Annotated in this window: 45 protein-coding genes; 18 read left to right on the forward strand and 27 right to left on the reverse strand. The window is 67.1% G+C overall.

The genetic code is table 11. From position 1 onward, the window contains the following. Nucleotides 1–1086: 1086 nt before the first annotated feature. Nucleotides 1087–1545: a MarR family winged helix-turn-helix transcriptional regulator gene (locus QH196_RS30395; protein WP_280419290.1), complete on the reverse strand. Its 459-nt coding sequence runs from the start codon at nt 1543–1545 to the stop codon at nt 1087–1089. Between the two features lie 129 nt (nt 1546–1674). Here QH196_RS30395 and QH196_RS30400 point away from each other — a divergent pair, with 129 nt between their 5' ends. Beyond that, complete coding sequence (locus QH196_RS30400) at nt 1675–2280, forward strand: TIGR03086 family metal-binding protein (protein WP_280419291.1); 606 nt, start codon at nt 1675–1677, stop codon at nt 2278–2280. A gap of 364 nt (nt 2281–2644) precedes the next feature. On the opposite strand, the gene QH196_RS30405 is transcribed toward QH196_RS30400, so the two are convergent. Beyond that, nucleotides 2645–3490, reverse strand: coding sequence for a helix-turn-helix transcriptional regulator (locus tag QH196_RS30405; RefSeq protein WP_280419292.1), 846 nt, complete (start codon nt 3488–3490; stop codon nt 2645–2647). A 138-nt stretch (nt 3491–3628) separates the two neighbouring features. On the opposite strand from QH196_RS30405, the gene QH196_RS30410 reads away from it, so the two are divergent. After that, nucleotides 3629–4408, forward strand: a complete 780-nt coding sequence (locus QH196_RS30410) for an NAD(P)H-dependent oxidoreductase (RefSeq protein WP_280419293.1) — start codon at nt 3629–3631, stop codon at nt 4406–4408. Between the two features lie 78 nt (nt 4409–4486). On the opposite strand, the gene QH196_RS30415 is transcribed toward QH196_RS30410, so the two are convergent. The 8 genes from QH196_RS30415 to QH196_RS30450 form a co-directional block, all read right to left on the reverse strand. Continuing rightward, entirely contained in the window at nt 4487–5275 is a 789-nt protein-coding gene (locus QH196_RS30415) for an NAD(P)-dependent oxidoreductase (protein WP_280419294.1), read from the reverse strand. 101 nt (nt 5276–5376) lie between these two features. Beyond that, nucleotides 5377–6216 (reverse strand): NAD(P)-dependent oxidoreductase, encoded by an 840-nt coding sequence (locus QH196_RS30420; RefSeq protein ID WP_280419295.1) that lies wholly within the window; start codon nt 6214–6216, stop codon nt 5377–5379. Nucleotides 6217–6236: 20 nt separating this feature from the next. Further along, the gene (locus tag QH196_RS30425) at nt 6237–6758 is read right to left on the reverse strand and encodes a DoxX family protein (protein ID WP_280419296.1); all 522 of its coding nucleotides are present in this window, start codon (nt 6756–6758) and stop codon (nt 6237–6239) included. 3 nt (nt 6759–6761) lie between these two features. Then, nucleotides 6762–7730: an alpha/beta hydrolase gene (locus QH196_RS30430; RefSeq protein ID WP_280419297.1), complete on the reverse strand. Its 969-nt coding sequence runs from the start codon at nt 7728–7730 to the stop codon at nt 6762–6764. Between the two features lie 349 nt (nt 7731–8079). Then, the gene (locus QH196_RS30435) at nt 8080–9765 is read right to left on the reverse strand and encodes a thiolase C-terminal domain-containing protein (RefSeq protein ID WP_280419298.1); all 1686 of its coding nucleotides are present in this window, start codon (nt 9763–9765) and stop codon (nt 8080–8082) included. A 127-nt stretch (nt 9766–9892) separates the two neighbouring features. Next, nucleotides 9893–11245, reverse strand: coding sequence for a cytochrome P450 (locus tag QH196_RS30440; RefSeq protein WP_280419299.1), 1353 nt, complete (start codon nt 11243–11245; stop codon nt 9893–9895). Nucleotides 11246–11270: 25 nt separating this feature from the next. Continuing rightward, nucleotides 11271–11465 (reverse strand): ferredoxin, encoded by a 195-nt coding sequence (locus QH196_RS30445; protein ID WP_033245846.1) that lies wholly within the window; start codon nt 11463–11465, stop codon nt 11271–11273. Between the two features lie 48 nt (nt 11466–11513). After that, on the reverse strand, nt 11514–12221 hold the full coding sequence (locus QH196_RS30450) for an SDR family NAD(P)-dependent oxidoreductase (protein ID WP_280419300.1): 708 nt from the start codon (nt 12219–12221) through the stop codon (nt 11514–11516). A gap of 231 nt (nt 12222–12452) precedes the next feature. On the opposite strand from QH196_RS30450, the gene QH196_RS30455 reads away from it, so the two are divergent. Further along, nucleotides 12453–13922 carry an aldehyde dehydrogenase family protein gene (locus QH196_RS30455; protein WP_280419301.1) on the forward strand — a complete coding sequence of 490 codons (1470 nt, stop codon included), beginning with the start codon at nt 12453–12455 and terminating at the stop codon, nt 13920–13922. Next, complete coding sequence (locus QH196_RS30460) at nt 13919–15127, forward strand: CaiB/BaiF CoA transferase family protein (RefSeq protein WP_280419302.1); 1209 nt, start codon at nt 13919–13921, stop codon at nt 15125–15127. Before QH196_RS30455 ends, QH196_RS30460 begins: the two co-directional genes overlap by 4 nt. 64 nt (nt 15128–15191) lie before the next feature. On the opposite strand, the gene QH196_RS30465 is transcribed toward QH196_RS30460, so the two are convergent. Then, nucleotides 15192–16643, reverse strand: coding sequence for an MFS transporter (locus QH196_RS30465; RefSeq protein WP_280419303.1), 1452 nt, complete (start codon nt 16641–16643; stop codon nt 15192–15194). 196 nt (nt 16644–16839) lie between these two features. Continuing rightward, the gene (locus QH196_RS30470; RefSeq protein WP_348538122.1) at nt 16840–17940 is read right to left on the reverse strand and encodes an acyltransferase; all 1101 of its coding nucleotides are present in this window, start codon (nt 17938–17940) and stop codon (nt 16840–16842) included. A 579-nt stretch (nt 17941–18519) separates the two neighbouring features. On the opposite strand from QH196_RS30470, the gene QH196_RS30475 reads away from it, so the two are divergent. Then, a complete protein-coding gene (locus QH196_RS30475) occupies nt 18520–20622 on the forward strand; it encodes an acyltransferase family protein (protein WP_280419305.1) in 2103 nt (700 codons plus the stop codon). A gap of 24 nt (nt 20623–20646) precedes the next feature. Here the strand turns inward: QH196_RS30475 and QH196_RS30480 are convergent, their stop codons facing one another. Then, nucleotides 20647–20904: a hypothetical protein gene (locus QH196_RS30480; RefSeq protein ID WP_280419306.1), complete on the reverse strand. Its 258-nt coding sequence runs from the start codon at nt 20902–20904 to the stop codon at nt 20647–20649. 205 nt (nt 20905–21109) lie between these two features. Between QH196_RS30480 and QH196_RS30485 the strand changes: the two genes are divergently transcribed. The 4 genes from QH196_RS30485 (at nt 21110) to QH196_RS30500 (ending at nt 25725) form a co-directional block, all read left to right on the forward strand. Continuing rightward, nucleotides 21110–21547: a TIGR03667 family PPOX class F420-dependent oxidoreductase gene (locus tag QH196_RS30485; protein WP_280419307.1), complete on the forward strand. Its 438-nt coding sequence runs from the start codon at nt 21110–21112 to the stop codon at nt 21545–21547. Nucleotides 21548–21697: 150 nt separating this feature from the next. Then, nucleotides 21698–22960 (forward strand): cytochrome P450, encoded by a 1263-nt coding sequence (locus QH196_RS30490; RefSeq protein WP_280419308.1) that lies wholly within the window; start codon nt 21698–21700, stop codon nt 22958–22960. A 391-nt stretch (nt 22961–23351) separates the two neighbouring features. After that, the gene (locus tag QH196_RS30495) at nt 23352–24479 is read left to right on the forward strand and encodes a radical SAM protein (RefSeq protein ID WP_280419309.1); all 1128 of its coding nucleotides are present in this window, start codon (nt 23352–23354) and stop codon (nt 24477–24479) included. A gap of 19 nt (nt 24480–24498) precedes the next feature. Continuing rightward, entirely contained in the window at nt 24499–25725 is a 1227-nt protein-coding gene (locus QH196_RS30500) for a cytochrome P450 (protein WP_280419310.1), read from the forward strand. Here the strand turns inward: QH196_RS30500 and QH196_RS30505 are convergent, their stop codons facing one another. Further along, nucleotides 25726–26439, reverse strand: coding sequence for a MerR family DNA-binding transcriptional regulator (locus QH196_RS30505; protein ID WP_280419311.1), 714 nt, complete (start codon nt 26437–26439; stop codon nt 25726–25728). It lies immediately after the preceding gene. Between the two features lie 79 nt (nt 26440–26518). Here QH196_RS30505 and QH196_RS30510 point away from each other — a divergent pair, with 79 nt between their 5' ends. After that, nucleotides 26519–27706 (forward strand): erythromycin esterase family protein, encoded by a 1188-nt coding sequence (locus QH196_RS30510; RefSeq protein ID WP_280419312.1) that lies wholly within the window; start codon nt 26519–26521, stop codon nt 27704–27706. 191 nt (nt 27707–27897) lie between these two features. On the opposite strand, the gene QH196_RS30515 is transcribed toward QH196_RS30510, so the two are convergent. The 6 genes from QH196_RS30515 to QH196_RS30540 form a co-directional block, all read right to left on the reverse strand. Then, nucleotides 27898–28638, reverse strand: coding sequence for an SCO6745 family protein (locus QH196_RS30515; RefSeq protein WP_280419313.1), 741 nt, complete (start codon nt 28636–28638; stop codon nt 27898–27900). 549 nt (nt 28639–29187) lie between these two features. Continuing rightward, the gene (locus QH196_RS30520; protein ID WP_280419314.1) at nt 29188–29844 is read right to left on the reverse strand and encodes a hypothetical protein; all 657 of its coding nucleotides are present in this window, start codon (nt 29842–29844) and stop codon (nt 29188–29190) included. 132 nt (nt 29845–29976) lie between these two features. Beyond that, a complete protein-coding gene (locus tag QH196_RS30525; protein WP_280419315.1) occupies nt 29977–31245 on the reverse strand; it encodes an amidohydrolase family protein in 1269 nt (422 codons plus the stop codon). A 160-nt stretch (nt 31246–31405) separates the two neighbouring features. After that, entirely contained in the window at nt 31406–32833 is a 1428-nt protein-coding gene (locus QH196_RS30530; protein ID WP_280419316.1) for a FadD3 family acyl-CoA ligase, read from the reverse strand. Nucleotides 32834–32843: 10 nt separating this feature from the next. Next, nucleotides 32844–34040: an amidohydrolase family protein gene (locus QH196_RS30535; RefSeq protein WP_280419317.1), complete on the reverse strand. Its 1197-nt coding sequence runs from the start codon at nt 34038–34040 to the stop codon at nt 32844–32846. Nucleotides 34041–34075: 35 nt separating this feature from the next. Next, nucleotides 34076–35728, reverse strand: coding sequence for an AMP-binding protein (locus QH196_RS30540; protein ID WP_280419318.1), 1653 nt, complete (start codon nt 35726–35728; stop codon nt 34076–34078). A gap of 44 nt (nt 35729–35772) precedes the next feature. On the opposite strand from QH196_RS30540, the gene QH196_RS30545 reads away from it, so the two are divergent. After that, entirely contained in the window at nt 35773–36537 is a 765-nt protein-coding gene (locus QH196_RS30545; RefSeq protein ID WP_432278141.1) for an enoyl-CoA hydratase/isomerase family protein, read from the forward strand. An 11-nt stretch (nt 36538–36548) separates the two neighbouring features. On the opposite strand, the gene QH196_RS30550 is transcribed toward QH196_RS30545, so the two are convergent. Further along, a complete protein-coding gene (locus tag QH196_RS30550) occupies nt 36549–37133 on the reverse strand; it encodes a TetR/AcrR family transcriptional regulator (RefSeq protein ID WP_280419320.1) in 585 nt (194 codons plus the stop codon). A 213-nt stretch (nt 37134–37346) separates the two neighbouring features. On the opposite strand from QH196_RS30550, the gene QH196_RS30555 reads away from it, so the two are divergent. From QH196_RS30555 to QH196_RS30570, 4 genes are all read left to right on the forward strand, one after another. Next, nucleotides 37347–38615: a cytochrome P450 gene (locus QH196_RS30555; protein WP_280419321.1), complete on the forward strand. Its 1269-nt coding sequence runs from the start codon at nt 37347–37349 to the stop codon at nt 38613–38615. Nucleotides 38616–38676: 61 nt separating this feature from the next. Beyond that, a complete protein-coding gene (locus QH196_RS30560) occupies nt 38677–39513 on the forward strand; it encodes a mycofactocin-coupled SDR family oxidoreductase (protein ID WP_280419322.1) in 837 nt (278 codons plus the stop codon). Nucleotides 39514–39719: 206 nt separating this feature from the next. Next, the gene (locus QH196_RS30565; RefSeq protein WP_280419323.1) at nt 39720–40139 is read left to right on the forward strand and encodes a hypothetical protein; all 420 of its coding nucleotides are present in this window, start codon (nt 39720–39722) and stop codon (nt 40137–40139) included. 49 nt (nt 40140–40188) lie between these two features. Next, on the forward strand, nt 40189–40842 hold the full coding sequence (locus QH196_RS30570) for a Uma2 family endonuclease (RefSeq protein WP_280419324.1): 654 nt from the start codon (nt 40189–40191) through the stop codon (nt 40840–40842). Nucleotides 40843–40861: 19 nt separating this feature from the next. On the opposite strand, the gene QH196_RS30575 is transcribed toward QH196_RS30570, so the two are convergent. Both QH196_RS30575 and QH196_RS30580 read right to left on the reverse strand, forming a co-directional pair. Continuing rightward, nucleotides 40862–41758 carry a class A beta-lactamase-related serine hydrolase gene (locus QH196_RS30575; RefSeq protein WP_280419325.1) on the reverse strand — a complete coding sequence of 299 codons (897 nt, stop codon included), beginning with the start codon at nt 41756–41758 and terminating at the stop codon, nt 40862–40864. Continuing rightward, nucleotides 41755–42630: a LysR family transcriptional regulator gene (locus QH196_RS30580; RefSeq protein ID WP_280419333.1), complete on the reverse strand. Its 876-nt coding sequence runs from the start codon at nt 42628–42630 to the stop codon at nt 41755–41757. The genes QH196_RS30575 and QH196_RS30580 overlap by 4 nt, the downstream gene beginning before the upstream one ends. Nucleotides 42631–42793: 163 nt before the next feature. Between QH196_RS30580 and bla the strand changes: the two genes are divergently transcribed. Then, entirely contained in the window at nt 42794–43738 is a 945-nt protein-coding gene (bla, locus tag QH196_RS30585) for a class A beta-lactamase (RefSeq protein ID WP_280419326.1), read from the forward strand. Nucleotides 43739–43749: 11 nt separating this feature from the next. Here the strand turns inward: bla and QH196_RS30590 are convergent, their stop codons facing one another. The 4 genes from QH196_RS30590 to QH196_RS30605 all read right to left on the reverse strand — a co-directional run bounded on the left by QH196_RS30590 (nt 43750) and on the right by QH196_RS30605 (nt 49054). Beyond that, complete coding sequence (locus QH196_RS30590; RefSeq protein WP_280419327.1) at nt 43750–46260, reverse strand: FAD-dependent monooxygenase; 2511 nt, start codon at nt 46258–46260, stop codon at nt 43750–43752. Nucleotides 46261–46265: 5 nt separating this feature from the next. Beyond that, nucleotides 46266–46907 (reverse strand): pentapeptide repeat-containing protein, encoded by a 642-nt coding sequence (locus tag QH196_RS30595; RefSeq protein ID WP_280419328.1) that lies wholly within the window; start codon nt 46905–46907, stop codon nt 46266–46268. Nucleotides 46908–47046: 139 nt separating this feature from the next. Beyond that, nucleotides 47047–48387, reverse strand: coding sequence for a sensor histidine kinase (locus tag QH196_RS30600; RefSeq protein ID WP_280419329.1), 1341 nt, complete (start codon nt 48385–48387; stop codon nt 47047–47049). Further along, the gene (locus QH196_RS30605) at nt 48380–49054 is read right to left on the reverse strand and encodes a response regulator transcription factor (RefSeq protein ID WP_280419330.1); all 675 of its coding nucleotides are present in this window, start codon (nt 49052–49054) and stop codon (nt 48380–48382) included. The genes QH196_RS30600 and QH196_RS30605 overlap by 8 nt, the downstream gene beginning before the upstream one ends. A gap of 97 nt (nt 49055–49151) precedes the next feature. Between QH196_RS30605 and QH196_RS30610 the strand changes: the two genes are divergently transcribed. After that, on the forward strand, nt 49152–49727 hold the full coding sequence (locus tag QH196_RS30610; RefSeq protein WP_280419331.1) for a TerD family protein: 576 nt from the start codon (nt 49152–49154) through the stop codon (nt 49725–49727). An 88-nt stretch (nt 49728–49815) separates the two neighbouring features. After that, complete coding sequence (locus QH196_RS30615; protein ID WP_280419332.1) at nt 49816–50283, forward strand: RDD family protein; 468 nt, start codon at nt 49816–49818, stop codon at nt 50281–50283. The last annotated feature ends 404 nt before the right edge of the window (nt 50284–50687 follow it).

The raw sequence follows: 50687 nt of genomic DNA on the forward strand, positions 1-50687 counted from the left end.
CCGGATGACAGGTCGGCCAGAGTCTTTCGGGGCCCGCGCCATGAGCAATGCCGTCCTGCCTACCGGTGCCCGCCCACCGGCCGGGGGGGGGGCCCGTTGTGGTGCACGGGGGAGGGCAGGACGCGCCCGAGTATTTATTTAATTTCGGCCGGGCTTCTGGGGGCTCCCGGTCTACCTTTTCGGGCGCCCCCCCCGGGGGGGTGGGTGGCACCGGTAGGCAGGACGGCATTGCTCATGGCGCGGGCCCCGAAAGACTCTGGCCGACCTGTCATCCGGTGGCGTGGGCATCAGTGACTGCGGCGAACGGCGGTACGCGTCTGGCTGTGACCGCGCAACGATAGTAGTGAGACCCCGGATAATGGTCTGGGCGCGGGCGCAGGTTTCGTACAGCATCCGCCACAGCGTCTTCTCGCGCAGGTGGAGGAAGAACTGCTCCAGGTCGACATCGAAGACCTCGACCTCGCCGGCCGCACCGCGGCGGTGAAGTCCAAGGGCGCCAAACCCCGCATCCGCCGACGCGGCGCCACCCACCACGAACACGTCCCCGAAAACGTGTACTGGGACGCCGGCACCGCCCGCCTGCTTCCCCGGCTCATCCGCGACCGCACCCGCGGCCCCGTGTTCGTGACCCACCGCCGACCGGGACCCGGCAAGTACCTCGCCGACCGCGACGTCTGCCCCGACACCGGCCTCGCCCGGCTGTCCTACGACCAGGCCCGCGACCTACTCGACGCCAGCCACCGCCATCGACAGGCCCGGAACCGGCTGGGACCTTCACGAACTACGCCATTCCGGCCTGACCCACCTCGGAGAATCCGGGGCCGGCCTGCTGGAACTGATGGCCAAGTCCCGGCACCGCAAAGCCGAGAACCTGCGCCGCTACTTCAAACCGTCCCCACAGGCGATGCGCGAGCTGACCTCGATCCTGGGCCCGGGAGCCGAGTGTCGACGCTGACCAGCAGCTACGCTGTATCCGTGGTTTTTCGGCGGTTACTACCGGAACCCCAATCGGGCGGTCACCGCCGACGTCCGGCACCTCGAACAGGGCATCCGGGCTGTGCGTTTGCGGGACCGGCGAGGGCTCGGTCAGTTCGCTGCCGAGCCATCCTCGTCGAGGCTTCGGGGCAGGTCCGCCAGGGTGTGCAGGGCACTGAGGAATACCTGGCGGTCAGCGGGCGAGAGGTGTTGCAGCACCAGCTGTTCCTCGCGGGACTGGATCTCGGTTCGAGCCTGCGCGACGATCCGGTGGCCCTCGGCGGTGAGTTCCAGTAAGCGGGCTCGCCGGTCGGCCGGGTCGGGGTATCGATGCAGCAGGCCGCGGTCCTGGAGGTCGTCGAGGACAGCGATGATGCGGGTTTTGTCCGCGCCTATTTCCTGGGCGAGTACACCCTGGCCCCGGGCCGGTCCGCGACTGAGGGCGACCAGGACGCTGTAGGCCCACATGGTCAGGCCGTACGACTCGAGGACCGGGCGTTCCATGGCGATCAGCGTGCGGGTCAGCGGAGCGAGCATTGCCGCCAGGTCCGGACGGTCCGTTGATCCCATGGGTCGAATTTACCGGGGCCGGGAGCCCCTACCGCGTAACGGCATCTGTGCACGAGTGAGGTCGGGGCGGTGGTTCACTTGAAAATAATAAGCATGGACAGATGATATGCGGGTGCTTACTATTGGGATATGACTATCGAAGACCTTCGCGAGCCTGACCGCACCGCGGTGCTCGCCACCGTGAAAACAGCCGAACTCGTGACCCCGGACCTGCTCGGCCGCGCGACCCCCTGCGCCGCCTGGAACGTCGGGGAACTGCTGGCCCATATGGCCGCCCAGCATCGCGGTTTCGCCGCCGCGGCACGTGGCGACGGAGCCGATCTCGCCCTGTGGCATCCGCGCCCGCCCGGGCCGCATACGAGCGAGGAATACGCCGAATCCGCCGAGGAGGTCTTGGCCGCCTTTGCACCGGACGATGTGCCGCAGCGCCTGTTCGCCATGCCGGAATTCGGTCCCGGTGTCACCGTGCCCGGGCACCAGGCCATCGGCTTCCATCTGGTCGACTATGTGGTCCACGGCTGGGACCTCGCCCGTGCTGTCGGGCAGGACTACGAACTCGACCCGGCGTGCGCCGAACCGGTGGTGCGGATCGTCGGGCAGATTCCCGACGGACCGGAGCGTGACAGCCCGGAAGCACCGTTCGCGCACGCGCTCCCGGATCCGGGCACCGGTTCCGCGCTCGACCGAATCCTGCGCATGCTCGGCCGTTCCCCGAAATGGCCCGAATCGAACTGAGCCGGGGAGATGGGCGCCCGGGGGGAGCTGAACGGCTTGTCGCCGCAGCGGTGAGCCCGGCCCTCGATCAGCCCACTGGGACCATTTCATCGCAGATCGCGTGGTACCGCTGATCGTGGTGCCGTTGCTCGCGGGTTGCTGTTCTGCAGTCTGCGCGATCCGGGCATTCCGCACGAAGACGTACCGTCCGCTGCAAAGGTCTGAGAGCGGGCTCGCCGGCCGACGGATCTACTCGCGCGCAGGTGCGGTCTCCGTGGAATGTGCGGCATTGCTTCTGTGCCCAGGTCGGCGAGCAGGCGTAGCCGAGTTTGCCGTTGCGGTCCGCCGCGAAGTCCTGAGAGCGTGCGCGCGGGCCGAGCGGGAACTACTCGCGCACCGGAGCGGTCTCCGTGGAACGTGCGCTGTTGTCCGCATCGAGGCCGGCGAGCAGGCGCAGCCCATCCTCGGCGGGGCTGCCCGGGACCGCGGACAGGACCAGCAGCTCCAGACCCGATTCGTCCGGTAGGGCGAAGTTCTCCTGGTGCAGTTCCAGGAGTCCGACCAGCGGATGCCGGTAGGCCTTGCGCCCGTGGGTGCGGGCACGTACATCGGCCCGGGCCCAGAGGCGGCGGAAACGTTCGCTGCCCATCGCGAGTTCGCCGATGAGCGAGACCAGCTGTGGGTCGTCGGGGTATTTCCCCGCGGCCAGGCGCAGGTGCCCGACCGCGTCGAGGGTGCAGGTCTCCCAGTCCGCGTACAGGCCGCGGTCGGCTTCCTCCAGGAAGATGTGCCGGGCGGTGTTGAGCCCGGGGATCGGCCGGCCGTAGAGCAGTCCGGCCAGGCGGTTGCCGGCGAGCACGTCCAGGCGGTGGTTCATGATCAGCGCGGGTGCGCCGGCGACCAGGTCCAGCACTCGCAGCACCTCCGGCCGGACCTGTCCGCCCGGCGTCCTCGCGCGGCGGCGGCGCTGCCGGGCGAGCCGGTAGAGATGGCCGCGTTCGGTGTCGTCGAGACCGAGAACGCGGGCGAGCGCATCGAGAACCTGCTCGGAAGGCTGGGTGGCGCGCCCCTGCTCCAGGCGCACGTAATAGTCGACGCTCACACCGGACAGATGCGCCACTTCTTCCCGGCGCAGCCCCTCGACCCGGCGCGGCCTGTCGGTGGGGATGCCGACGGCGGCCGGGTCGACCCGGGACCGCCGGGTCCGCAGGAAGCCCGCGAGATCGTCCATACCCCCAGTATGGCCGCGCCGGAGCCGGCGAAGGTGGCCCTGCCGTTACCAGGAAGCCCGGTCCGGTGGAAGAAACGCCCCTGACCGCCGGGCGCCGCGAAGCCCAGGATCGAAGACATCCGATCCGAAGGAGTTCCGATGAAGACGCTGATCGTCTACGCCCACCCCGAACCGGAGTCGCTCAACGGCGCACTCAGAGACCTCGCGGTGAGCACGCTGGAAAAGGCGGGGCACGAGGTCCGGGTGAGCGATCTGTACGCGATGGACTGGAAGGCGGTGGTGGATGCCGCGGACTACGGCCCCGCCGCCTCGGCCCCGCTGCGAGTCGTGCGCGATTCGGGCCGGGCCTTCGACAGCGGGGACCTCACCCCGGACGTCCGCGCCGAACAGGAGAAACTGCTGTGGGCCGAGATGATCGTCTTCCAGTTCCCGCTGTGGTGGTACTCGATGCCCGCCATCCTCAAGGGCTGGGTGGATCGCGTATTCACCCAGCACTTCGCGTACGGCGTCGGCGAGCACAGCGACACCAAATACGGCGAACGCTACGGCGAAGGCACCCTCGCGGGCCGCAAGGCGCTGCTGTCGGTGACCATCGGCGGCCAGGAATCGCACTACTCCGCCCGCGGGGTCAACGGCCCGATCGAGGATCTGCTGTTCCCCATCCACCACGGCATCCTCTACTACCCGGGTATCGAGGTGCTCCCGCCGTTCGTCTCGTACGGCGCCGACCGGATGACCGCGGCCGACTACCGCGACGTGGCCAAGGCGTGGGAGCAGCGCCTGCTCACCCTGGACTCCACCGAGCCGATCCCGTTCCGGCGGCAGAACTACGGTGACTACGAGATGCCCTCGCTGCAACTGAGAAAGGGACTCGAACCCGCGGGTCGCACCGGCTTCGGTTTGCATGTACGTGGCTGATCGTGGTCGAGGCGGAGACCAGGTAAGCGATGCCCTCGCCGGCGCTGCCTTTCACCGGGGACGGCCGAGCGAGCCGGATCAGGCCGGCCCGACGGCGGCGCGGATGGCGGGGTCGAGAAGGCCGAGGTCACTGCCGAGGCGGTCGGCGAGGTCGCGGGCCACCGCGACATCCTTGCGGAGGAAATCGCCGACCGATTCGGAGAATGCCGCGACCGACCCCTTGGCGGCAACGCTGAGGACAGCCCGGCTGGAACTACTCGCGTGGGGGAGTGCCGCAAGCACTTCCGATTCGGCGAGACCCAGCTGCCCGGCGAACCGGACGGCCTCGGTGACCAGGCCGATCTGGGCCGCGAACAGCGCGTTGTTCACGAGTTTGACCCGCTGGCCGTTGCCGAGCGCACCGACCGCCAGCACCGGATCGGCGTAGGCCGACAGCACGGGGCGGGCCCGCTCGACCGCTTCCGGTTCGCCACCGAGGAAAACGGTGAGCGCACCGTCGGCGATATTGTGCGGGCCGCCGCTGACCGGCGCGTCGACCACCCGGCCGCCGGCCGCAGCGATCGCGGTCGCGGTATCGGGGCTGCCGGTGGTGTGCAGGATCAGTACCGAATCGCGCGGCATGGTGTCGAGCAGACCGCTGCCGAGGCAGACCTCGCGTACCTGGTCGTCGGTGAAAACACAGATCACCACGGCCTCCGCGTTCTCACCCGCCTCGGCCGCCGAGCCGACGGTGGTCGCGCCGGCGGCGGTGATCGCCTCGCGGCCGGCGGGGTTGCGGCCGACCGCGCGCACACTGTGCCCGGCGGCCACGAGGCGCCGGATCATGGGGACGCCCATCCGGCCGGCGCCGACGAATCCGATACGCACTCGGTTTCTCCTTCGATCGTGGGCGCCGGATCTTCCCGGCGCCCGAGCGGCCCTCGGACCACCCCGCCGCGCAGGCAATCGTGGCCATCCGGAACGACGGTTCAGCGCGGTTTGCCCATGAGGCCAAGGGTCGCGTCGGCGGTATCGAGTACCGCGCCGGGCGTGATACCGGCGGCCTCGGCGAGTTCGCTGATCAACCGGACATCCTTGCGCAGCAGGTCCCCGGCATGGGCCGCGATCTGATCCAGTGATCCACCGCCGGCCAGGATCCGGCCCAGCGCGAAACTGTTCCCGCTGCCGTTGCCGATCACCTCGCCGAGCCGCTGCGGGCTCACCCCCAGCTGTTCGCCGAGTTCCAGGGTGCTCACGGCGGTGGCCATATGCGCGGTGAAGAGCAGGTTGTTCAGCAGTTTGGTGGTCTGGCCGGCGCCGATATCACCGAGGTGTACCACCGGATTCGCGTAGGTGCCGAACACCGGCAGGCAGCGTTGCAGGGTTTCGGCGTCCCCACCGGCCATCACCAGCAATCGCCCCGCCTCGACCGCCGGCGCGCCACCACTCACCGGCGCGTCGATCAGAGAAATACCCTGCTCGGCAGCGTTTTCGGCGAGAGCGCGGCAGGTGTCGGGATGGACGGTGCTGTGGATGGCGATCACGGGCCGCTCGGTACGTCCGGCCGCCGAGGCGGCGAATCCGGCGAAGATACCGTCCTCGCGCTCCAGAACTTCCCGCACATCCGCGTCACCGACGACGCACAGGCACACCAGATCGCTGTCTGCGGCCAGCGCGGCCGGGCTTTCGGCGACCTTCGCCGCGGTATCGGCATACGGTTCGACCGATACCGCCCGGCGCGCCCACAGCGTGGTCGGGTAGCCGCCTTCGACGATCCGGCGGGCCATCGGCCCGCCCTGGCTCCCCAGTCCGATGAATCCGACGCGCATACGATTCTCCCTTCGCGCGTTCAGGAATCGGCGCTCGCCGAATCCGGTTGTCCGGCGTTCGGCCGCCAGAACACGGCCAGTAGCGCGGCGGTCCCGAGCACGCCGACGAGGAGTGCGATCAGCCCACCGGCCCAGCCGGTGATCTCGATACCGGCGGCATGATCCACCGACAGCCACCCCGGGCCCAGAATGCCCATCACCACGCAGACCACCGCGAGCACCAGCACGTATTCGTAGCCGTCGCGCATCACGAAGAATCCGTTCTTCCGGTGCGCCAGCAGGGCGGCCACCAGCATCACCGAGATCACCGCCGCGGCGGCCAGCGGGGTGAGCAGTCCGAGGATCAGCAGCACACCGGCCCCGATTTCGGTGATGACGCTCAGCCACGCTTGCAGTACACCGTTGCGCAGCCCGAGGCTGCTGAACCAGCGCGCGGTACCGGCGATCTTGCCGCCCCCGATCCAGTGATTGACCCCGTGCGCGATCATGGTCGCCCCCACGACCAGCCGTAGCAGCAACAATGCGATATCGGTGACGTCCATCGGTTACCTTTCCGGCGCCGCGGCGCCGCCGTCGAATTGCAGGGTGGGCCCGGAGAATTCGCCGGCCTGCCGGGCGAGGAGGCATTCCTCGGCGAAAGCGAGCACGGACAGATGGTAGGCCGGTGCCGTATGGCCGAGGCTTATGTTGTGCCCGGTATTCGGCTGCCGGTTCACCACCACCCGGCCGGCGGCGGTGAACAAGGACCCCACCGCGGTCATTTCCTCCGGATCATTACGCCATACGCGTTCGTGTTCGCCGAGGGTATAGCGCACCGGGATACGGATATCCGGTGCGAGCCCGAGGAATTCCCGGGCGGCCCACTCGTTGAGGGCCTTCACTTCGAGGGCCGATCCACGTGCGGACACGCTACCCCCGCCGAGGACGTCCGGGGCGTAGAGCCGCGAAGGACTCCAGATCAGCTTCCCCACTCCTGGCGGTCGCTTACCCGGTTCCCGGCGCGCACCCCAGAGCAGTTCATGGGCCACCGGCTGGTGCTGTCGCCCGGTCCCGGCCAGCTCCAGCCCCAGCAGGCCCGCGCCACGGTCGGCCGCCGCCATCCGGACGGCCAGCTCGCACCCCGCCGAATGCGCGAGCAGGAAAACCCCCGCGCCACGCGGTAATCCGTCGAGCAGCGTATCGATCGCGCCGTACATCAGATCCACCCGCCGGCGCGGATCCGCCAGCCGGTCGGCATAGGGGCCCGAGCTCCGGAACCCTGGCCGGTCCAGCGCGAGCATGGTGTACCCGAGACGCTGCCCGGTGCGCAGCAGCGAGAACTCCGGATGTCCTGGGCAGTCGAAATACCGGGAGTCGACCGCACCTCCGTGCACGGCGACCACCACCGCCCGCGGCGCGGGCGCTTCGGCCAGCAGCCCGGACACCGGAATCCCGTGGACATCCCGTACTTCCGCGACGACAGGCAGCGGTCCCGTGGAATCGGCCGCGACGAGATCCGAATCGGTGAGGGTCATTCGTCGCCCGCCACCGCGATTTCCCGGCAACTCCGCGCACATACCTTCCGAATGGGTGCGGGCACCGGCGCCCGGACGGTTTCGGATCGGGTTTCGTGTGCTGCGCGGATCAACTCGCCGCGCGTCCGGAAAACCGGCATATTCCCGAACAGGTCTGCACAGCGGCCGTCCGGGACCGACCTCCGCGGGGACGCCGGCGGCGTGATCTCTCGAGGTTTGTTCACCGGGGCGACTGCACTCGATACCGGTGCTGCTGCCCGAAGACGACGTGGTGCGCGGGGAATTCGCAATGCCCGAGGTCCAACCGGTGCTGGTCCGGGGGCAAAGGCGGTCCGTGCCGATGCGCTCATCACGAGGCGCTCCGCAATAACATGGCCCCGCCCGGAGTCAGCCCGCCGCTGGATACCACCGCGACCCGCGCATCCCGGACCTGGCGCTCCCCGGCGGTCCCGCGCAACTGCACGATCGCCTCGTGCAGCAGTCCCATCCCGTGGGTGCGGCCGTGTGACAGCTGCCCGCCGTGGGTGTTCAGCGGCAGGATCCCGTCGCGGGCGATGTTCTTCCCGCCGTCCAGGAAATCCTTGGCCTCGCCGATTTTGCAGAATCCCAGTGCCTCGATCCAGGACACGCAGTTGATGGTGAACCCGTCGTACAGTTCGGCCACATCGACATCGTCGGGCCGCAGATCGGTGCGGGTCCACAGGTGCGCGGCCGGGCCGAGTACCTGCGGTTCGTGCGTGAGGGTGCTCTGATCCCATTCGATCCGCTCGATGATCTGGGTGCCCACGGCCTCGACCTCGATTCCGGGTACCGGCAGGTCCGCGGCGGCGTCGCGGGCCGAGACGATCACCGCGACCGCACCGTCGCACGGCACATCGCAGTCGTAGAGACCGAACGGCGTGGTGATCGGCCGGGCATCGAGATAGTCGTCCATGGTCATCGGCTCGCGGTAGACGGCGCTCGGATTCAGTGCGGCGTTCGCCCGCTGGTTCAACGCGACCCAGCCCAATGTCTCGCGGGTGGTGCCGTACTCGTGGAAATGCCGCTGTGCCTTCTGCGCCAGCGTATGCGCGGCGGAGGTGGATCCGAAGGGATGCATCCAGCTGGAGGTGCGGCCGCCGCCGGACACCGGGATGGTGCCGCGTTTCATCAGCTCGTTGAAGGTGGCCTCCCATACCGTGCGATAGCACAGCACGTGGGTGGCCAGCCCGGCGTGCACGGCGAGCATGGCCGCGATCACCGAACCACCGGGCCCGAAGGTTTCGATCCCGCCGTTGTGCCAGGTGGGCCGGATCCCCAGCGCCGATTCCAGCGCGGTGACCCCGCCCTCCCCGAAACCGCCCAGGTTGCCGCCGCCCGGATACGAGGACAGGCCGTCGATATCGTCGAGGGTCAGTCCGGCATCGGCGACCGCCCGCTCGCAGGCGTCGACGGTGAGCTCGAGCGGTGGCCGCATCAGCCGCCGCCCGATATCCGACATCCCGATTCCGGTGAGAACGACACTGTCCTCGAACTTGTCGCGGCGCAGCATCGGGGTCACCCGCTGACCGAAATCGGCCGGTGCGATCTCGTCGACCGGCAGCGGCGCCGGTTCCGGTTGATGCGCGGCCGGCCGGAACAGCGGTAGCCAGACGTCGTCGTCCTGCTGGAAGACCACCTCGAGCCGCATACCGAGGTGCAGTTCATCCGGATCGCATTCGACGATATTGGTGGTGAGCCGGACCCGGGGGTCGTCGGCGAGCGCCACCGTCGCCACCACATACGAGGGCGGCAGGCCCGGTGTGGCAAACCGATGGTTGACCGTGAAGGAAGCAAGTGTCGCCGTACCCGAAACCACGCGCGGGGCGAGTTCGCGACCCCGGCAGTACCGGCAGATCGGCTGAGGCGGGTGGATCAGCGCCGAACACGCCCGGCACTCCTGGATCCGCAGCTGCCCGTCGGCGCCGGAGGTCCAGAAGAACTCGGTGTCCAGGGACAGCAGCGGGAGCGGCCGCCCCGAACGTGGTGCCGGATCGTCACCGTTCGTCGATGCCATATCGCCTCCTCGTATGACCGGTGCGCGGCGCTTCCGGCCGGTGATCTCCTCGTTGTGCCGTGACCGCGGCGGGTGGCCGGCTGCCACCCGCCGCGGTCACGAAGAATCCGTTGTGGTGCCCTCGGTGTCAGATCTGGGCGGCGTCCTTCCGGACGGTGACGGGTTCGGCGAGTCGCTGTTCATCGCAGACCGTCTGCAACTTCTCCAGGGTTTCCGCCAGCCCCGGACCGAGCGGCTCGCCCGGAGTGAACGTGGCCGGAAGATGACGCATGCCCTGAATGACCGCGATCGTCTCGTAGTGCACGGTTTCCTCCGGGATGCAGCGGAAATCCGGTATCCGGTCCAGCACCGCCAGCAGCATCCGCTTGTACACCGCGCGGGCCACATTCGATCCGATACAACGGTGGATACCGAGTCCGAAACTGAAGTGCCGATTGCCCTTCCGGTCCAGGACGACGGTCTCGGGCCGGTCGAATACCGCCGGGTCGCGGTTGGCCATCGCCCAGGACAGCCACAGCCGGTCCCCTTCGGCGAACCGGGCACCGGCCAGTTCGATATCGGTGTTGAGGGTCCGGCCGTCGCCCGGTGCGGGGGTGAAGTAGCGCAGGAACTCCTCGGTCGCCGAATCGAGCAATTCGTCGCGTTCCCGGCTCAGAGTTTCGCGTTCGGCGGGATGGTCGGACAACCATTCCAGCGAATGCGCGGTGAGTGCGGTGGTCGTGTCGAAACCGCCCCCGATCAGCAGCCCGAGCATGCCCAGGATCTCGATATCGGAGAGCGGTTCGCCGCCGAGTGTCGCCTCGGTGGCCAGCGCGTGGACCAGACCCGGCCGCGGGTGCTCCCGGATCTCGACCAGGTTGGTGTACATATCCAGGCCCATTTCCTGGTGCAACCGGTGCACCCGCTCGTACTCCGGGGAGTCCGGCGGGGTGTAGACCGTGGCATGGGCGGGCTCGCTGTAGACCGCCCAGTTGCGCAGTGGTATGCCCAGCATCGCCAGGGTCAGGACCGCGGGGACGATATTGGCGAGATCGTCGACGAAATCGATACGCCCGGTGGCGATCTTCTCGTCGAGAGCGGCCCGTACGAGTTCGTCGACGAACGGGATCCAGCGCTGTACGGCGGCGGGGGAGAGATAGGGATTGAGCACCGAACGTAATTCGCGATGTTCGGGATCGTCCATCTCCAGGATGCCGTTGCGGATGGCGGATTCGTTGGCCGACGGGATCGTGATGCCCTGGTACCCGCGGCGCACCCCCTCGACATCGCGGTCGTTGGAGACATACGGGCAGCGGGCGAGTTCGAAGACTTCCCGGTTGCCCGCCGCCACCCAGTAACCGTCGTGGTTGTCGGTCCAGGCGATCGGGCAGTGCCGGTGCATATGCTCGGTGATCGCCTGGAACGATTCCCGGTAGCCGGGTGCGTAGCGGTCGTAAGGGAAATGGGGCCGGCGACGGCCGGTGGATTCGGTGGCGGACATCGGATGCCCCCTCGTCTTGCTCGGTCTATTCGGTGAGCGTGATGGCGCGCTCGGGGCAGGAGTGCACCGCTTCGCGCACCTGATCCTCTTGATCGTGGGCTACATTTTCGTCCACCGGTGACGAGTGGCCGTCGATTTCGCTGAGTTCGAACGCTTTCGGGGCGATCATCGAGCAGAGGGTATGCCCCTGGCAGCGTTCCTGATCGACATGGACCTTCACGGTTGTCACTTCCCTTCGAGTGCGGTCGGCGGATTCTTCAGGGCTGATTCAGGTGTTTCGTCCGCCGTTGACGCCGATGATCTGGCCGGTGATGTAGCCGGCCTCTTCGGAGATCAGGAAAGCGCAGGTGGCGGCGATATCCTCGGGTTTACCGATACGCCGCACGGGGGTGCGCTGAATATGGTCCTCGACGCTGCCGCCGAGCAGCCCGCGCTCCTCGGAGCCGCGCAGCATGGGGGTGTCGATGAAGCCCGGTGGGACCGCGTTGACGGTGATCCCGGACGGGCCGAGTTCCAGCGCCAGCGATTTGGTGAGCCCGTTGACCGCGGATTTCGACGAGACATAGTGCGTCATGAACGGCTGCCCCGAATGTGCGCTGGAGGAAGAGATGTTCACGATCCGCCCCCACCCGGCTTCGAGCATATCCGGCAGCACCGCTTGGATCGTATGGAAGACACCGTGCAGGTTGACTTCGATAACCCGCTGCCATTCCGCGAAATCGATGTTCTGGAAACGTTTGAATCCATCCACGCCGGCGGCATTGACCAGGACGGTGACCGGTCCCAGTTTCTCGCGGATGGCGCCCAGTGCTTCGGCGAGGCTTTCGGGGTCGGTGACATCGGCCCGGTAGGCGGAATCGTCGTCGGCGGAGGCATTGCGGTCCAGGGCCGCCACGTGGAAGCCGTCGCTGCGGAGCCGCTGCGCGATGGCCAGTCCGATGCCCGAGGCGCCGCCGGTGACAACTGCGGTTTTCACGCTTGCTCTCCTCCCTCGCGCCCACCGGCGCAAGAACATGCATTCCGAATACGAGAACCGTACTCTCGTAAAGATCGGCTGCGCAAGATCCGAGCGATCCGTGCAATCCGGCTGTGGGTCCGTCGCGGGCCCGATAGTTCCAGCTCATCGAATCGACCGCACGGACCCGCTCCCAAATGTACTATTCTCCTGAAACGAGAATGCTATTTCCACAATCTTCGAGGAGGCGGGATGTCAACGCAGGAAGAGGCGGTGACTGCCACCCAACGGCTGCTCATCGACGGGCAGCTGATCGAGGCCGGGCGCACCCTGGCCTCGCTCAATCCCGCGAACGGTGAAGTGGTCGGCCACGCGCCCGAAGCCGGTGTGGCCGAGGTCGACGCCGCTGTCGCCGCCGCCCGCCGCGCGTTCGACACCACCGACTGGTCGACGAATCACGTATTCCGAGCGCGCTGCCTGGAGCAGCTCTATCAGGCGCTGCAGGACAACGTGGAGGAACTGCGCGCCCTGATGATCGCGGAGGTCGGCGCAAGCTACATCCTCACCAAGGGCAACCAGCTCGAAACCCCGTTCGAGATCGTCAAGTACTACGCGGGACTGCTGAAGGACTACACCTGGACCGAGGACCTGGGGCCGGTCGAGATCCGCGGTGCCCAGCATCAGCGGTGGGTGGAGAAGGAAGGCGCCGGGGTCGTCGCGGCCATTGCCGCCTACAACTACCCCTACCAGCTGGCGTTCGCGAAACTCGCGCCGTCGCTGGCTGCCGGCTGCACGGTGGTACTGAAGGGTGCACCCGATACGCCGCTGATCACCCTCGCGCTCGGTGAACTCATCGCGCAGCACACCGATATCCCGGCCGGTGTGGTGAATATCCTCACCAGTTCCGAAGTGGCCGTCGGCGAACGGATGACCACGCATCCCGATGTGGACGTCGTATCGTTCACCGGTTCCACCCCGGTCGGCCGCAAGATCATGGCCGCCGCCAGCGCAACCCTGAAGAAGGTGTTCCTCGAGCTCGGCGGTAAATCCGCCGCGATCCTGCTCGACGACGCCGACTACAACATGGGCGCCATGTTCGCCGCGTTCAGCATCTGCTCGCACGCCGGCCAGGGCTGCGCCATCACCACCCGGCTGCTGGTGCCGCGCGCCGACCACGACAAGGTCGCCGAACTGGTCGCCGCGAACCTCGCGAACATCACCTACGGCGATCCGGCCGACCCGAAGAACTATATGGGCCCGCTGATCAGCGAACGCCAGCGCGACAAGGTGCACGGCCTGGTGGAACGCGCGGTCGCGGCCGGTGCCACCCTGGTGGCCGGCGGCGAGAAGGTGGACCCGGGCTACTTCTACAAGCCGACCCTGCTGGCGAACGTGGACCCCGACAGCGAGATCGCGCAGGAAGAAGTGTTCGGCCCGGTGCTGGCAATGATTCCGTACGACGATATCGACCACGCCGTCGCGATCGCCAACAACTCGATCTACGGTCTGTCCGGCGGTGTATTCGGTGCCGACGCCGAACGCGCCCGGTCGGTGGCGCGGCGGATCCGCACCGGAACCTTCAGCATCAACGGCGGCAACTACTTCCACCCCGACGCACCGTTCGGTGGCTACAAGCAGTCCGGTGTCGGCCGCGAAATGGGCGTCGTCGGGATGGAGGAATTCATGGAGCGTAAGACAATCGCCGAGGTGGTGGCCTCGTGAGCAAACCGCTGGAGGGGATCACGGTCCTCGAGGTCGCCATGTACGGCTTCGTACCGTCGGCGGGCGCGGTGCTCTCCGACTGGGGCGCGAACGTGATCAAGGTCGAGCACGCGGTCACCGGCGACCCGCAGCGCGGGCTGCGGCAGATCGGCAAGTTCAAGGTCGAGGGCGACCCGAACCCGAATATCGAGCACGCCAACCGCGGCAAACGCAGTATCGGCATCGATATGTCGGTCGAGGGCGGGCGTGAGGTGATCTATGAGCTGGCGAAGCAAGCAGATGTTTTTCTCACCAGTTTCCTGCCGTCGGCGCGGGCCAAATTCGGTATCGACGTCGACCATATCCGGGCCGTGAACCCGAAAATCGTGTACGCCCGGGGGAGCGCGCTGGGTCCGCGCGGTGTGGAATCCGATCGCGGCGGATACGATATGACGGCCTTCTGGTGCCGGGGCGGTGTGGCCGCCACCATCACTCCGGAAGGTACCGACGGGATGATTTCGCCGCCGGGTCCCGCCTTCGGCGACACCATCTCCGGCACCAATCTGGCGGGCGGTATCGCGGCGGCGCTGCTGAAACGGGAACGCACCGGGGAACCGTCGATCGTGGACGTCTCGTTGCTGGGTAGCGGTCTGTGGTCCCTCGGTCACACTGTGGCACTGTCGGTCTATCAGGACGAGCCGATGATCGCCCCGCCGCCCGGAACGCACGGCGCGATGGCGAATCCGCTGTCCGGCCTGTACAAAACGGCCGACGATCGCTACCTGTCGTTCGTCATGCTGCAACCGGGCAAGTTCTGGGCCGACGTCTGTCACCATATCGATCGCCCCGATATGGCCGAGGATCCCCGTTTCGCCGATGCGGCCTCGATCGCGGCGAACACCGATGCCGGGGTGGAGATCCTGCGCGAGGCGATCGCTGAGCGGACCCTCGCGGAATGGACGAAGAAGTTCGCGACACTCAAAGGTCCGTGGGCGCCGGTGCAGGATTCCCGTCAGGTTGCCGACGACCACCAGATCCGCTCCAACGAATACATCCTTCCCGCTGGAGAATTGGCGCTGGTCTCGAGTCCGGTGCAGTTCGATGTCACCGCACCGGAACTGCGGCCCGGCCCGGAGTTCGCCGCCCAGACCGAAGAGGTCCTGCTCGAACTCGGCTGGGACTGGGATCGCATCATCGAGTTGAAGACCAGCGGAGCCGTGGCCTGATCCGGGCCACCGTACGATGACGTGGTGCCGGGCGCGAACTCGGCACCACGTCGGCCCGCCCGGATCAGTCCGGGGCGCGTTCCGGCGCCAGTGCGGGGCCGCTGATCGCGCATTGCGGTAGGCAGTCGACGGAGTCGAGGGTGGGTGCGCGCCGGGGTGGGCGCAGCAGCACCGCGGCCGAGAGCGCCCCGGTGAGCAGTAATCCGGCGCAGATCCACATGGCGACCGCGAAGCCCGAATCGAAGGCCGCGGGGTCGTCCAGCGCACCGGAGATACCGGCGAGACCGGGTAATGCCGCCACGGCGACCAGCTGCGCCGTCCGGGCGACCGCATTGTTCACGCCGGAGGCGATACCCGCCTCGGCCGTCGATACCGCCCCCAGTACGGCCCCGGTCAGCGGCGAGACCAGCACCGAGAGTCCCAGTCCGAAGACCAGCACTCCGGGCAGCACATCCACCACGTAGGCCGCGTCCGGGCCGATCCGCAGCAGCAACACCAGTCCGGTTGCCGCGATGAGCGGTCCGAGTGTCATGGGCAGGCGAGGTCCGTGCCGCTGGGCCCAACGGCCGGCCGGGGCCGAGAGCAGCAGCATCAGGAGGGTTACCGGAACGGTCGCGGCGCCCGACAGCAGCGGTGAGTATCCGGCCACCAGTTGAAGCTGGAGAACCAGCAGGAAAAACACCCCACCGAGCGCGGCATAGACCGCCAGCGTGACGAGGTTGGCCGCGGTGAAGACACGAGAGGCGAACAACGAGGGCGGGACGAGCGGGTGGTCGCTGCGCACCTCGATCAGCACGAACACCGCCAGCAGCAGCGCGCCCGCGCCCACCAGCAGCGGGACAGTATCGATCAGCCCGAGGGTCAGCGCGCCGAGCGCGACCGCGATCACCAGCGCGCCGGGGATATCGAGCCGGGGCGCTGCCTCCGGGTCCCGGCTTTCCGGCACATGCCGCCGGGAGACCAGAACCACCACCAGTACCAGTGGCACGTTGATGAAGAAGATCGACCGCCAGCCCGCCGCGTCGATCAGCCAGCCACCGAGGAAAGGCCCGAGCGCGCCCGCCACCCCGCCGAACCCCGACCACAGCCCGATCGCCGCGCCCCGATCGCGGTCATCGATGGACGCGGAGATCAACGCGAGACTTCCCGGTGTGAGCATTGCGCCGGCCACGCCCTGCAGCACTCGGGCGGCCACCAGCATCTCGACACTCACCGCAGCACCGCACAGCAGGGACGTCAGGGCGAAACCTATGGCGCCGGCCACGAACACCTTGCGCCGGCCGAACCGGTCGCCGAAGGAACCGCCGAGCAGAATGAACGAGGCCAGCGTCAGGGTGTAGCCGTTCAGTGTCCACTGGAGCCCGGCGACATCGGTTGCCAGTGCCTCGCCGATGCGGGGCAGGGCGATATTGACGACCGTAGCGTCGAGCGACGCCACCGACGAACCGAGAACTGTGGCCAGCACGATCCACCGGCCGGAGGCCGACCGGAGCCGCGGCAGCTCAGCGGTACTCACCTGAGTGAAGATAGGTGCTCACGCGGGTTCGGCGCGTTCGACACCCGGCGTAGGGCCCGCGAGACCACCGGCGAACCGGCACCGGCGGGGGAGTCGCCGGCCCGGATTACGGCCGCCGGTGCCCGGCCGGCTCGACCAACCGCCGGGGCACGAGGAAAGCACGCGAGCAGCGGCGAGGCGAGTGGCCGGGCCGGCCCTAGGCTGCCTGCGGAACGGTTTTCCGGCGGCGCAGTGGCTGCCGCGGCCGGGCGACGAGCGCGTTGCTCAGCGGTGTGCGCAGGGCGACCTCGACCACCAGGAGGCTGGCGGCCAGCACTATGACTGTGAGGACCGCCGAGCGGAGGTGCGGAACGGGATCGAGCATCCGATCCACCGGCAGTACCCGGTACACCACGTCGATCATCATCGGATGCACGGCGAAAACGCCGAACGCGCGCAGTGCGCCATAGCTGACGATCCGTGCGACCGGACCGTCGCCGCTGCCGCGGCGATCGTTCCAGGCCATACCCACGAGATACAGCAGCACCAGGGCTCCGACGAACAGCGGCAGGAACTGCGGGTTCCACGGCGAGGAGTGGCGCGTGGAGTCGATACCGGCGTCCGCATCCCGCAGATGCCCCACCAGGCCGTACGCACAACCGAGCACGGCCACGCCGACGACGACGGGCAGATTCGCGCGGATCCAGGCATCGACCCGCTCGAAATGCACCGCGAGCAAGGCGCCGATCACCGCGAACAGCGCGTACATCGGGAAGGCCTTCCACAGGTGCACCTGGGGACTCCAGCCGAGCACCGCGGTCGCGCCGGGCCAGTCGAAGAACATGAATATGCCCAGTTGCAGTGTGACGGCGGCGGCGAGCAATTCCAGGTGATGACCCGCGGTGCGGTGGACCAGCCATTGGAGTACTGGGAACAGTAGATAGATCTGCATGGAGATGAGCAGGAAGTACAGGTGATACCGGCCGTCGCCGGTGAGGATGCTGCCCACCGAATCCCGGGCCAGTTCCCCGGCGCCGGGCATCGGGGTGGAATCGTCCCACCAGACCAGGAACACCGTGTAGAGCACCGACCACACCAGATACGGCAGAACGACCTGACCGAAGCGTCGCCGCCAGAAGGCGCCGGGGGATACCTTGCGACCGGAATAGCCCAGGAAGAGGACGAAAACGGTGATCGCGACGAACCCGTACCGAGTGGTGTGCCCCACAGTGGCCATCACTCCGCTGCCGCCGGCGACATCGGGAGTGGTGCCGTGCGTGTGGGTGGCGACGACCAGGGTGAACAGGGCGACCCGCATGAAATCGGCGGTGTGATTGTACGGGCGGGTTGTCGGTGGCGGTGCCTGCGTTGTGTGTGCGTCCGTCCTTGCCAGCGTGTCGACCACGAAAAACCCTTACCCATGCTTATGAAACGCGACCTGTCTACCGCATCGGTGTACCCACCGACAAACCCGGTCCGCCCTGCGGCCGTCGAGTTCCATGGTGCCCGTCGGGCCGCTCGCCCCGGGCGGAGCCGCACGCGACCGGGGGGCCGTGCCCGTCGGTGAAGGGCATCCCTGTTGTGTTTCGCGGCGGAGAGAGAGTGGCTCACGGGATCGCCGTCGACACCTCCTGCGGAGGCACTGTAGGGCAGCGGCGGGGCCGGCGGCCACCGCGGGGGTCCGGGCCCGTTATCGGTGTTCGATACAGTGGAGAACAGGTGAACAGGGAGGGCGCACGGCCGGCGGACGGCAGGGCCCGGCTGCATCCGAGGCAGGGGCCTGGCCGCCGGATGGACCGATCGGCTCCGACGGGTAAGGGAACGGTTGGTCATGGCTGCGTCGCATTCGCCCGGACTCACGCCTCGGCCGGCCGGAACCCCCGGGTGTCGCGGTCCGGTGGCCGGCGAGGCAACCGCGGTATCGGCCGCGGCCCGGTCCGGTACGAAGCCGGCCGCGGGCACCGCCTATCGCGCGGATCTGGACGGTCTGCGCGGAATGGCGATCGCGCTGGTGGTGGTGTTCCACATCTGGATGGGCCGGGTATCCGGCGGGGTGGACGTCTTCCTGGTGTTGTCCGGCTTCTTCTTCACCGGTTTGCTGCTGCGCCGGGCCGGCAGCACCGGGTCGGTAGGGGTGTGGTCCACCGTGCGCCGGACCCTGCGGCGTCTGCTGCCGGCGCTGGTCGTGGTGCTCGTCGCGGTCCTCGGCGCTGCCGTGGTGTTGCGTCCCTATACGCAATGGGCGGATATCGCCGACCAGACCCTGTCCTCGCTGTTCTACTACCAGAACTGGCAGCTCGCGTGGACGTGGTCGGACTATCTGGCCGCGGACCCGTCGGTGAGCCCGCTACAGCATCTGTGGTCGATGTCGGTGCAGGGGCAGTACTACGCGGCTGCGCTGCTCGTCGTAGCGGTGGTGACCGCGGTATGCCGGTACCTGGGATATCAGGGGCGGATCCGGGCGGTACTGGGGGTTGTCATCACCGTGGCCGCGGCCGCGTCGTTCGTGTACGCGGCGCACGGTACGGCCACCTATCAGGGCTGGAACTACTACGACAGCTTCGCCCGGGCGTGGGAGTTGCTGGCCGGCGCGGGCCTGGTGCTCTTCGCGTCGAGCCGGTCACCGGCGCGACCGTTACGGCAGGTACTGGCCTGGTCGGGACTGGCCGGGGTCGTGGGCTGCGGCTGGCTGATCGTCGACGGCGCAAACCGCTTTCCGGGCCCGGCAGCGCTGCTACCTGTCGGCGCCTGTCTGGCGCTCATCCTGTCCGGTACCGGCCTGGCCCCCGCGGACCGGCCGTGGCCGAACCGGGTCCTGGCCACCCCGGTGGCACGCCGGCTCGGCGATATCGCCTACCCCCTGTACCTGTGGCACTGGCCGATTCTGATCTTCTACCTGGCCTACCGCGATCAGCCGCGGGCGGGTCTGGCCGGTGGGGTCGCGATCATCGTGTTGTCGGTGGTGCTGGCCTGGTGCACGCATCGCTGGGTCGAACAGCCGCTCCGGCTGCGCTCCGGAGCCGGTCCCGCGGCGGGTGAGGTGTCCGCGCGGTACCGGCGGGTGGCGGGCGTGGCGGTATCGGCGGTAGCGGTTGCGATGGTCGCGGTAACAGTCGCCTGGCAGGTCCTCGTCGTGGGGCAGGCGAGGGTGCCGAATGCTCTCGACCCCGTCCGCTATCCCGGTGCGGAAGCGCTCGCGTCGGGTGCACCTGTTCCGGAGGCCCGGGTACGTCCGAGCCCCTTGGAGGTCTCGGCGGATCTGCCGCCCTCGACGATGGACGGCTGTATCGCCGATTGGGACACGCGTGATGTTGTGACCTGCACCTACGGCGACCCGGACGCGGAACGAACGCTGGCCATGGCGGGGAGTTCGCATGTGGAGCACTGGTTGCCGGCCCTGCAGGTCCTCGCCGAACAACACAATTTCCGAATCCGGACCTACCTCAAGATGGGCTGCGCACTGACACTCGCAGAAGATGCCACCTACAAAGGTGAGGCCATCCCGGACTGCCGCGACTGGTCCCGGGATGTCATCGACCGGCTGGGAACCGACCGGCCCGACTGGGTGTTCACCATCGGCACGCATCCGCGTCTGGAAAGCGGTGACGAAACCCCGCCCGGTTATCCCGACGTCTGGGCGGCGCTGGCCGATCAGGGCCTGAATGTGATCGCGATCCGCGATACTCCGTGGCTGCGCCGCGACGGCGGCGTCCCGTATCGGGCCGGTGACTGTCTAGCCTTCGGCGGGACGGCGGCCGGTTGCGGGATGCACCGTATCGATGCCCTGGACGAGATCAATCCCGCCCTCGAGCCTGCATCGTACTTTCCGAATGTATTCCCCATCGACCTCAGCGGCGCCGTCTGTACCGATGACCTGTGCCCGGTCGTCGTAGGAAATATTCTCGCGTACCACGACGAACACCATCTGAGCGCGACCTTCTCTCGCTCCCTGGCCGGCCCACTCGGGCGCGCGTTGCATCCCCTGCTGGGATGGTGGTGACGGCGCCCGGATGAACCGTGCGGATCAGCTGTTTTCGCAACCGATTCCATTGCCGTCGCGGTCCAGGTCGTATTCGTCGGGACCGATCACTCGAACCTGCCCGGTGTACTCGGGCCCGTTACCACTGCCGCCCGCGCAGTCGACGTCGCTGGTGATGGGGACGCAGGGCTCGTAGGAGGAGTGGCATTCCGCAGGCTGGGCTGCGGCGGGCTGGGCGGCGACGACGGTTCCGGCGGCAGCGAAGGCGAGTGCGGTCGAGCCCAGCAAGGCGAGTGTTCTCATGGCGTCTTCTTTCAGAGGGGTTGACGAACGGCAGAAGTTTCGCACGGAAGTGTGCTCCGAGACTCTATTTAGACGGAAAAGAGACCTATAAAATAAGCTGTTATCGAATGCTTACGGTTTTGCTCGGTCGTCGCTCTTGTGGGGAACCGGTGCGCGGGTGAGGGTGTTGTTCCGGCGAAGTTCCCGATGATCTGGAGGTCGGCCCATGGAAACACCGCAGGTCAACGAACTATTCGATCCCGCGACGGAGTTCGGTGCCCGGGTTGCTGCGCGCCTGGCGCATGAGGAGATCATCTGGCTGACCACCGTCGGCCCGACCGGCACCCCGCAACCGAACCCGGTGTGGTTCCACTGGCAGGCGGGATCCTTTCTCATCTTCAGTCAGCCCGACCGGCCGAAGCTGCGTAATATCGCCCGCGACCACCGGGTTGCGCTGCATTTCAACAGCACCGGATCCGGCGGCGATATCGTCGTTTTCGGCGGTTCCGCCCGGCTCGAACTGACAACCGACCCGGAGGAGGTCGCCGCCTACCTCGAGAAGTACCGGGACGGGCTGGCGGGCCTGGCGATGACAGCCGAGCAGTTCCGCGCCGAGTATTCGGTGCCGATCCGGGTGATCCCCGACCGGCTCCGAGGTTTCTGACCCTCATGGCGCCGCGGCTCGCAGTGGCACAACGCACTACCCGCCGGCTTGCGGTCGATTCGCTACATCAATAATGTTCCGACACAGGAGATGTCCCAACTGAGACAACTTCTGATCTGTTGTTGTTGCTTTCATTGGAGTTCCAAGGCATTGGCCAAGTCCCTCCCGTCGCCCGGAACCGGCACTGCCGGCTGCCCGTACTCCGCCCCCGCCCGGACCGGTGCACCGCAGCGCGTCGCCCTGTATACCGAGGAGTACGCCGCCGATCCGCATCGTTCGTTCACTCAGATGCGTCGTCGGCATGAAACCCTCGCACCAGTGGAGCTGGCGCCCGGTATTCCGGCCACCCTGGTGATCGGATACCACACCGCCATCCGGATCTTCAACGACCCCGAACACTTTCCGGCCGATGCGCGTGCCTGGGAGAAGACCGTCCCGGCCGACCACCCGCTCATGCCCATGATGGCGTGGCGGCCCAATGTGATGCGCAGTACCGGACGGGAGCATGCCCGGTACCGGCAGGCGATTACAGCCGCACTCGACGGGGTCGATCTGTTCTCCATGCACCAGAACGTCGAAGCGGTTGCCACCCCGCTGATCAACGACTTCTGTCTGGACGGCAAAGCCGAACTCATCGGTCAGTACGCCTTTCCGCTGACCTTCCAGGTGCTCAACGCCATGCTGGGTTGCCCGCCGGATATCGGGCAGTACATCGCTGCCGGTATGGCTGCCATGTTCGAAGGTGGTTCCGCCGCCACCGAAGCGGACGCCCAGATCAACGAAGGGCTTCTGGAGCTGGTCGCACTCAAGCGCGCCGAACCCGGACGTGACGTCACCTCCCGGCTGCTGGCCCACTCGGCGCAGCTGCAGGATTCGGAGATGGTGCACCAGTTGGCCGTGTTGTACGGGGCGGGTATCGAGCCACTGACCAACCTGACGGTCAACACGCTGCTTCTCATGATCACCGACCCGCGGTTCACCGGCACATCGTCTTCCGGTGTGGCACCGACGACCCGGGACGCACTCAACGAGCTGCTGTACACCGACCCGCCGATGGCGAACTACTGTCTCAGCTATCCGCGGCAACCGATCATGCTCGACGGTGTTTGGCTACCCGCCGATCAGCCGGTCCTCATCGGAATGTCGGCCTGCAACAACGATCCGGCAATCCATGCGGGCGAGTACACCGACAACAACGCGCATCTGGCGTGGGGTTCGGGCCCGCATACCTGCCCGGCCCGCTCGATTGCCTATATGGTTGCCCAGAATGCGATCGATCAGCTGCTCGACGCGCTGCCCGAGGTGCAGCTCGCCTGCCGTCCCGAGGAACTGCGTTGGCGGCCAGGGCCTTTCCATCGCGCACTCTCATCGATGCCGGTGGTGTTTCCGCCGTCGCCACCGCTGGGTCCCTGAGGTTGCTGCGGTGTGGCCGGATGTGGCTGCGCCGTGGCTGATTCACGCCGACGCGAGCGTGCTGGGTCGCTACCCGACAACAGGGGTGCGTAAAATTTACGCAACGGCTACCGTTGCGTCGTAAGTATTCCTGGCATATGACAGGAGTGTTATAAAAGTGACAAGGATAACGCTGGGGTCTCGCGCTGCCAGCAGGGCTATCCTAGAATTCTTTGTGGCGCTAATGATTTCAGTTCAGTAAGACCGCTCCCTGTCCGCTCTCTTACCTACCACCGTCGAATCCCGTTGATTCGGCTACGCATCGGCAGCACTGTCGTTTTCGGACATGTTCGACTAGCCGGTGACATCTAGTAGCGCGCAGAACTTGCCGCATCGCCCCGAGGAGGATGTCGTGGCTCAGCCCGTTTTCCTGGACGTCAGGCCAAGTAAGGAACGCATATTAACCCGAGCATTCGAACTCGCGCAAGAGGATCCGGCATTGGCCGAACGTTTGATGCGTGTGAACGAAGTGGCCCGGGGAATCAGAACGGTGGAGGTCTGGGTTACCGACGCCTGTAACCTGCGGTGCAAGGGCTGCTGGTTCTTCGAACACGATATGGACAAGCAGAGCGTCGAAATCCGTGATCTGGGAACGATCCGCGCGTTCGCCGAAGATCTCCGCGACAACAAGAAGATCACCAGCACACTGTTGATCGGCGGCGAACCGGCACTCGTCCTGGACCGCGTGCGCGTATTCGCGGAGACGATTCGCAATGTCACGGTGGTGACGAACGGGACGCGGCCGATTCCGTACGACGGGCTGGAAGATCTCGCCATCGCGGTATCGCTGTGGGGCGGAGGGCCGGTCGACGACGAGTTGCGCGGTTACGGAGTCAACGGCCGGCGGATCACCGGATTGTTCGACAAGGCGTTGCGCACGTATACCGGTGACCCGCGGGCCACCTGGGTCTACACGCTCAGCGAAGCCGGAATGCCTTACCTCGAAAGAACTGTCGAGGCCATCGCCGAAAACGGTAACCAGATCAACTTCGGTTACTACAGCGACAACGGCACAGATCCCACCGCCCGGCTGCACAACGAAGAACGGGCCATCGAGGAAATGACCCGGATGCGCGAAACCTACCCCGATACCGTTATCGGCGACCCGTATTACTTCCGAACGCTGGTCACGGGGCGCACGCATTGGGGGACCTTCGGCGCCGAAACCTGCCCCAGCATCAGCAACGATCATCCCGCGCACGCCAAGCGTCTGACCGAGGGGCATCCGATCGTCGGGCGGTTCAACGCGTACCGAACCGACCAGAGCGTCCAGTACTGTGCCACCACCGGGGACTGTGACAACTGCCGGGACAGTCAGGCCGTATGGAGCTGGTTGCTCGTCAATATGCACCGTTTCCTGGGCGATCTGGACCACCTGAACACCTGGGTGAATCTGGCCGAGAACTTCTACCGCCAGTACTACTGGTCCAGTTATCACCCCGCCCGGCAGGTGACCGCCCAGCCGGTGGTCGGCGCATAGGGGCGGGTAGCGACCGATCATGGCAGCACTGTCTCTGGAAAAGGCACGGCTCTTCTCCGATGTCCTTCGTGGCGACCCGGGTGCGCGGATCCTCTGGGCCCGCCCCGGGGCCGATCGGCACAAGGAATACGAGAAGGTCCGTGCCCGGGGCGCGCTGGCCACCAGTCGCCGTGGCCTGCTGTTCACCGCCTCACACGGACTGTGTCACCAGGTTCTCACCAGCAGCGACTTCGGGCCGGCGCCGATCGGTGCGTCGGCACGCAGGCGCAATGCCACCGGCGATGTCACGCTCGTCCATCCGGTCGACGACTCCTTTCTGAAGCTGGAACCACCTCGGCACACGGAATTGCGGTCCCTGGCGGCGCCGACGTTCCACCGGCGCGAACTCGCCGATCTCACGCCCCGGATCGAAAAGAGTGTCGAGCACTGCCTGAACGAGCTTCCGCGCGGCGGTGTGACCGACCTGGTGACGAACTATGCCGAAGCCGTGCCGATGGCGATGATCTCGCATATTCTCGGCCTGCCGCAGACGGATGCCCCGCGCTTCGCCGCCTGGGGCAACGTTCTCGCCTCATTGCTGGACGGGGCCAGAACAGCGCAGGAACGGGAGCGTTCCCGAGCGCTCGTCACCGAGATGACAGCGTATTTCAAGGATCGTCTGGAGCAGGCCGAACCGCGGAGTGCCGGCCTCATCGCCGGTCTGGCACAGCAATGCCCGGCACAGCTGACCCTGCGCGAGGCCATTGCCACCTGCAGCATGCTGCTGGTCGGCGGTTTCGGCACCACCACACATCTACTGGGAAACGCTCTGCATATGCTGCTACGGGAGCCCGGCCTCCATCCGGCCGACGGTGATTACACAGCGGTGATCGAAGAATCGCTGCGTTACGACACTCCCGTCCAATACGTCGTCCGAGTCGCGAAAACCGATACCCGGCTGGCCGATCGAACCATCACCGCCGGCACGCCGATCGTGGCGCTTCTCGCCGCCGCGAATCGCGATCCGGAGATCTTCACCGACCCACACGTATTCGACCCCCGCCGCCGGGAACCACACCGCCACCTCACTTTCGGTGCGGGAATCCACTTCTGTATCGGTGCCGCGCTGGCCCGTGCAGAAGCGGCCATCGCGGTCCGGCGTTTCTTCGAAAGGTTTCCGGACGCAAGCATCGCAGGTAAAACCGAGCCCTTGCAATCGCGCGCACTCCACGGGTTGCGCGGGCTGCCCGTCGTCCTCGAGAGCTGATCACATCCGCTCGGTGTCGTGCAGGTAGTGCCCGAGCAGACCGGCTGCCACCAGCATCGCGACCCCACGCGCGGTGAGTGCGCGCTGCCAGTCGTCGAGCGCGGCGGCAAGGGCAGCTGTGCCACCGGCCGTGCGGATCTGCTCCACCACGGTGGCGATATGGGCGAGGCCGTAGCCGCCGCGCCGCAGCAGGTGGGCGAGTTCGGCGTCGCGGATATCGGGTGCGCGGAAGACCCGGTATCCGGTCACCGGGTCGCGCACCGGGGTGAGGATGCCGGCGGTTTCCCATTTGCGCAGGGTTGCGGGGGTGACGCGGAGATGGTGGGCGAGTTCACCGACAGTGCGGGTGGTGGCGGTGGCGTGGTCCGCGGTGGGGCCGGGCCCGGAGGTCAGATGACCGATCGCCTTACGCACCGTGTCGAGGGTTTCGCGGTCGCGCAGCAGCTGGTGGTGGCCGCGGTCGATGAGCTCCAGGGCGGTGTCGAGCCCGCCCTCGTGTACCTCGGTCATGATCCGTCCGGCGAGGGCGTGGCCGTATGCGGTGATCAGGGCGAGGTAGGCGCGCAGCGCCGCGCCGTGCGCTTCGGTGTAGATGCGGTAACCGCTGACGGTGCGTTCGGCGGCGGGAATGAACCCGTCGCGTTCGTAGTTCCGGACGGCCTGGGTGGAGAGTCCGTGCTCGCGGGCGAGGTCGGCCGGGCGAAGTCTGCTCACCTTTTTAGACTATATTCCACTGTCCCCAGGTAACTGATGGAGAAGTCTCAATCGATCTTTCAAAGATACGATCGAAGAAATGAACGTCGATACGGAAATCTTCGATATCGGTTCCACCGACCTGCTGGGATTCGGTGAACCGACCCACCTCGAACCCGCCTTTGCCTGGACCCGCAACGAGCTGTTCGCCGAGTTGGCGGGCCGCGGCTTCCGGTCGATAGCACTGGAAAGCGATCGCGTGGCCGCGCTCGTCGTCGACGACTACGTGCGACAGGGGGCCGGTACCCTGGACGAGGCCATGCGGGCAGGGTTCTCGCACGGCTTCGGTGAGCTGGAAGCCAACCGGCAGCTGGTTGCCTGGATGCGGGAATACAACGAGAACCGGCCGGCCGAAGACCGTCTGGCGTTCCACGGCTTCGACGGGTCGATGGAGACGATGAACGCACCGAGCCCGCGCCGGTATCTCGAATACGCCCGCGACTATCTGGGTCTCGACCATGACGTGGCCGGTCTCGCAGGTGCGGACGAACGCTGGCACCGCACGGAGGCAGTCATGGACCCGGGCGAATCTCCCGGTGCCACCCGCGAAGCCGACGATCTCCGGGTGCTCGCCGACGATATGCTCACCGAGCTCTACGCGCGGGCACCGGAACTGGTGGCGAAAACCTCGCAGACCCACTGGACCCGGGCCGAAACCCAGCTGACGGCCGGACTCGGGATGCTGCGGTACCACCGGCAGGCAGCGCAACCTGTCGAACAGCAAGCCCGCTGGACCCGCATGTGCGCCACCCGGGACGCACTCATGGCCCGGAACCTCCTGGATATCCGGCGGATCGAGAGCGGGCGGGGTGCGACCCTGGTGTTCGCGCACAACCTGCACCTGCAGCGCAATACGAGCCGGATGCGCCTGGGCGATATGGATCTGGAATGGTCGAGCGCCGGCGCCATCGCCGGATCGCTACCGGGTTCCCGGTACGCCGTCGTGATCGGCAGTCTGGGGCATGACGACAGCATCGGTATGCCGGAACCCGAAGGCAGCACCTACGAGGGTTTCCTACAGGGGCGGGTGGCTGGCCGGGGGTTCGTGGCGCCCACCGAAATCCCAGCCGCGACCACGCGCGTGGACCACACGCCGGCGCACGGCTATTTTCCGCTCGACCGCGAGACGGTCGAAGAGGCCGATGCGATCCTGCATATCCACGACGGCGCTACCCATCGAGGAGGGGCGCCGGCCCTGCGCCCGGCGATGGCACCGCAACTCCGATAAGGCTCCCTCGGCCGGTAATCGGTGGTCGGGCGCCTTCGAGTGTTCGGCAAGTCTCGGAACCGGCGGATCCTGTTCAGGGCTCCAGTTCCGAACCGATGCTGTGGAGTTCGCCCGCCACAGGTTCTGCCGATCTGCGGCAGCGGACGACACCACCGACGGCCGGTCCAGCTCCGGGCCGGCCTCCGGCGTCTTCAGCGGGCGAAGGTTGCGGCGTGGGCGGCGGCGGTCAACCGGACGAGATCGGCGGCATCGGTATCGCCGAGGACCGCGAACGCCGGGGCGATCAGCGCATCGGTGACCGATTCCGCCTGCTGCCAGCGGTCGCGGATATCGTCGGTGATCTCCTCGAAGGGTTCGGGCCAGCCGTACCAGCGGGCCTGCCCGGGGCCGTCGTTGAGCGGGGAGCCGGAGACCAGGACGGCTTGTAGCGGGGTGATGCCGGATGCGCGCACGGCCATCAGGTGCAGGCCGCCGCGGAGTTCACGCAGGACATGCGCGAGTTGCATGACTCGCGCGGCCGGATCGGCGGGCAGGGGCATTGCCCGCCAGCCGGCGAACAGGGGCGCCCCGGCGGGATCGGCCGCCGTGGCAACGGCTTCCATGAGGGTTGCGAGGCGCGCAGCATCCTCGAACGCGCCGAGTTTGCGCCGGCCGAAATCCTGGCAGGCCAGTGCGTAGCGCTGCGCTGCTTTCTCGGCGGGCATCGACACCGATTCCCACGCGGTGCGGATGGAATGCCCCGGGAAGAACCCGAACGCGGCGGTGACCACATCGGCATCCACCTCGCCGAGGACGCCGCCGCGGCCGCGGGTGTAGGGGCCGAAGAATTCGTCGATACCGGTTTCGGCGGCGTAGGTTCGTGCCTCCCGGGAAAACATGAACCCGCCGCCGAGTTCCTGGATATGTTTGTTCACCGTCGCGCCGACCGACATTCCGATTTCTCCTCGCTCTGTTTCCTCCAGTGACCGTATCGTGTTCTTACGCCGTACGGAAGGGTCGTTTGCAGGGGTCCGTGTCCGGCCGGGCCATCAATCCGGCTCGCCCGTTGCGTGCTCATGAATCGCCGCACTGTGCGCTCACGGCGATGCTCAGTCTGCCGGGTGCGCCGCTCTCCATCCGGGAATCCGGGCCATCGCGTGCGTTGCGGTTGTCCCGCGAGATGAACTCTGTAGTTCCGTGTGGTCGCCGCCCGGTGGCCGAGGGGCTCCATTCCGGCGCCCGCGTCGTGCCCGGCGAGCGCCCAGGAGTGTGCTCGCGAATTTGGTGCGCGATCTGCTTGCCGGTCGGTTGCCGCGGGTGCCGGGTGCTCGGCCGGGTATTCACCGTCGACATCAGCGGCGTCATCGAGGTGCGGGCGACGGGGCGGCGCGACCAGGTGTGCCGGTAGGTGTTCGGGGAGCCGCGGCCGACTGGGCCCGTGCGCCGGCGCCACGGTCGGACATTTGCACCGGCGGAACATAAGGGCCCCGGGCCGGTCCGAGTCAGACCAGGGCGCTTCTGTTCTGTGCGTAGGCGATGACATCCCCGGTGTAGGCCGGTAGCTCGCGGCCGGGGAAAAACCCCCGGAGGTGTTCGATGGCGTCGTCGAGTTCCGGGCCGGGCCCGCGGCCGGCGAGGAGGACGACGATCGTCTCCCAGGTGCCGATGTGTGGATCCGCGTGGGCAAGGAGTTCGTCGAGGTAGCGGTCCGGCTCGACCAGTTGCAGGGCGCGGCGTGCGCAGGTGTGGATGCGGCGGGGGAGTTCGGCGCGAACCGTATCGATATCCGATTGCAGGACATGGCCGTCGGGGGCGGATCGCAGGCTCCACGGCCCGGCCGGTTCGCCGGAGAGGTTCCCGGTGGTGAGCAGATCGGGGCCCGTGGCCTGTTCCAGCGGTATCGCGGGCAGGCCCAGCCGGGTGTTGCGCCAGTTCCCGAACTCCCACCACGCGGCCGGTGTGGCGGTCAGGTGCAGGTCGAATCGGAGCACCTGGTGCCCGTCGGTCCAGGTGCGGGACGCCCGGGTGCGGCCCACGGCGGCGACACCGCCCGGCTCGATACGTACCCAGCGCGGATCGCTGCCGTGGAATCCGTACGGCTCCAACAACTTCTGCGTTTCGCGCAGTAGACGGCGCAGCGCCGGATCGGGTCGGACCATCCCGGCAGAGTATCGAGTGGGTCCGACAGGTTCCCAATGCGCAGCTCACCGGGCCGGCTGCGGCGTGCCGCCGGTCTCGCGGGGCAGGTGGTATCGGGTGCCGGCGTCGACGCCGGTGTGGACAGGAGTTCCCTACCCGGACGAGCTCGCGTACTTGGCGGCGTAGCGGTCCGCGTATTCCTGGCGGGTGGTGGTGGACAGGTCGACATCGGCGCCCTTGGCGCGCAACGCGCCGACCGTCGCTTCTTCGCGGGTCTGATGGGCGAAGGGATCCCAGTTCAGGAAGCGGCAGGCGTTCTGCCAGGTGATCTTGTCGATATCGGAATCGTCGGCGCCGGCCTCCTCGAGTTCCTTCAGCACGAATTCCGGGGCACCCGGCCACAGCGAATCCGAATGCGGGTAGTCGCATTCCCAGGCGATATTGTCGATCCCGATCTCGTGGCGGAGCTTCAGCGAGGTCGGATCGGTGACGTAACAGGCCATGACATGCTCACGGAACACCTCGCTGGGCATCTTGCCGCCGAAATCGCGGCGCAGCCAGCGCTGGTTGGTGTAATGCCGGTCGGAGCGGTCCAGGAAGAACGGAATCCACCCGACACCGCCCTCGGACATCGCGACCTTCAGCTTCGGGTAGCTGCGGAAGGCCGGGCCCCACAGCAGATCCTGGACACCGATCAGCGAGATACTGGGCGCGAGGACCATCAGATTGTCGATCGGCGCGTCCGGGGCCAGTTTGAGCACGCCGAAACCCTGTCCGATGTGCAGGTTCATGACGGTGTCGTTATCGCAGAGCGCCTGGAACACCGGGCCCCAGTAGTCGATATCGTGGTAGCTGGGCAGGCCGTCGATATGCGGCAGTTCCGGCATCGTCACCGAACGACAGCCCTTCGTGGCGAGCCGGTTGATCTCGTCGACAGCCAGCTGTGGTTCCCACAGTGGCAGAATGCCGATCGGGATGAACCGGCCCGGGTAGGCACCCGCCCATTCCTCGATATGCCAGTCGTTGTAGGCGGAGATCATCGCGACGGTGATCTCGTCCATCCCGCCGCGGCTCAGATGGCCGGCGCTGAAGCCGGTGAAGGTAGGGAAGCACATGGAGCCCAGCACACCGTTGGCATCCATATCGCGGACCCGGTCATGGATGTCGTAGACCGCGGGCCGCATTTCGGCGTAGCCCGCGGGGTCGTAGCCCCACTCTTCGGGTGGCCAGGAGACGACCGCGTTGAGGCCGGTGACACCTGTCGGCCGGTCCCGGTAGATCCAGCGGTCGATGCCCTGGTCGTCCACGACGACCTTGGGGACGTACTCGGCGTATTTCTTCGGCACGTGGTTGTCGAACATATTGCGCGGCTCGACCACGTGGTCGTCGATGCTCACCAGGATCATGTCGTCGATATTCACCGGATTCCTCGCTGTTCATGGTCGACGCCGGGCGCGCCCGGGCTGGGAGAGTAAAAATCTCCGATTATGAGAATTGCGCTCTCGGTTGTGTTCGACGATACACCGCAGCCGGTGCCGGGTCGAGACGATCGGAGCGGATCGTGGAAGTGCTCGGGCGTGCTCAGCGCAGCTGGTCTTTCATCACCTTTCCGGTGGCGTTGAGCGGTAGTTCGTCGAGGAATACCACCGACCGCGGCACCTTGTAGCCGGCCATTCGCTCCTTGGCCCAGGCGATCAGATCGGCTTCGCGGACCGCTTCGCGCGCCACCACGAATGCCTTGCCCACCTGCCCCATGCGTTCGTCGGGTACCCCGATCACCGCGGCCTGGGCGACCGCCGGGTGCTCCAGCAGGAAGCCTTCGATTTCGGCCGGGTAGGCGTTGAATCCGCCGACGATGTACATATCCTTCTTGCGCCCGATAACTTTCAACCGGCCGCCGTCGTCGAGACTGCCCAGATCACCGGTGTGCAGCCAGCCGTCGGCGTCGATCGCCGCGGCGGTGCCTTCGGGATCGTCCAGGTAGCCCTGCATCACGCTGTACCCGCGGATGAGTACTTCCCCGTCGTCGGCGATACACAGTTCGATACCGTCGCAGGCGGTGCCCGCGGTGGTGGCGATCTGCTCGAAGGTGTCGCCGGGGCGGGACGCGGTGGCCGTACCCGCTTCGGTGAGCCCGTAGCCGGTCATGATCGACTGGAAGGGCAGCTCCTGGCGGATCCGGCGGATCAGGTCGACCGGGATATCGGCGGCCCCGGTGACCGCGGCCCGCAGCGACGAGATATCGCGTGTGCCCTCGTATTCGAGCAGGGAATGGTAGAGGGTCGGCGCGCCCGGAAGCATGGTGACCCGTTCCTTCTCCACCAGCTCGAGCACCGTGCCGACATCGAACACCGGCACCGGCAGCATGGTGGCGCCACGGATGAGCGAGGAGACGATTCCCGCCTTCAGCCCGAAGGTGTGGAAGAACGGGTTCACCATCAGATAGCGATCGCCCTCGCGGAGATCGGCGAGATCGCACCATTCCGCATAGAGCCGCAGCGTCTGCAGATGATTCATCATCACGCCCTTGGGGCGCCCCGTGGTGCCCGAGGTGTAGATGATGTCGGCGATATCGGTGCCGGCCACCTCGCGTTCGAACGGTGCGCCGCTGCCCAGGAAATCCGATTTCAAGTCGAAGACCGGCACTCCGGGCGGTGCGGGATAATCCCCGCCGAGGAAGCCCTTCTGCACGAGAAGCGCTTTGGCGCCGCTGCGGCGGATCACATCGGCCGCTTCCTCGGCTTTGAACCGGGTGTTCACCGGCACCAGCACGCCGCCCGCGGTCAACAGGCCGAGCGCGGCGATGATCCATTCGGCGGAATTGGGTGCCCAGATGGCCGCCCGGTCGCCCTTGCCGATCCCGGCTTCGGCGTATGCGCCCGCGGCCCGGCGGATGCGGTCCGCGAGTTCGGTATAGGTCAACCGCAGTTCCCCGTCCACCACCGCTTCGGCGTCACCGAAGCGGTCGGCGGTGGACAGGGCCAACTGCGGGATGGTCTCCCAGGACATAGGGTTCCGCTCAGACCTTCAGCAGCCGGGCAAGGTTGCCGCCCATGATCTTGGTCTGGTTCTCCAGCGGCATATCCTTGATCTCGTGGATGTAGCGGGCCGGTTCGGCCAGCCCCTCCGGATGTGGCCAGTCGGAACCGAACAGCACATGGTCGGCGCCCATGACCTCCGAAAGCCGCTGCAGATCCTCTTCCCAGAACGGGCTCACGTAGAGGCTGCGCTTGATGGCGTCGATCGGATTCTGGAAGCCGAAGCCCTCCGGCGCCTTCTTGTAGACGTCGGTCAGCTGCTGTAGCAGCGGTTCCAGCCAGGCCGAACCGTTTTCGATCACCGCGATCTTCAGATCGGGGAAGCGGTTCAGCGCCCCGTGGCATACCCACGACGCGACCGCATCGGTGACCGGCCGCCACTGATTGGTCATTGCGAAAGTGTTGGTCTGGAACGGCAGCATCTCCTTGTCGTTACCGTCCCACTCGGCATCGAAGCGTGAATAGCCGCTGTCCGAGGAATGCATGGTGACCAGGACATCGAGTTCGACGACACGCTTCCAGAACGGGTCGAACTCCGGCAGTGCGAACGAGCGCATGCCCTTGAATCCGGGGACCGGGGCCGGGCGCACCAGAATGGCCTTGGCGCCGTGTTCGACGACGGCCCAGTTCAGTTCGTCGATCGCCCGCTCGACGATCGGCAGGGTGATCACCGGAACGGTGAAGATCCGGCCGGAGTGCACGAAGCTACCGTCCTGACCCCAGTCGTCGAGCATCCAGCGGTTCAGTGATTCGATCACCGCGTGGATCAGCTCGGGGTGGTGCCGCATCCGCTCCTCGACCAGGCTGGCCAGGGTGGGGAACATGAGCGCGCGCTGCAACTGGAGGTCGTCCATGACCTGCAGCCGTGCTTCCGGGTTGCGGAAGGCGTCGATCGCCTTCATCGACTTGCCGAAGATCTCGCGCCGGCTCTTGCCCTCGGGATTTCCGTGCTTGAAGTAATCCTCCATCGCGCCCGGGCGGGCCACGACGTCGAAGGTGGGGTTGGGAATGTACTCGCTGATCTGGCCGAGTACCGCGATCTTGGTGCGGCCGTTGATCTCGACGTACTGGATGGCCCCCTCGTACTGCTTGGGCAGGTGGCGGGTCAGCGCCTCCTTGGTCTCGTACAGGTGGTTGTCCGCGTCGAAGAGCTGGTAGGGCAGCTCGACTTTACTCATGAAATCCTCCTTGGCTATTTATGAGAAGCGTATTCTCATAAAGGTTCGGTCGCAACGGCCTCGTTGCCCGCCGTAGTGGCCTCGTCGTGTGCCGCGGCCAGCTCGCGCCGGATGACGAACTTCTGGATCTTCCCGCTGGGAGTCCGCGGGAAGTCGGTGACGATATGGAGTTCTTCGGGCCATTTCTGCTTGGCCAGCCCCGCCTGCGCGAAATGTGCGCGCAGTGCCTCGATATCGGGTTCGGCGTGACCCGGCAGGCAGCGCACCACCGCGGCGGTGCGTTCCCCCAAGCGTTGATCCGGGACGGCCACCGCGACCCCCTCCGCCACGCCGGCAAGCGTGAGCAGCACCTCTTCGACCTCGAGGGCGCTCACGTTCTCCCCGCCGCGAATGATGATGTCGGATTTGCGGTCGGTGATGGTGAGGTAGCCGTCCGTGTCGACGATGCCGATATCGCCGGTGTGGTACCAGCCGTCGGCATCGAACGCGCGGGCGGTGAGTTCGGGGTCCGTGTAGCCCAGGCAGAGATCCGGGCCGCGGCTGACGATCTCGCCGTCCTCGGCGAGCCGGAACTCGGCACCGGGTAACGCGTGGCCGTCGGTGAACAGGCGCTTGTCCGCGGGCTCGGTGGCGAGGGACCCGGTGATCGACGGATGTTCGGTGCTGCCGTATGAACGGAAAACCCGGATCCCGAGGCTTTCGAGCCGGGTGCTGACCGCGGCCGGTACCGCGGCACCGCCGAGTCCGGCGTAGCGCAGCTGGGCCAGATGTCCGGGCTCGTAGTCGGGATGATCGAGCAGGCTGGTGACGAAATAGCTGACTCCGCCGCCCACACAGATGTTCTCGGTGGTCATGAGCTCGAGCACCCAGCCCGGATCCCAGATATCGAGCAGATGGATCGGTGTGCCGTCGAGCACCGGGATGAGCAGGGCGTTGAGCATGCCGATGAAATGCCCGACCGGGGCCGAGGTGAGCTGATCGCCCCGGTCCGGCGGATACATCCCGGCCAGCTGCCGTACCTCGTAGCCCAGGGTGTTGTGGCTGTGCACGACCCCTTTGGGTGCCCGGGTGGTGCCGGAGGTGAAGGCGATACAGGCGGGGCTGTCCGGATCGGTGCTCAGCGCGCCGGTCAGCGGTTCGGGGTCGAGCAGGTCCTCGAAATCCCGGTCGACCACGCCCACCACCGGTACGCCGGTGCGCAGTTGCGGGTCGAATTCGTTCTGGCCGAAGCGTTCACAGGTGATGAACGCTTTCGGCCCGACGGCGCCGAGGATGTAGCCGAGCTCTTTGCGGCCGTAGAAATGCGCGATCGGCACCACCGTGGTGCCCAGCAGGGCGCAGGCCCAGTAGGTGGCGGCGGCCTCCATCCAGTTCGGTAGCTGGAAGGCGACGATATCGCCGGGGCCTACTCCGCGCCGATGCAATCCGGCCGCCAGTCGCCGGGCGGTCCGTTCCACCTCGCCGAAGGTGCCGGTGTAGGGGCGGGTGCGCGAGTGTACCGCGAAGGTCGTATCGGGGGCCGCCGCGAGACCGCGGGCGAGGAGTTCGCCGAGTGTTTCGTCGGTCCACCAGCCCGCTTCGCGGTAGCTGCGGGCCAGGTCGGCGGGAACCCGGCGGGTCGACAGGTCGGGCGCGGTGGCGGAGTGTGGCCGTGCGGGGTCTTCGCTCGCGTGCCATGAATGCGGCATATATCGAACTCCCGATCCGAGCGCCGGAAACCAGCGGAAAGTATATGGTTCTCTATGTAAGAGAATCATATTTCCGTCGAGGAGAACAAGTCGTGATCGAGCTCGAACTGGCGGACGGACTGGCCGTCGTCACCATCAACCGCCCGCATGCTCGCAATGCCATCGCGCTGGACACGATGGACGAGCTCGGTAAGGCGATCGACGGGGCGGCCGGCGCGCGGGCCCTGGTGATCACCGGCGCCGGCGACAAGGCCTTCGTCTCCGGCGGCGACCTCAAGGAACTCGCCGCGCTGCGTACCCATGAACAGGCTGCGGCAATGGCGAACAAGATGCGGCAGGTATGCGACAAACTCGCCGGATTTCCCGGACCGGTGATCGCTGCGCTCAACGGGCACGCTCTGGGTGGCGGGGCCGAGGTGGCCGTCGCGGCCGATATCCGGATCGCGGCGGCCGATATCAAGATCGGGTTCAATCAGGTCGCGCTGGCGATCATGCCCGCCTGGGGCGGGGCCGAGCGGCTGACGCGGCTGGTCGGACGGAGCCGGGCGCTTTTGCTGGCCGGTTCGGGGGAGATTCTCACCGCGCCCGACGCCGAACGGCTGGGTCTGGTGGATCGGGTCCTGCCGCGCGCGGAATTCGACGCGGGCTGGCGTTCGCTGGCCCGGGCCCTGGCCAACCCGTCGGCCGGTGCGATCAAACGAGTGGTCGACGGTGTCACTGCGCAGGAGGCGGTGGACGCCTTCGCCGAACTCTGGGTGTCCGACGCGCACTGGGCCGCGGCGGACCGGGTCATGAATCGCGGTAAATGATTTCGGTGCGCCTACTGCTCGGGTTCGAGCAGGTCGATCTCGCGTTCGGCGAACGCGAAGGTTTCGGCGTGCCCGGCGGTCATCCCGAGCGCCTGCTCGAGCACCACCATCCGTGCGGCGCTGGTCATCAGCACCGACAGCACCTCGGCGGGGAAGCGGCTCGTATCGACCCCATACCCCTCGAGCATCCGGCTCAGAGCTTCGGTCTGGGCGGCACGGAACTGCTCGGAGTAGCGCACCACCTCGGCGCGGACGGCCGGTTTCTGATTGGCCAGGCCGACGAACTCCATGGTGAACCGCGCCGCGGTGGCATCCGTACTGAACTCCCACAGTGCGTGCAGCGGACGTTCGGATTTCAGGACCTGTGCCAGGGCTTCGAGCCCCTGGTCGGCGCGGCGCCGGAACAGCTCGAGGAACAACTCGTCCATCGAGCGGAAGTAGTAGTGCACCAGTTGCGGTTTGAGGCCGGCGTGTTCGGCGATGCGCCGGGAGGTCACGGTGGCCCACCCCTGTTCGAGCATCAGCTGTTCGGCGGCGTCCATCAGGACGGTGCGATTCTTGGCGTCGGGTGCGCCGAGCCGGCGGGGTGCTGACATGGTCGTCTCTCCTCCTGGATATCCGCGCGGCCGAGGCGGTCTCGTGATCACCGGGGATGGTATCCCGCGAGCGGCGACTGTTGACGTCCGCGTGCCACACATGCTAAGCATGTGCTCAGCATCACATCTGAGCAGTCGCTCAGCAAGGGGCGTTCCGTATCAACCGGTCATCCACGCTCGAGCGCCTATTTCTGCTGACAACAGGAGGTTCCCGTGACCGATTTCGATACGGTCGACTACTTCACCGACCCGGCGCTGGTGCCCGATCCGCACCCCTACTACGACCATCTGCGCGCCAAATGCCCGGTGACCCGCGAACCCAACTACGGCGTGTACGCCGTCACCGGCTACCAGGAGGCCAACGACGTACTACGCGATTCGGACTCCTTCTCCTCGTGCATCGCCGTGGGCGGACCGTTCCCGCCGCTCCCGTTCACTCCCGAGGGCGACGACATCACCGCGCAGATCGCCGCCCATCGCACCGAACTGCCGATGTTCGAGCATATGGTCACCATGGACCCGCCGGAGCACACCGATGCCCGGTCGCTGCTGAACAAACTGCTCGTTCCCTCGCGGTTGAAGGAGAACGAGGAGTTCATGTGGAAGCTGGCCGATAAACAGCTCGACGAATTCATCGACGACGGCAAATGCGAATTCCTCGGCGCCTACGCCAAGGTCTTCACCCTGCTGGTGATCGCGGACCTGCTGGGTGTGCCCGAGGAATACCACGAAGAACTGCGTATCAACCTGGCCGGTGGGCCGACCGTGGGCTCGATCGACAAGGAAATCGTGCCCGTCAACCCGCTGGAATGGCTCGACAACCTGTTCAGCGAGCTGATCTCCGACCGGCGGCGCAACCCGTGCGACGACGTCCTGACCTCGCTGGCCGGCGCGAAATACCCGGACGGATCGACGCCCGAGGTCACCGAAGTCGTCCGCACCGCGACCTTCCTCTTCGCCGCCGGACAGGAAACCACCGCGAAACTGCTGGGCAGCGCCATGCAGTTCCTGATCACCCGCCCCGACCTGCAGGATGTACTGCGCGCGGACCGCAGCAGGATCCCCGTCTTCATCGAGGAAACCCTGCGGATGCAGGCACCAGTGAAGAGCGGTTTCCGGCTCGCGAAGAAGGCCGTGGAGGTCGGCGATGTGCCGCTGACCGCCGGTGATCTCGTGATGGTCTGCCCCGGTGCCGCCAACCGCGACCCGCGGCGTTTCGAGAACCCGCACGAATTCGACCTCGCCCGCCCGAACTTCCGCGAGCACATGGCCTTCGGTCGCGGCCCGCACACCTGCCCGGGCAGCCCGCTGGCGCGAGTGGAGGGCCGGGTATCGCTGGAACGGATCCTGGATCGGATGCTCGATATCCGGGTGGATCCCGACAAGCACGGTTCCGCCGACGATCCGGTGTTCCAGTTCGAGCCGACCTTCATCCTGCGCGGCCTGACCGAGCTGCATATCACCTACACGCCGAACCCCTGAAAAAACCTACGCAGCAACGGAAACCGGCAGGTGTGCTGCCGCAACGAGGAAAGAGGAAGTCATGACCGGACGGGTCGAAGGAAAGGTCGCGTTCATCACCGGCGCGGCCCGCGGCCAGGGCCGCAGCCATGCGGTGCGGCTCGCCGAAGAAGGCGCCGATATCATCGCCATCGATATCTGTAAACCGATCGACACGGCCGAGATCCCGCCGGCGACACCCGCGGATCTCGCCGAAACCGAAGAACTCGTCAAGGCCACCGGCCGCAGAATCGTCACCGCCGAAGTGGACGTTCGCGACGCCGACGCGCTGAAGGAATCCCTCGCCGAGGGGGTCGGGAAACTCGGGCGCCTCGACATCATCGTCGCGAACGCCGGTATCGCCAGCGGCGGCGACACCCTGGCCGAAACCGACGAGAACGTCTGGCAGGAAACGATCGATATCAACCTCAGCGGTGTGTGGAAATCGGTGAAAGCCGGTGTCCCGCATATCCTCGAGGGCGGCCGCGGTGGTTCCATCGTGCTCACCAGCTCGGTCGGCGGCCTGAAGGCCTACCCGCAGACCGGCCACTACGTCTCCGCCAAACACGGTGTCGTCGGCCTGATGCGGGCCTTCGCGGTGGAACTCGGCCAGCATATGATCCGGGTGAACTCGGTGCACCCCACGCACGTGAGTACCGCCATGATCATGAACGACAAGACGTTCCAGATGTTCCGCCCCGATCTGGAGAACCCGACCGCCGACGATATGGCGCCGATCTGCCAGATGTTCCACACGCTGCCGGTGCCGTGGGTGGACCCGATCGATATCAGCAACGCCGTGCTGTACCTGGCCTCCGACGAGGCCCGCTACCTCACCGGCGTCACGCTGCCGGTGGACTGCGGTTCGATGCTCAAGTAATCCGGGGCACCGCTGAGTAGTGGTGCGGTCGGCTCGTCGCGGCGTACCGCGGCCCGCCCGGACTACCGGCGGACAGTCTGTGTTGCCGGGGCGGGCGCGGGCGTCCGGTCACTTTTCCCGCGTGCGCACCCGCCCCGGCTCCAGTGGGGACGAAGCACAATGAAAGGTGCCGACCGGCGACTTTTCCTGTGCGAGGATCGGTCGTGATGAGTACCGCGCGTTCGGGTCGGTGGACAGCCGCTCTGGGGATCGCCCTGGCCGTGGCGGGCTGTGTGCCGGCCGAGCCCGCGCCACCCCCGGCACTGGGCACCGAATTCACCCTGGCGGTCGGTGATACCGCTGTTCTGGACGCGGGCCGGGTGACGGTCCTTCTCAGCGATGTCACCGATGACAGCAGGTGCCCCGAAGGGGCGATGTGTGTCTGGGAGGGCGACGCCGTCGTACACACCGAGATCACCGTGGCCGGTAGGCAATCGGCCCATGAACTCCATGCGAATCCACAGTTCCCCACCGAGGCACATACGGACGGTTACCGGATCGCGCTGCGGTCGATACAGCCGCCGGGGTCCGCCGGCGAGATCCCCCTGGCCGACTATCGCGTGAATCTCCTGGTCACCCGGGAGTGATCTCGTCCACGACGTAGGTTGCGGTAGCGCAGGCGGCTACGATGTGGGCATGTCTCGTCCATCCGTCGAATATCCCGACCTCCCCGAATACATGACGTGGGAGGAGCTCGAGGAGCTACCGGTGGAGATCGCAGGGCAGATCGAGCTCTGGGATGGTCGCGTTGTGTGGGTCCGCCGAGGCCCGGCCGAGCATCAGGAGTTCACCAATCTGCTGTGGAGTGGGCTACGCCGATGCGCCCGGCAAGAAATGGAGCGGGCCCCCGAACTGTGCTGGCGGGTGCATACTGAAACGAATATCTTTTTCGGCCGAAGCGGCAAGTCGGATTTCGTCACCCCGGATTTCCTGGTTGCCCGGTGCCTTGCGGAGGCTTATCAGGATATCCGTGCCAACGATGTCCTTCTCGCCGGAGAGGTACTTTCGCCCTCCAATACCCGCAACGATATGGACGAGAAGAAGTCTCGCTACGCAAAGGCCGGAATCCCTTGGTATTGGGAAGTGACCCTGGCTCCGGAGAAAAGTGCCATCGAGACGGTCAGGGCATTCGCGCTGGAGACCTCTCACGGCCGGCTGCCGGAGGGAGTGCACCCGCTCTACCCTGCCAACTATCTGCTGGCCGGTAAGTGGTCGCCGCGAGATTCCGAGCGGATATCGATCGGCTTTCCGTTTCCGATCGATATCCCCTGGTCGGCACTGGCCTTCTGAGGTCATCGCTATCCGGGATTCATTCTACGGGCAGAGCCCGGCGTAGTTCGGTGACAGCGATCCGGGCGGCCTCGGCGATGGCGGCGTCCACGGCCGGTAGCGCCGGATCCGCGCGGGCGGCGCGGGTGAACACCGCTACTGCAACCGGGTATTCGCCCGGGAACTCGACCACGGCGACCTCGTTGCGGATGATGCCGATGGTTCCCGTTTTACCCGCCACCGATACCGCGCGATGCGGGAAACCCGCCGCGATCCGGTGTGGCCAGACCTGGCGGCGCATCACCGCGCGCGCGAAATCCGTTTGCTGAGCCGATACCACCTCGCCGCGCCACAGCGCCGACAGCAACCGGGTCATCTCCTCCGGCGTCGTGGCGCTCGTATAGGCGGGATCGTAGGCCGAGACCGTCCAGGCCTCGTCGTTGTCGGCCAGCGCCGCGAAGGCCTCCACCGTGCTGTGGGTATCGGTATCGGAGATCAGGCTGCGCTGGATATCGGCCGTACCGCCGACCAGCCGGGTCCGGGTGAGTCCGAGAGATTCCAGCAGGTCGTGCACCTGGGCCACACCGATCTCGCCCAGCAGCAGGTCTGCCGCGGCGTTATCGGACACCGTCATCATCGAGGTCGCCAGATCCCGGCGGCTCATGGTGACCGGGTCGTGCAGGGCGGAGATCCCGGTGGGTCCGGGGGTGCATTCGGCGGGCGTGAGGGTGAGCCGCTCCAGCGGGTCGATCCGGCCGGCGTCCACCGCGCGGCAGTACGCGAGCAGTAACGGCAGTTTGTACACCGAGGCGGTCACCACCCGTTCGGTGCCACCGATCGAGACCTCCGCGGCGCCACCGTCACACCGCCTGGCGTGTAACCGACCGGTGCAGCCCGCATCGGCGAAGACCGCGTGGATCCGCTCGGCGGCGGTCACCGTACTCGTTCCCGGTAGAGCACGCTGTCCAGGGCATCGGCCTGTACTTCGGCGCCGGCCCGGTGGATCACCCGGCAGCGCAACGCCACCGCCTGCGGTGCCATCCGCAGCCAGGCGACGCCCGGGATATCGGAAGGTGGGGTGGTGGTGAGACCGAAACTGGTCCCGGCGGCCACCGCGGCGAGTATCGAGCGATCGTCGTGCACGGTGACCGTCGGCGCGTCGAGTCCCCGCTCGCGCAGCAGGTCCCGGACCGTATCGGAGGCCGGGGGATTGGCGGCGCGCGGATACGCCGCATAGGTGAGGTCGGCGAGCATCGGGAACACCGGCCGTTCGGTGGCGGCGCTGCGATGTTCGGCGGGTACCACGATCCAGCGCGGTAGTTTCACCACCGGCCTGGCCTCCACGCCGTCGACCAGTGCCGGATGTTCGATCACCGCCACATCGCACAATCCCGACCGCACCGCCGACACCAAGTCGACCGTGCCGGCCACCGTGGTGGATACCGCGTCACCGCTGTTCTTCTCGGCGCGCAGCGCGGTGACGCAGGCGGTGAGAATCCGGTCGGAGAGTGCGGTGGTGGCGCCCCAGTGCACGGTGCCGCGGGTGCGGGCGATGCGCTGCGCCTCGGCCAGCAGCCGGGCCGCGTCGTCGACCAGCAGCCGCGCCCGCGGCAGGAGTTGCCGGCCGGCCGCTGTGAGGACCGCACCCTGCCGCGTGCGGTGTACGAGTTCGACCCCGAGCTGGGTCTCCAGGCGGCGTAAACCCTGGGACAGCGGCGGCTGGGTCATATCGAGAACTGTGGCCGCCCGCCCGAAATGCCCCTCGTCCGCGATGGCGACGAAATAGCCCAGGTGGCGGATGAGGTCCATAGCCATATTGAACCAGCGTCACGACCGGGCACCGTCCAACTGCGGTTTCGGCGCCGTTATCGCATGCAGAAACCAGGGTCTAACTGCTGCTATATCTGTTGCGTATCGTGTGCGGGAGTGTCGGATATTGGCGACCGGCCACGGACCCGTGTGTGCTGCCGATGTGAAACCGATCCGATCCGAATTCCGCGTCCCGCGCCGATCGCTGGCGGCCCTACTGGCCGTTACCGCGTTCGCCGTCACCGCATGCGGTTCCGATCCGAGCGAGCCCTCCACCTCGGCGCCGGTCACGATCAGCCCACCGGCCGTTGCCGACCTCAGCAATACGCTGATGGAGATCCAGGAACGCCACGACGTGCTGTTCGGGATCGCCGCCTACAGCCCGACAGGTGCGCGGACCTTCGAATGGAATGCCGCGGACCGGTTCGCCCTCACCTCCACCTTCAAGGTGTACGCGGTCGCCGCGCTGCTGCGCCTCGCCGAACGCGGGGAAGTGGATCTGAACGAGCGGGTGCCCATCCTGCGCGAGGACATCGTGATCGCGTCACCGACCACCAGCTACCGGGTCGGTGAGACCCTCAGCTGGTACGACCTGTGCCAAGCCGCCCTCGTGCGCAGCGACAACACGGCCGCCAATCTGATCCTGCGCCGGATCGGCGGCCCGCCCGCGGTCACCGCCCTGGCCCGCATGATCGGCGATACCGAGACCCGGCTGGACCGGTGGGAGCCCGCACTCAACGAAGCCCTCCCCGGCGATACCCGCGATACCAGCACCCCCGCCGCGTTCGCCGGTGGTCTGCACCGGCTGATCCTCGGTAACGCGCTGATCCCCGAACACCGGCGGATGCTCACCGGCTGGATGCGGTCGAGCGTCACCTCGGGGGAGCGGATGCGGGAGGGGTTACCGGTCGGCTGGGTGGCGGCGGATAAATCCGGTACCGGCGCCTACGGCACCGTCAACGATGCCGGTGTGGTGTGGAGCCCCACCGGAACCTCGGTCGTCCTGGTCATCTTCAGCCGCTCGACCATCGGCTACCCCATGGCCGCGCCCAGCAACCAGGCGATCGCCGACGCCACCACGGCCGTCCTGGAGACCGTGACCAGCTAGCGCCCGCGCCGCTACGGGGAGGTCCGAGACCGGCCGGGGGCCGATTCCGGTGTCCGTGGCTCGTCGGCCGGGCCGGGTCCGAAACACAGCGTGACCTGCTCGGTGACCGGCCGCGCCCGGCAGGCGAGGACGCGGCCACGCGCGATCTCGTCGCCGGTAATCGCCAACAGCGGGTCGGGGTCCATCTCGGCCTGCCCGTCGACGACGACGGCCAGGCAGGTTCCGCAGGAGCCGCCGAGGCACGAGTACGGGAGGTCTTCGCGCTCGTCGAGTGCGGCGTCGAGGATCGCCCGGTCTCGCGGCATGCCGAATTGCAGCGGTTCGCCGTACCCGGTGAGGGTGATCCGGCTGGTCGCGGCCCCGGCGGCGGTCCGCGGACGATCCGGCGTGCGGGTGTCGAAGAGTTCCACCCGGATTCGCGACCCCGGTACACCGCGTGTGCGTAAGGCGTCGACGGTTTCGGTGACGAGTTCTTTCGGCCCGCACAGGAACCAGCGGTCGGCATGCTGCCGGGCGATATCGGCTGCCGCCAACCGCCCGTACCGGTAGTGCAAGCCCGCATCCTGCGCTGTTCGCGGGCGCTGCCGGGACAGGTGGTGGAGGACCCGGAGCCGCCCGGGATAGCGGTCGCGCAACTCGCGCAGGGACTGCGCGAGCATGATGTTCGCGCGGTCGCGGCTGCCGTAGTACAGCGTGAAGGTGCTGTCCGGTTCGGCTCCGAGTACGGCGGCGATGATCGAGATGATCGGGGTGATCCCGGATCCGGCCGCGACCGCCGCGTACGAGGTGCGGGCAGCGGGGTCGAGTTCGGGAGTGAAAACCCCCGAAGGTTCGGAAACGTACAGCGCCGACCCGGTGATGCGCTCGTCGAGGACGTAGGACGAGAACGCGCCACCCGCTTGCCGTTTCACAGCGATACGCACCCGTCCCGCCGCCGGGGGGTCGCACAGCGAGTAGCTGCGGCGAACCGGGTCGCCGCGACGGGTTCCGCGGATCACCAGATGCTGGCCTGCGGCGTAGGCGAACCGGCTGCGCAGGTGCGCGGGGATATCGAATTCGACGATCGCACTGTCTTCGGTATCGCGGACCACCGAACGCACCACGAGCCGATGGAAACCGCGCGCGGGGCCGTGCGGTAGAGGGTCGAACAGCGGCGCGGGCCGTGGATTCCGGTTCCGGGGGAGCCGGAGCACTGCGGTGGCGGCGAGTGCGCCCACGGCGAGAGCGGCGCGGCCGGCCGGTTCGGGGCGCAGTAGCGTCTCCGGGCGGTCCAGCAGACCGGCTATCCGGGCGATACGGGTAGCGATCGCCGCGTCACGTTCGCCGACGGCCATGGCGACCCCGGCCAGCGCGCCGAGCGCCCGCAGTGGTTCGCGGCCCGCCGAATCCACATGTGGCATCGCCAGATCGAACAACTCGGTGATTCGCCACGCGTCGTCGATCGCCCGGGCGACGGCGCGGAAATACCGGCGGCGCAGGTCGTGGTCGCCGGCGGTGAGTGCGTCACCCAGCTGTTGTGCCTGCAGCGCCGAGACGGTCATTCCCTGCCCGAACGCGGGGCTGAAACTGCATACCGCGTCACCGAGCACGAGTAGTCCGTCCGGAAACCGGGTCAGCTGCTCGTAGCGGCGGCGCTGGTTGGCCGGATACCGGTAGGTGGCGATATCGCTCAGGACTTCGGCGCCCACCAGCGCTTCCCGCACATCCCGGGGCGCCACCGAGGCGGCGAAACGCCAGAACCCGTCCGGATCGGTGGGCGGGTGGTCGCGGCCGTAGCCGATCAGCGTGAGGATATGCGCACCGTCCTCCACCGCGAACAGGGCCAGCCCCCGGGCCGGGTTCTGGTTCGCGATCACGATCTCCTTGTCACCGCCGGCCGAGCGGGGCGGTAACCGCACGTATCGGCTGGCGTACTTCATATCGATCCGCACACCGTGCTCCGCGGGGCGCTCGTAGCCGAGGCCGGTAAGCCATTCGTTGATCGGACCGTGCCGGCCCAGGCAGCTCACCACCAGATCGGCGTCGAATTCCCGTCCGTCGGTTGTGCGCACGCCCGTGACCCGCGCGCGGCCCGTATCGGCGAGCAACCCGGCAACGGCGGTGTTGTCCACCAGTTCCACACCGGGGAGTGCGCGGACCCGGCCGCGTACCCGCCATTCGAGAAACGGGCGGCCGGCCTGCAGCAGCGAGTATCCGGCATCGGCCTGACGCAGAGTGTGCCCGGCCACCGTCATCCGCATTTCGGTGAGGGAGCGGCATTCGACGGCGCCGTCGGCGAGCAGTTCTGCGGTGATCCCCGGGAACAACTCCTCGAGGACGAGCCGGCCGCGGGCGAGCAATGCGTGGACGTGCCGGCCCTGCGGAACTCCCCGGCGGTCCCCGGGAGCCGACAGATCGTCGCGTTCGAGCACGACGACCTCCGCGAAATGCTCGGCCAGCACCCGGGCTGCCAGCAGACCGCCCATACTCGCGCCCAGTACCACCGCCCGGCCGCGAGCCGCCGTATTCCCGCTCCTCGCCACCGTCGTCACTCCTGGACGGTCAGCCCGACCGCCGCGGCCAGGGTCGGTGCGAGATCCAGCAGCTGACCCGGCGTGACCAGCGCGCCACGCAACGATTCCACCCCGTCGGCGATACCGATACTGTGCGCGCGCCGGAAGTCGACCTTCTTCAGCTGGGCGTTGCGCACCGTCAACGCCGACACCTCGGAACCCGGGAAGCTCACTTCCGAAAGCTTCGCGCTACCGAAATCGACATGCCGCAGCACACAATCGACGAAACGCACCTTGGTCAACCGGGCATTCCGGAAGTTCACCGAGTCCAGTTTGCAATTGTGGAAGACCACCCGCCGCAGTTCGGCACCGCTGGCCTCCACCCCCGACCAGGCCCCATCGATCACCTCTGCGTCCAGCCACGCGACGTCCGGCATATCCGTACCGGTGAACCGGACACCGTGCAGCCAGACATCGGCGAACCGGGCACCGCCGGTGACACCGTGGTCGATATGCATCGAGCGGAAGGCGCACTGGCCGAACACCGTATTGCGGAGGTCGGGTTCGCTCAGGACCATATCCTCGAACCGGGCACAGTCGTACTCACGCTCGACATCCAGATCGCCGACCGGTTCCAGCCATTGTGCAAACGGTAGATCGGCCAGTTCCCGTGGCATTCCACTCCTTCGCCGGTGACGGTAGCGATTACGCCGAATCGGTCCCACTGTAGATGGTGAAACCGTGCGGCTCGGCCTGGCATCCGAAGCTGCCGTGGCAGCCGATATCGCAGCGCCCACCCGCGTGATCGCCGGAGGATCAGTGGTCGGCGTGCTCGGGCAAGTTGATTTCGAGCCGGGCCCCGCCACGGGGCGAGGTCGACAGGCGGGCGGTGCCGGCGGCGTTGCGGACGGCTTCGGCGATGATGGCCAGGCCCAGCCCGGCGCCGCCGTGGGTGCGGCTGCGGTTGTCGTCGCGGCGTTCGAATCGGCGGAACAGCCGGTCCCGGTCGTGCTCGGGGACGCCGTCGCCGTCGTCGTCGACCCACAGCACGACCTGTCCGCCGGCGCAGCGCAGCGTGAAATCGACGCGACTGCGAGCATGGCGGCGTGCGTTGTCGGTGGCGTTGCGCACCGCCCTGGCAAGGAGTCGTTCGTCGGCGAGAACCCGGGCCGGTCCCACCGCTGCGGTATCGGTGGTGACACCGAGTTGGCGTAGCCGCCCGGCTTCGGCGAGGACGATATCGTCGAGATCGACTTCGCCACAGTTGCGGCCGGTGCCTTCATCCAGGCGGGCGAGCAGCAGCAGGTCGTCCACCAGGTCGTGTAGCCGGGCTGCCTCGCTGTCGACGACCTCGGCCAGCGACGCGAGATCGGTGGCGCCCGGATGGTGCAGCGCGACCTGGGCGTGCTGGCGGATGGCGGCCACCGGCGAGCGCAGTTCGTGCGAGGCATCGGAGACGAACCGCTGCTGGGCTCGGTGTGCGGCCTCGAGGCGGCCGAGCATCCGGTTCATTGTCGCGGCCAGCCGTGCGACCTCGTCGTTCCCGGCGGGCGGATCCACTCGCCGGGAGAGGTCCTCGCCGAGGGATTCGACGTCGAGCCGGATGCGCTCGACGGGCCGGAGCGAACGGCCGACCACCGCCCACATCAGTGCCGCGACGAACGCGCTGATGGCAGGCACCGCGACGGCCAGCAACAGGGCTGCCGATCGCACCGCGCCATCGGCGTCCTCGAGAGAGCGTGCGACGACAACGGACTGAACCGCACCCGAGGCCGGCGTGATCGGCGCCGAGTGCACGACATAGTCGACTCCGTCGAGGGGGAAGCGTTCCGCGGACGGTACCGGCAGGACGGGGCCGTCGGCGGAATCGCCCTCGGCCGCGGTGATCACGCGCCCGTCCTGCTGGAGCTGGACGATCACATCGTCGACTTCCGAGACGGGTAACAACACCGTGTCGGCGGTATCGCGGAGCCGGTGTTGTGCGTCCGCGGCGATCTGGGCGGCCTGGATATCGGCCGCCTTCGAATGTGCTGCGACCAGCGTATGGCGGAACAGCATCAGAAAACTCACCGCGCCGACTGCCAGGACCGCCAGGACGACAGCTGTGGTCGTCACCGTGATCCGTACCCGTAGCGAGGGCAACTCCAGGTCAGGCATCGGGCATCAGCCGGTATCCCGCGCCGCGGATCGTGCGGATGGTGTCGACGCCGAACGGTTTGTCGATCTTGGCCCGCAGATGCGCGATGTATACCTCGACGATATTGGAATCACCGTCGAACTCTCCGTGCCAGACGCCGGCCAGAATATCGCTCTTGGACCGGATCACACCCGGTTCGCGGGCGAAGAACGCCAGAATCGCGAATTCCCGGGCCGTCAACCGCACCGGAGTATCGCCGCGCCGGACCTCTCGGGTGGCCGGGTCGAGACGCAGACTACCCACTTGCAGCGAGGTCGGGCGTTCCGGACGTCCGCGGCGGATCAGGGCCCGGAGCCGGGCCACCAGTACCGGGAAATCGGCGGGTTTGATCACGTAGTCGTCGGCGCCGGTGTCGAGGCCTTCCACCTGATCCCATTCACCGTCCTTGGCGGTGAGCATGAGAATCGGTGTCCAGTTCCCCTCGTCCCGCAGGGCCCTGCACACCGCGTATCCGCTCATGCCCGGCATCATCACGTCCAGCACCAGCGCGTCATAGCGGACCTCACGTGCCCGCCACAAGCCGTCGGTGGCGTTGTATGCCAGATCGACAGCGAAGCCCTCGGCCTGCAGCCCTCGTCTGAGCCCGTCGGCAAAACGGATCTCGTCGTCGACCACCAGTATGCGCACGCCGCCCAGTATGAGCTGACCCGTCGTTAATGCTGGCTTAAGCATTGGCCGGGCACCATGGCCGCGGCCGTTCACATCAGAGAAGGAGTATTGCGGGATGGGCGTGACCCTCGCCAAGGGTGGCAATGTATCGCTGTCGAAACAGGCACCGAACCTGACAGCGGTGGCCGTCGGCCTGGGCTGGGATGTGCGGTCGACCACGGGGGCCGAGTTCGACCTGGATGCCAGTGCCCTGGCGACCGGACCGGATCAGAAGGTCGTCTCGGACCGGCATTTCGTGTTCTACAACAATCTGCGTTCCCCCGAGGGCAGTATCGAGCACACCGGCGACAACCTCACCGGTGAGGGCGAGGGTGACGACGAAGTGATCAATGTCGACCTGGCTGCCACGCCCCCGGCGATCACCAGCATCTTCTTTCCCGTCTCGATCCACGACGCGAACACTCGGCAGCAGTCGTTCGGGCAGGTCCGCAATGCGTTCATCCGGGTCGTCGACCGCACGACGGGTTCGGAACTGGCTCGTTACGACCTGACCGAGGATGCCTCGACCGAGACCGCCATGGTCTTCGGTGAGCTCTACCGCCACGGTGCGGAGTGGAAGTTCCGCGCGATCGGCCAGGGGTACGCCTCCGGGCTGGCCGGAATTGCCCGCGACTACGGCGTGAACATCTGACGCCGGCGGCGACCGAGCTTTCACATCCGTCCCACCTGCGGCGAGCCTGCGCTGGGCCGGTGCCCTCACCGTTACGAACAGGAGCACGATGAGTACGGCCGGATACGACCCTTTCTCCGGAACCACGGTAACCCCGGGCGGCCTGGGTAAACGCGCCGCCGCCCGCTTCGTCGACTGGATCGTCGCCGCCCTCGTCGGGGCAATCCTCTTCTGGCTGTTGAACAAATCCGCCCACGTTCCCGGGTGGGTCTCCATCCTCCCCGGCGCCGGTTTCGGCTTCCTGTACTTCCTCGGATTCGAGGTCAGCACCGGTTCCACGCCCGGTAAGAAACTGCTGGGTCTGCACGTCAACGGGGCCGGTGGAGGGCGCAAGCCCAGTGTGAAGGAGTCCGCGTTCCGCAACGCCTACATGTTGCTGAACCTGATTCCCTGTATCGGCGGTGTGCTCTGGTTCGTCGCCGCCCTCGCAATCGCTGTCACCGTGAGTTCCAGCGCCACCAAACAAGGCTGGCACGACCGCTTCGCCGACGGCACCCAGGTCGTCGAAGCGCCTTGACGCCGGGGCGGGCCGTCCGCTTACGGGCGGAACCAACCGCCTCTCCGCGAGCTTTCGAACATACTCGCTGCCCGTCCGGCGGCGAGTATGTTCGTTCGATGTCCGGCAGGGTCCCCGCCTAGTGGCCGGATCTCGGCCCACGAGCCTGCGACAGAACACCCGTCCTTGCGATCTATGCCATCGGGGGATGTCGTGGGTCGGCCGGTCGCTGCGTCACTGTCCCGGCGGGGTGACGGAGCATCGGCCAGGGGGCGCCGGCTCATACCGCGATCGGGAGTAGAGGTCTGTTCCCTCATCCGCAGGACCGGCTGAAACCGCGGGCGGTGGGGGCCGGGTGAGCGGGTTTATGGCGCCGGGGTTAGGTGGCCCCGCGCTTGGTGCCGGGGGGGCGCCGCCCGCCCGGC

Source organism: Nocardia carnea, assembly GCF_029868325.1.
Taxonomy (GTDB): Bacteria; Actinomycetota; Actinomycetes; order Mycobacteriales; family Mycobacteriaceae; genus Nocardia; species Nocardia carnea_C.

Excerpts from the sequence above, each read along its gene's own strand:
- QH196_RS30395 (WP_280419290.1), bottom strand. The coding sequence starts at position 1,545 with ATGGGATCAACGGACCGTCCGGACCTGGCGGCAATGCTCGCTCCGCTG.
- QH196_RS30400 (WP_280419291.1), top strand. The coding sequence starts at position 1,675 with ATGACTATCGAAGACCTTCGCGAGCCTGACCGCACCGCGGTGCTCGCC.
- QH196_RS30405 (WP_280419292.1), bottom strand. The coding sequence starts at position 3,490 with ATGGACGATCTCGCGGGCTTCCTGCGGACCCGGCGGTCCCGGGTCGAC.
- QH196_RS30410 (WP_280419293.1), top strand. The coding sequence starts at position 3,629 with ATGAAGACGCTGATCGTCTACGCCCACCCCGAACCGGAGTCGCTCAAC.
- QH196_RS30420 (WP_280419295.1), bottom strand. The coding sequence starts at position 6,216 with ATGCGCGTCGGATTCATCGGACTGGGGAGCCAGGGCGGGCCGATGGCC.
- QH196_RS30425 (WP_280419296.1), bottom strand. The coding sequence starts at position 6,758 with ATGGACGTCACCGATATCGCATTGTTGCTGCTACGGCTGGTCGTGGGG.
- QH196_RS30430 (WP_280419297.1), bottom strand. The coding sequence starts at position 7,730 with ATGACCCTCACCGATTCGGATCTCGTCGCGGCCGATTCCACGGGACCG.
- QH196_RS30435 (WP_280419298.1), bottom strand. The coding sequence starts at position 9,765 with ATGGCATCGACGAACGGTGACGATCCGGCACCACGTTCGGGGCGGCCG.
- QH196_RS30440 (WP_280419299.1), bottom strand. The coding sequence starts at position 11,245 with ATGTCCGCCACCGAATCCACCGGCCGTCGCCGGCCCCATTTCCCTTAC.
- QH196_RS30455 (WP_280419301.1), top strand. The coding sequence starts at position 12,453 with ATGTCAACGCAGGAAGAGGCGGTGACTGCCACCCAACGGCTGCTCATC.
- QH196_RS30470 (WP_348538122.1), bottom strand. The coding sequence starts at position 17,940 with ATGCGGGTCGCCCTGTTCACCCTGGTCGTCGCCACCCACACGCACGGC.
- QH196_RS30480 (WP_280419306.1), bottom strand. The coding sequence starts at position 20,904 with ATGAGAACACTCGCCTTGCTGGGCTCGACCGCACTCGCCTTCGCTGCC.
- QH196_RS30485 (WP_280419307.1), top strand. The coding sequence starts at position 21,110 with ATGGAAACACCGCAGGTCAACGAACTATTCGATCCCGCGACGGAGTTC.
- QH196_RS30500 (WP_280419310.1), top strand. The coding sequence starts at position 24,499 with ATGGCAGCACTGTCTCTGGAAAAGGCACGGCTCTTCTCCGATGTCCTT.
- QH196_RS30510 (WP_280419312.1), top strand. The coding sequence starts at position 26,519 with ATGAACGTCGATACGGAAATCTTCGATATCGGTTCCACCGACCTGCTG.
- QH196_RS30515 (WP_280419313.1), bottom strand. The coding sequence starts at position 28,638 with ATGTCGGTCGGCGCGACGGTGAACAAACATATCCAGGAACTCGGCGGC.
- QH196_RS30520 (WP_280419314.1), bottom strand. The coding sequence starts at position 29,844 with ATGGTCCGACCCGATCCGGCGCTGCGCCGTCTACTGCGCGAAACGCAG.
- QH196_RS30530 (WP_280419316.1), bottom strand. The coding sequence starts at position 32,833 with ATGTCCTGGGAGACCATCCCGCAGTTGGCCCTGTCCACCGCCGACCGC.
- QH196_RS30535 (WP_280419317.1), bottom strand. The coding sequence starts at position 34,040 with ATGAGTAAAGTCGAGCTGCCCTACCAGCTCTTCGACGCGGACAACCAC.
- QH196_RS30540 (WP_280419318.1), bottom strand. The coding sequence starts at position 35,728 with ATGCCGCATTCATGGCACGCGAGCGAAGACCCCGCACGGCCACACTCC.
- QH196_RS30545 (WP_432278141.1), top strand. The coding sequence starts at position 35,773 with ATGGTTCTCTATGTAAGAGAATCATATTTCCGTCGAGGAGAACAAGTC.
- QH196_RS30550 (WP_280419320.1), bottom strand. The coding sequence starts at position 37,133 with ATGTCAGCACCCCGCCGGCTCGGCGCACCCGACGCCAAGAATCGCACC.
- QH196_RS30560 (WP_280419322.1), top strand. The coding sequence starts at position 38,677 with ATGACCGGACGGGTCGAAGGAAAGGTCGCGTTCATCACCGGCGCGGCC.
- QH196_RS30565 (WP_280419323.1), top strand. The coding sequence starts at position 39,720 with ATGAGTACCGCGCGTTCGGGTCGGTGGACAGCCGCTCTGGGGATCGCC.
- QH196_RS30570 (WP_280419324.1), top strand. The coding sequence starts at position 40,189 with ATGTCTCGTCCATCCGTCGAATATCCCGACCTCCCCGAATACATGACG.
- QH196_RS30580 (WP_280419333.1), bottom strand. The coding sequence starts at position 42,630 with ATGGACCTCATCCGCCACCTGGGCTATTTCGTCGCCATCGCGGACGAG.
- QH196_RS30595 (WP_280419328.1), bottom strand. The coding sequence starts at position 46,907 with ATGCCACGGGAACTGGCCGATCTACCGTTTGCACAATGGCTGGAACCG.
- QH196_RS30600 (WP_280419329.1), bottom strand. The coding sequence starts at position 48,387 with ATGCCTGACCTGGAGTTGCCCTCGCTACGGGTACGGATCACGGTGACG.
- QH196_RS30610 (WP_280419331.1), top strand. The coding sequence starts at position 49,152 with ATGGGCGTGACCCTCGCCAAGGGTGGCAATGTATCGCTGTCGAAACAG.
- QH196_RS30615 (WP_280419332.1), top strand. The coding sequence starts at position 49,816 with ATGAGTACGGCCGGATACGACCCTTTCTCCGGAACCACGGTAACCCCG.